Raw genomic sequence first — 48927 nt, forward strand, 5'->3', positions numbered from 1 at the left:
GATACACCAAAAAGCTTTCGACCTATGATCTGCCCATATTAATTACCCCAAAAACGGATACAGTTTGCAACTCTATTTTCATTTATGGCGATGGTCGTCAGGCCATGGGGGATTTGTATGAAATTTCGAACATAACGGAAGGATTCAATGCATGCGCCGCTCGTTTAGTATGATATTTCGTCTCACCTTTGCAGGATCAGGGCCCAAATCGTGATTTGAGTATGAAATTTCGAACATAATCGACGGACTGAACTCATGCGCCGCTCGTTTAGTATGATATTTCGGCTATATTTTGTGATCCCAATCCTGAGTCATCATCCCAACCCGGTTTAAAATTAATGCAACGCCATTGCTCCTGAACAAGCGGGATTTCGACCAAAGGCGGACTGAACGGATACCTGCGAAGAGAAGCGATCCCGCCTCGCATCCGCGCAGCTTGCCAACCTTCGTCGGAAATGAAGTTGATCTCAAGCGGCCATTTTGAGCAACCGATAAATCTATTTACATACAAACAGTATGTATGTTAACATAGGATCAACAATCGAAAAGGAGAGATTTTCTATGAGAACAAACAGCTTTTATCCGGTCATTTTGACGGAAAAGGTCGCATTGAGCGCCGCGTTTTACAAAGAACATTTCGGCTTTGAGGCGGTATACGAAGCCGATTGGTACGTAAGCATGAAATTGGCGCAAGGCGAAATTCCTTACGAATTGGCTATTTTGGACGCGACGCATCATACCGTACCGGCCGCTTACCGTCAAAAAGCGCAAGGGTTGATTCTGAATTTTGAAGTGGAGGATGTCGATGCGGAATATCGCAGACTGATCGTGGATCGGCGTTTGCCGCTGCAGCTCGATCTTCGGGATGAAGAGTTCGGCCAACGGCATTTCATCACTTCGGACCCGAACGGCGTGTTGATCGATGTGATCAAGATCATCCCTCCGTCGGAATCGGAAAGCGCGCAATATATAGAAGCTGTCTGGTCAAACGACGAGGACGGCAATCAATGAGCAACGCGACAGCTTTGAAGCATTATTTCGGGGTCGAACCGCGGACTTCTAGGAAGGCGATTCCGAAATCAATTTGTCATTGCTGGAACCGCTAGCAGATGATCCGCCCTTCTATGTCTGAAAGTTGGCGGACAATTTGGAACTGTTGAAAAAATGACAGTAGAGTGGCAAGATAATTACAGAGTATGTAGCGGGAGAAAAATCCATTTATGAGAAGAAACCAGGAAGAAACGAATGAAACGATACGTAAACTGATCGAAGTGGGGAGGACGCATTTCACGGAACGCGGTTATGCGGATACGGCTCTGGAGGATATCGTCAATGAGGCCGAAATGACGCGCGGGGCGCTTTACCACCATTTCGGAAACAAGAAGGGATTGTTCCGCGTCGTATTCGAATCCGTGCAAAAGGAAATTGCCGAGCGGATCGAAACGGAAGCGGCCGCAAGCGAGGACCTGTGGCAACAGCTGCTGCTGGGCTGCCGCGCGTTCGTCGCCGCCGCTGTCGAGCCCCGAAATAAGCGGATATTGTTACTGGACGGTCCCGCCGTATTGGGATGGGAAATGTGGCGCATGACGGACGAGCAAAATTCGATGCGGCTGTTGCATGAACAATTGCAGTTTATGCAGCGGCAAGGATGCTTTAAACCGGTAACGATTGAAGCGATGACGCATTTTATTTCCGGCGCCCTGAACGAATCGGCGCTTTGGATCGCGCATCATCCGGAGCAACGGCACGCTTTGGACGACACGATGAAAGTGATCTCTTTGTTTATGGAAGGTTTTAAACGCTAGACGAAATTTAATAAGATATTATGGACCGCAAAAAGAAAATAACAGAGGTGGACTTTAAGTGACACAGCTTGCCGACGATACGAAACCGCTCCTGCCCTATCCGGTACTAACGACAAAGCTGCATATCCCCCGGACGATCGCCGATACGCTCGCCCGACCGAGGCTCATTAGCCGTCTGCGGCAAGCGCGCAATGCAGCCCTTATTTATATTTCCGCTCCGGCCGGATTCGGCAAGTCGACCTTGCTTGCCGAATTGGCGGGCACCTTGGACGCCCGGCCGGGTTGGGTTTCGCTTGATCAAGGCGATAACGACTTGACGATGTTTTGGCTCTATATGATCGCGGCGATCGATACGATAAGCCCCGGCTTCATGGCAAGAACGAATGCCGTTCTTACCTTGCTGGAACCGTCCAAGCCGGAACCCGGCATTGCCATGCTGCTCAACGAATTGCAGCGTTTGGAAGGGCCGATTGTCCTCTTTTTGGACGACTTTCACGTCGTTACCGATTCGAATGTCGTCTTGTCGTTTTCCTATTTTATCGAGCATTTGCCCCGGCATGTCCAACTTGTGCTGGCAGGCAGAACGGAGCCTCCGTTTCCCGCAGCCAAGCTTCATAGCCGGGATATGATGGTTCGTTTGGATGCGCGCGATTTGCGTTTCACCGAGACGGAGGGAGCCGATTTCTATCGGCATTGCATGAAGCTCGAATTGTCCGCCCAAGATGCGGAGGAATTGGTTAAGCGGACGGAAGGCTGGGTTACGGCAATGAAATTGGCGGCGATGTCTGTGCGCGATTCGCATGATCCGGCAGCGTTGATTCGCAATTTTAGCGGCGATTATCATGTTTTGGAGCAATATTTGCTGGAAGAAGTATTTCATGGGATGGACGAACGGCTGCAATTTTTTATTATGGAATGTTCCGTCTTGCAACGAATGAACGCCGCCTTATGCAAGGCGGTAACCGGATGCCGGGACAGCCAGTCGATACTGGATGATTTAGAGCATATGCAGCTGTTTGTCATACCGCTTGACGAACGAAAGATTTGGTACCGCTTCCATCATTTGTTTTCCGAATTCGCATTTCGCCGCTTGCAGAGAGCGGATCCGGAACGGCTGCCGGCATTGTACGCGGCGGCGGGAGCGTGGTGCGAAGACGAAGGCTTGCACGAGGAGGCGCTGGATTATTATTTATCCGGCAAGCACTATAACCGCGCCGTTCGATTGCTCGAGGAAATGACCGCCACAATGATCCGAATGAATTGGACTTCCTTGTATATGAGACTGTCCGAAGTGCCGGAATCTTTGCTTTTGCAATCTCCGTCCCTTTATTTTTCCAAAGCGCTTACTTTGCTGTTCGGCGACCGTAAATATTCGTTGGTGGAAAGAATGCTGCTCCGGGCGGAAGAGAGGTTTGAAGCTTCCGGCGGGGAGTGGACGGAGGAGGAGAAGAACGACTTTCTGGGAAGCCTTTATTTTGTACGGGCGTTTTACGCATCGCAAGCTTTGGACGATATGAATCTTGTCATTCATAATATGAAGCAGTCCAGACTCTATAAGCCAACGGGGACGAAATTGGTATTCGCCCAGTCGGTCGTCCGCGCGAAGCATTCGATCGTCAAGGAGCATGCCAGCAGCCATGAAGGCTACCCAAGCATGGATATCGTCATTCCGTTTTTGAATCAGTTGATCGAAACGGTAGAAGATTTTGGACTGGCCGGATCGGCGCTCGTATCCGTCAGCGAGCACATGTATGAGCTTAACGAGTTGGAGGCGTCCGAATCGTATGCCCGGCGGGCGATCGAATCCACCGATTTCAACAACCCGCTCGCATCGGAAGCATTGGTTCCCGCTTGGCTTCTGTTGTCCCGGATTCGCAAAGCGCAAGGTCTGCGCAGCGAGGCGGAGGACATGCTGCGGGAGGCGAAGACGAGTGTCATTCGTTTAGGCATCCCGTCCGCCCTGATCTATTGCGACGCGGAATTGGCCCGGCTCGCTCTGGACGCCGGCGACTTGGAGCCGGCGGAAACGTGGATCGGCCTGTACCGGATTTCGGCCGCCGACAGCTTCACGGCGCAGCAATTATACGAGTATCAGTTTCTAGCGCGGATTCTGCTGGCTCAAGATCGCCTGGCGGAGGCGCGGGAACTTGCGGAACGATTGCTTGCCGTCGCGGTGCAGGCCGGACGGAACTATCATCGGGATGAAATTCACGTACTGCAATCGCTTATCTTGTCTAAGATGGGAGAGACCGAGGCGGCTTTAAACATCGTGAAACGTACGCTGCATATTACAGGGACGGATTTCGTCCGCCTATATGTCGACGAAGGACGGCCGATGGCCGAGATGCTGGCGATGCTTAACGAATCCCTCTCGCTGCCGCGCGATGCCGAATCGCCGCCGGCGACCAATATTCGCCGCTTGCTCGCATGCTTGGGGAACGCGGGGGGCAAGGAAGATTCGCCGAGCCCGTTCGCCCTGCTTCTTACCAAGAAGGAACAGGAAGTATTCCGGTTGATCGTGCAAGGATTAACGAATAAGGAGATCGCGGAAAAGCTCGGAATCGGCTACGGGACGGTCAGATCGCATATTAACCGTATTTACGGCAAGCTTCAAGTCGAAAGCCGGGACGAAGCGATACGCAAAGGTTACGGCATGGGGTTGTAAACCGTCATGATGGTTGCTTACGTTGTAAAAAATACAACATTTGAGGAGGGGCTAGGCGGTTTTGAGCCTTTATGTTGCACATTATGCAACATAATCGTAGATGAAAGGACAGAATGCGCTGTTATACCCGGAGAATGTTGTACATTGTACAACAAAGTTATCTTTGCAGACGAATAAGATAGCGAAATGTTGTATTTTTTACATCATGGATTTCAACCATAGCAACAGTAACAGGAGATCCCCTCTGTCAATGCAAAGGGGATCTTGTTGTTTGCGCTGCTGCCTCATTCCCGTCTTTTTGTAGTCACGTTAATCTGTTCGGAAATTTCCGATTCGAAATCGTTGCGAAGCGCAATGACCGTATAATCATACGGTGTATTGGGAGCAAGTTCCGGATCGGTATAGGACGTTCCTCCCACACGGAATTCCTTGTTGTCAAATCCGTTCCTGTACACGATATATTCCGTCGCTCCGTCTACGGCATCTCAAGACAGCGTCACGCTTCGATCCGAAACGCCGGTAGCTGCAAGGCCGCCCGGCCGAGGAACGATTTCCGCCGCGGCACAAAGCTTGCATATGCTGGAGCGAGCGCTGGCGTTGGCAGAGCCTGAAGGTTATATCCGGTCGTTCGTCGATGAGGGCAAGCCGCTTCGCAAATTGCTCGCCTCCTATTTGAAATCCCGCCAAAGCAATCATCGCCGCGGCAACCGCAACGTCTCGTTGAGTTATGTAAAAAGGTTGCTTCGTTCGATTTACAACAGCCGGCTGCTAACCGAACTTGCGGAAATGAAGGAACACCATTTCGATTCGCTTACCGCGCAAGAGACGAACGTGTTACAACTTATCCATGCGGGACTTACGAATCAGGAGATTGCCTCCCGGCTGCAAGTATCCTTATCAACCGTCAAGACGCATATTAACAATTTATACAGGAAACTGCATGTCGACAATCGGATCTTGGCCGTCCAGCGCGCCAAGCAGTTGGAACTGCTTTAAATTCGGATGCCGATGGCATATAATTTTGATGTAAGCCCAATCGTCGGTGAACGGAGGGAAATTCGGTTATGGAAAACTATGCGCATCTCGTCGCCAAGCAAAGGGAGTTTTTTCAAACCCATCAAACGAAAGCGTTGTCTTACCGCCTTGAAGCGTTGAAAAAACTGCAGGCGGGCGTCAACCAATACGAGAGAGAGATTATGAACGCGTTGAAATCCGATTTGAACAAATCGCCGTTCGAATCGTATTCAACGGAAATCGGCATCGTCTTGCATGAAATTCGCCATGCGATCAAACATGCCGCCTCTTGGGCGAAGCCGAAGCGGGTGAAGACGCCGCTCACGCATTTCGGCTCGACGAGCAAGATGTACCCCGAGCCGTACGGCGTCGCCCTGCTGATCTCGCCATGGAACTATCCGTTTCAATTGCTGATTGCGCCCTTAATCGCCGCGATCTCTGCAGGGAATTGCGCCGTCTTGAAGCCTTCGGAATGGTCCCCAGCCACGTCCGGCATCATCGCCGACATCGTCCGGGAGATTTATCCGCCCGAATATATAAGCGTAGTCCAAGGCGGAGTCGAGACGAGTCAGGCGCTGTTGCGGGAGAAGTTCGACTATATCTTCTTTACGGGCAGCGTGACGATCGGCCGGGCCGTCATGCAGGAAGCGGCCAAACATTTGACGCCGGTTACGTTGGAGCTTGGAGGCAAAAGCCCGTGCATCGTCCATCGGGACGCCGATTTGAAGCTGGCGGCCAAACGAATCGCATGGGGCAAGCTGATCAATGCCGGGCAAACCTGTGTAGCGCCGGATTATCTTTACGTTCATCAAGAGGCGAAGGAGCCGTTCCTTGCGCGGTTGCAAGAAGCGATCGCGGAAATGTTCGGCGCCGATCCGTTGCAAGCGGAGCATTATGTCCGCATCGTCAACGCCAAACATTTCGACAGGCTCGTTTCTTTGATCGATCCGGCCAAAGTCCGGTTCGGAGGCGGGATAGATCGGGCGAAACTGGCGATCGAACCGACATTGTTGGATAGGGTCGCTTGGGACGACCCGGTCATGCAAGACGAAATATTCGGCCCGATCTTGCCGGTGCTCGAATACGACGATTTATCCGATATCATTCCTACGATCAATGCGCGCCCAAAGCCGCTGGCTCTTTATATATTCTCCGAATCGAAGCAAGTGCAGAAACGAATCTTGCGGGAAGTGTCCTTTGGGGGCGGATGCGTCAACGACACGGTTATGCATGTCGGCTCCCCGTATTTGCCGTTCGGAGGCGTCGGGGAGAGCGGAATCGGCGCTTATCACGGCAAAGCCGGATTCAACGCGTTCACCCACTATAAAAGCATCGTTCGATATACGACGAAATTCGATGTCCCCTTTCGCTATCCTCATGTGACAAACGGGCTTAAAAAGATCAAAATGTTTCTAAAGTAACATTCCGTCGCCGAATTCGCCGCCTTCAGGAAAAATTCATAAGGGGGAAATCGAGGATATACCTAAATCAACGCACGGGAGCGATGCCGTTTGACCAAAAACATATTAATCGTCGACGATGAAGCGGAAATTCGGGATGTTGTCCATATCTATTTGCGTAACGAGGGCTACCGCGTGCTGGAAGCGGAAGACGGGATTCAAGCGCTGGAACTGCTCAGGCGGGAAAAGATCGACTTGATGATCTTGGATATTATGATGCCGCGTATGGACGGAATACAAGCTTGCCTGAAAATAAGAGAGGAATCGAACATCCCGATTATTATGCTGTCGGCCAAAGGCGAAGACTTGGATAAAATTATGGGGCTATCGACGGGGGCCGACGATTATGTCACGAAACCGTTCAACCCGCTGGAGCTGGCCGCCAGAGTGAAAGCCCAGTTTCGAAGGCAGCATTTCAACTCGGAGATGGAAAGCGACGCTTCCGTTATACGCATCGGCGACTTGACGATCGACCGAAGCCGTCATTTCGTCGCCGCGGGCGGCAAGGAAGTGTCGTTGACGCCGACCGAATTTGCCATCCTGGAGCTATTGGCGTCGCATCGGGGCCATGTTTTCAATACGGATAAAATTTATCGGAGCGTATGGAAAGACCCATCGATTTATTATTCGGAAAATACGGTCATGGCGCACATTAGAAATATCCGCGAGAAGATCGAAGCGAATCCGAAAGAACCTCAATATATTAAAACGGTGTGGGGAGTGGGATATAAAATTGAAAAATAATATATTCCATTGGATCGGCGCGAGAAGAAGCTTGCGCGGGCAAATTTTATGGTCGATTGCGTTTAGCTTTACGCTCGCTTTGCTGCTGATGGCCGTCGTCGCCAGTATCCTGAATCAAACCCCGATTGCCGCTCGGCTCTTTTTTGTGCCTCTGATCGTCTTTGTCGCTTCCTTTCTGTTCTTTTTTATGTTATTCACCCGCAAGATCGTTGCCTATACGCGGCTCTTGGCGGACGGCCTCATGCTGATCGCGGAAGGCGATCTGCGTTATCGGGTTCCTATATCGAGGCAAGACGAGCTTGGTAATATGGCGCAATGCATTAATCATATGGCGGCGCAAATCGAGCGGCATATGGAGCGGGAAAGGCAGGCGGAGCGGTCCAAGCTCGAGTTGATTACGGGATTGTCACATGACTTGCGAACGCCGCTGACGAGCGTGATCGGCTATTTGAATCTGATTCAAAACGAAACGTTTCAAAATCGAGAGGAGTACAACCGCTTCGTCGACAACGCGGTTCAGAAAACGCAGCAGTTGAAACATCTGATCGACGATTTGTTCGAATATACCCGGTTGAACAACAGGGATGTCGGGTTGTCGATGCGGGAAGTCGATTTGAAACATTTGCTGAAGCAAATGTTGTACGAATTCGAGCCGATTGCCGAGGAACAAGGGCTAACCGTCGCGACGGTTTGGGATGCCGACGACATCGCGGTAGTCATGGATCCGGAGAAGATGGCGAGGGCCGTCGATAACTTGTTGATGAATGCTTTGAAGTTCTCGACCAAACCGGGAGAGGTGAAGGTACGGCTTCGCGCCGAACGGGGACGGGCTTTGCTGGCGATCGAGAATGCCGGTGCGCCGATCGATAAGGAAGCGGAGGCCAGGCTGTTCGATCGCTTCTATAAAGGCGAACCGTCGCGGAAAGACAATCGTTCTCCTTCCGGTTCAGGGTTGGGCCTTTCGATCGCCAAACAGATTGTGGAACTGCATCACGGTCGCATCTGGCTCGAACATCGAGACGGGAGCTATACATTCTATATTGAATTGCCTTTGGCCGCCTAACGGTCGGACGTTAACGGAATCGGCCGCATTCGAGTGTTTAATAATTTTTATATTGACAAATAAAAATTTTTGCGGTATAATATAAAATTTTACCATTTACTTTCTGCGGAAACTCCAGTAGTATATTGTTCTGTAAAAAAACGATGCGACTAAGGGAGGATGATCGTATGAAAGTAGCCGATGGATTGGTTATGCTGGAAATTGCGGCGATCGTGATGGGAAAAGAAGATGTTATTCATCCTGCGTTCCTATGGGACGATCGTTCGGCCGTTCTGGTCGATACCGGTTACCCGGGTCAATGGCCGCTTATTCGCGATGCGATTCTAAAAGCGAACGTTCCGTTGGAGAAGCTCAGCCATATTATTGTGACGCATCAAGATTTGGATCATATCGGTTCGCTTCCCGTCATCCTGCAAGATGCGAAGCAACGGATCGAAGTATTGGCCTCTTCGGCGGAAAAGCCGTTCATCGAAGGCGAGCGGAAACTGCTCAAAATATCCGAGGAGGCGATCGAGAAAGCCGTCGCGGCGTTGCCGGCCTCGGTGCCGGAGCAAATGCGCAGCGCATTTCGGGCGGTGCTGACGAATCCGCCGAAAGCCGGCGTCGATCGCGCGATCGGCGACGGGGAACATTTGCCGTTTTGCGGCGGCATCGCCGTCATCGGCACGCCCGGCCATACGCCGGGGCATACGAGCCTGTATCATATGCGAAGCAAGACGTTGATCGCCGCGGACGCGTTGACCGTAGAGAACGGACAATTGCTCGGGCCCAACCCGGCTACCACGCTTGATATGGAAGAGGCGCTCGAATCGCTGCGCAGACTAGCCCGCTTCGAGATCGAGAACGTCATCTGTTATCACGGGGGGCTGTACCGGGGCGATGCCAACCGGCGCATTGCGGAGTTGGCTCTGTAATTGCGGGTTGCAATACGGAAGGAGCGGCCGATCGATTCGGCCGCTCCTTCAAGTTGATTATTGTTCTGCTATGAGTCAATTTCATCATTCGCCACCGTTGATGCAACTGGCTTTATTGCGCATATCGGAGGGGACCTCCCTATTTCGAAGGCGATCCGCGCGGACCTGCGCTTTTTGTTGGGCGCCAACGAAACGAATAATCCTTACTCGGCTCAAAATGACGACGTTCCAATCCTGACGAAAGCAGGTACCGTTATTCCTCGGGAATGGGCTGCTTTACCGCCTTTTTCCCCTCATTAACGTGTTTCAGTTTCGTTGCGCCGGCGACAAGGTGTTTTAGCAGGCATTAGCGTGTTAACGTTTCGTTAGCTCTCCCGATGGGCCGTCAGCCGCGCAGCTATTATAAAATTGACTCCTATAGTACTTTTTTCAACTTTGTAATATAATTGGCGCGGATGAACAGGAAGTAAACGACTTGAATGAGCGCGAAAGATCCGAGCACGATCGCCGATTCCAGCATCAAGTTCGCGCCGAACGTATTTTGCAGCGTGTTCAGTGCGACCGCTCCGTGGACGACGGCCACGATAATCGGCACGAAGAACAATAACCCGATTTGCGTCGATACGATCTTCGACAGCTCGGCTTCCGTCAACCCCAGCTTGCTGATGGCGCGGTACTGGATCCGGTCGCTGTCCAAATCCGCATAGAGGCGGAAGTACAAGAAGCTCCCGGCAGCGACGAAGAAAACGGCGCCGATGAATAGTCCGGCCAGGAAAATTTGTCCGAACGTTTGATTGGTATCGTTCAAATTATACGCCCGCGCGGAGAAACTGTAATGTTCGCCGCCACCCCCCAATTCTTGTTGCAGCTGCTTCGAGACAGATAGCGTTTGCCGCCATTCCCCTATATCGTAGATATATGAAGTGGAGTCTTGCTCCGAATCCGGCAATGCCCCGAATACTTCCGCAGAAACGACGGCGGTTTCCGCATAATCGATTTGCAGCAGCGACGGCGGTTTCACCTCGCGTTTGGCCACGGCGAGCGAGCGGCCTTCCTTGACCGAAATTTGTTGTACTTGCTCGGCGGCCGCATTTCCGAATCCCATATCGTCGGGATAGAACAGGAACGCTTCCCCGCTGCCCACCGAAATGTTCTCCTTCGTCAATCGCTTGTAATCGTCCGCCGATATGAAGCTGTACCGCTTCTTCGTGGCGGTATCGATGACGGCCTTTTTCTTCACAACGATCGGCTCGTATTCGAATCCGGCATCCGCAAGGGCTTGCTCGATCCGCGCGGTATGCCGTTCTTGCTGCTCGTTCCCGGCATAGGATTCGTATTTCATCGGCGCGGTCGATCCGATAATCGTTCCGGTAAACATCGACTTCATTCCGACTAGGGTGCCGATCGCGCAGAAAGCGACGGTCGAGATGATGGCGACCAGGAAGAACATGCGGGCATTGTCTTTCATCCGGTAAGCCAGATCCGACAAGGTGATCATATTCGTTTTGCTGCGGTATAACGATTGTTTCTTTTTCAGCTTATGGATCATATAGACGCTTAATTGCGTGAACAGGAGGTAGGTTCCTGCGCTGACGAGCGCGACGACGGGCAGCAGCGCCAGCAGAACGAGTATTCCTTTCACTATGAATGCGATGGCGTATCCGATCGCTATGAGCACAGCCGCCAGAATGGCAAGTCCGGTGGAAGCCTTCGGCTCAGGCTTCGGTTTCGCCGATCCTTTCAGCAGATCGATCAGCGAACTGCTGCGCAATATGATGGCCGTAAACATCGAAATGAAAATGAACAGCAGCGCAAACGCCGCGAATGTAAGCCAAGCGGCTTTGAGCGGCCAATAGAACGCCAGCGGCTCCTCCAACGACAGGATGGAAGACCCGAGCATCAGCATGCCTTTCGACAACAGCAGCCCGACGGCGATGCCCGATACGGTTGCGGCCAGCCCGATAATGACATTTTCCAGAAAGACGAGCTTCCGTAATTGATAATCGGACATCCCTTGCATGATTACAATGCCGAATTCCTTCTTGCGCGATTTCAGAAAGACGCTCATCGAATACAAAATAAAGAAAAACGTAAATACGTAAATGATATATTGCGAAGCGTCCATGCCCGCTTGTGCGCCTCTTCCGTAACTGCCCGTACCGTCGAACGAAAGATACGGATGGAACGCGAGCATCGTATAGACGAAGAAAATCATGACCGAGAAGGCGCAGCTGAAGAAATAACCGGCGTACAGCCGTTTATTGCGAAAGACGTTTCTAAATGCGAATTGACGAAAATTCATCTTCCGTGCCCCCAATCGAAGACAATACGCCCATAATTTCCTGGAAAAACATTTGACGGCTGTCCGTCCGGCGCAGCTCCCGATACAACGAGCCGTCCTTGATGAATATGACGCGGTCGCAGTAACTGGCCGCTTGGGAATCATGCGTTACCATCATCATCGTCGCGCCGTCATCCTTATTCAATTTCTCCAACGTCTCCAGCACGTCCTTCGCCGCCTTCGAATCGAGGTTCCCGGTCGGCTCGTCCGCGAGAATCAGCTTCGGATCGTGAATAATGGCTCTGGCAATCGCCGTGCGCTGGCATTGCCCTCCCGATATTTCATACGTCCGTTTGTTCAAAATATCCGCGATCCCGAGCTTGTCCGCGATCCGGTTGACCCGTTCGTCCTGTTCCCGAACGCTGACGTTCTCGAGCGTAAGCGGGAAAACGATATTCTCCTTCACCGTCAGCGTCTGCAGCAGGTTGAAATCTTGAAACACGAAACCGAGCTCCCTGCGGCGAAACAGCGCCAATTGCCGTTTGTTCAATTGGTGCGTATTCTTCCCGTCGATCATGACTTCGCCGGAGGACGGCTTGTCGATCGTGGAGACGACATGGAGCAGCGTCGTCTTTCCGCTTCCGGAAGGTCCCATGACGCCGACGAACTCTCCTTTTTGCACCGTTAAATTCAAATTCGATAGCGCTTGATAAGCTACTTTGCCTTCATATACTTTGGATACGTTTCTAACGTCCAGCATGGCGATTCGCACACTCCTTCATCATATAACTTCTATGCTATTAACTATAGTCGCTTCGATGAAAAGCAGCCATTGATCTTCCTTACGGAACCTTTCATTTTTGTCATGTTGCTGTGTGCTATAATGGATGGAAAAGGAGGAGATGAATATGATGGAAAGGCCGCTGGAAGGGGAGTACGGCGCGCATTTCGAGCCTTATGTTCGAATCGTGCCGGATGGCAACATTATCGAGTTGTTGGCCGCGCAAGCGGGGGAGACGGAAAGCTTGATCGCCTCTCTCTCGGCAACGCAAGCGGAACACCGGTATGCGCCGGGGAAATGGAGTGTGAAAGAGATGATCGGTCATATGACCGATACGGAGCGCATTATGGCCTACCGGCTGCTTCGGATTGCAAGAGGGGACCGGACGCCGCTTGCGGGTTTCGACGAGAATGAATATGTGAAGGGCGCGTCTTTCTCGTTGCGAAGTCCGGCCGAATTATCGGAAGATTATGCGGCGGTTCGCCGTTCGACGTTAACTTTGCTTCGCGGATTGACCGAGGAGGCGTGGCTGCGAACCGGAGTTGCCAACAATAGCGAGCTTACCGTCAGAGCCCTCGCTTACATTATTGCCGGGCATGAGCTTCATCATTTGAATATATTGAGAGAACGGTATTTGGCTTAGTTGGTCCAAAGCGGCGAATTGCGGAGTACATTGCGGTAGCAAATGAATAAAGTTAGGGCTGCCTGCAAGTCGTCTGATCGACTCGCGGCAGCCCTTACGAATTTAATCGGAATGCAATGTTTCCATATATTGCGTCAATTGACGCCGGACTTCCTCCGTCGTCGCCTCTTGCAGCAAACGGTCGGCCAACGCTCGGCATTCGCCGCTGTCGAGCCGCGAGAGCGTCCGCTTGATCTTGACGATCGAGCCTGCGTCCATGCTCCATTCGTCGAGTCCGAGTCCGAGCAGGAGCGGGGCGGCGAGCGGGTCGCCGGCCATGCCGCCGCACATGCCGGCCCATTTGCCTTCGCGATGGGCGGCTTCGATGACACGCCGGATCAACTGAAGAACGGCGGGGTGGAAATAATCGTATAGATACGCGACCTTCTCGTTCATCCGGTCGACCGCGAGCGTATATTGAACGAGGTCGTTCGTACCGATGCTGAAAAAGTCGACCTCTTTGGCGAACGCGTCGGCCAGAAGGGCGGCCGAAGGAATTTCAATCATGATGCCGAGCTCGACGGAGTCGGATACCGGTATATTCTCCTGCGCCAATTGCGCTCTTGCCTCGTCGTAAACGGCTTTCGCCTGCCGCCATTCCTCCAGGCTCGAAATCATCGGAAACATAATTTTGACGTTGCCGTAGCGGCTGGAGCGCAGAATGGCCCGCAGTTGGGCGAGCAGCAGCTCCCGGCGGTCGAGTCCGATTCTTATGGCGCGATAGCCGAGGAAAGGATTCGCTTCCTTCGGCAAAGCCAAGTAAGGAAGCTCTTTGTCCCCGCCGATATCGAGCGTCCGAACGACGACCGGACGGCCTTCCATACGCTCGGCGACTTCCCGGTAGGCGGCGAATTGTTCGTCTTCGTCCGGCATCCGGTTGGCGTTCATATACAGAAACTCGGTCCGGTACAATCCGACGCCGTCGGCATGATGCTCCGCCGCGGCCGCGGCTTCTTGCGGCGTGCCGATATTGGCGGCCGTCTCGATGCGGACGCCATCCTTCGTCTTGGCGGGCAACAGACGGAATTGCTCCAGCGACTTCTGTTCCTCCTGCTCGCTTTGCATGCGCCGGCGGTATTCCTCAATCGTTTCCGGTTCTGGGGCGCGAATGCAGAGGCCTTGGCTGCCGTCGACGATCAGAAGTTCGCCGCCCGCAATATCGCTCACTTCGTCTCCCGCGCCGACTACGGCTGCAATGCCGAGCGACCGGGCCAGAATGGACGTATGCGACGTCTTGCCCCCGAGGCGGGTGACGAGCGCCTGTACGTAGCGCTTGTCGAGTTGGACCGTATCGGACGGCGCCAAATCGTCGGCAATGACGATTGCTTCTTCGCGCAAATCGGCAAGGCTGATCCGTTCCCGTCCTTCAAGACGCGTAAGCAGCCTTTTGCTTACATCCCGGATGTCGGCGGCCCGTTCCCGCATATATTCGTTGTCCATCTGCTCGAACCGTTCGGCGAAATGTTCCGAGACGGTGCGAACCGCATGTTCGGCACTGAAGTTTTGTTCCCGAACCTTCTTTTCAATTTGCGGATAGAAGGCCGGGTCGGACAGCATCCGCGCTTGACCGACGAGGATGCCGGCTTGCTTCTCGCCAAGCGTTTGCTTCGCTTGCTCCGCCAGCTTGGCCAAATCCGCTTCGCTGCGTTGTTTCGCTTCGCTAAGCCGCGCAAGCTCCGCTTCCGTCTCGCCGGGTTCGACGATTTCGCGGACGGCCCGCTCCGCCGCATCGGCGAATACGAACGCTTTGGCGATACGAATGCCGTCCGATACGCCGATGCCGTGAATATGCCGTTCCGCCATTAGTCTTCACCGAACTTGCTTTCGACGAGCTGCGCCAGGCTGTCCACCGCTTCCTGCTGATCCGGGCCTTCCGCTTCGATCGTAATCGACGACCCTTTGACCAGCCCGAGCGTCATTAATTCCAGCATGCTTTTGGCGTCCGCCGCGTCTCCGTTCTCGTTTTTGACTTGAATCTTGGACGCAAATTCATTGGCTTTATCAACGAAAAGTTGCGCAGGGCGGACATGAAATCCTTGTTCGTTCTGTATCGTAAGTTGTCTAGCCGTCATGGTTTATTTCCTCCTATCGGTAACACTGTCTCTGTTTGTTTGAGTTCAAAAAGGGGGCTTTTCGAACAATCTCTATAACTTGTCAGGAAAGAAGAGGGATTCTTTCCCGGTAACGTTCGATGAGCGCGTTGTTGTGGTCGTCGGCGCCGTCGATGTTGCCGCTCAGGAAGACGGGAGGGTGAAAGTCCCGTTCGATCATGATCTCGATCGCCTGGGCCAGGATGGCGTTCAGAATCGCCGCTCCGATCACCGTCGACGTCGGCGTGAACGGAACGGGCGAACCCGGATGGGTCAGCACCGCGTCTCCCTTGACCGCGTAATTGTTAATCGCCAAGTCGACGGAATTGTACAGATGCTTGCCGCTTGCGTGGCGGGAAGGCTGGCTTTGCGAATATTCCATCGACGTAATGCCGATCGTGAATGCGCCTTTTTGTTTGGCGATGAGGGCGGCGTCGATCGGAACCGGATTCCGCCCGGAAGTGGACAGTACGAACATGACCTCTCCAGGCCGAATATCCTGGCCGTTCATGAACTCTTCGGCCAGGCCGTTCTGCCGTTCCAGTTCCGAGGACCGGACTGCGCCTTCGTGCAGCATCAATTTCTCTACGAAGATCGGATGGATCGGCACCAATCCGCCTGCCCGATAAAATACTTCTTCCGTCAAGATATGGGAATGGCCGCATCCGAACAGATGCACGACGCCGCCGTTCATAATCGCTTCGGCCGTCTTCCCGGCCGCTTGGCGAATTGCGTCGGCCTCTCTGTTCTCGACTTGGTCAAGCATTTGTCTTAGATGTTGAAAATAGGTATGAAGCATTTCTATCACAGCTCCTTGCCGGTTGTTAGCCGCTTTTTGGCTTCGTTGACGATGGCGGCCATCGTCTTTAGTGACGCTTCGACGATATGCTCGCCCTTTTCTTTCGTGGCCAGCGTCGCGTCTCCGAGCACGGCCGTGGATGTGAACTCTTCCCACGGAGTCGGGGTGCAGTCGGCCTCGATCCCGATATTCGGCGGATCGCTGATCGCTTTGGACATATCTACGTATTCTTCGGCCAAATAGAGCATGTAGGAAGTTTCAAGCTCGCATGCATGAAAGTATGAGGCGTGGGAAGAAGGCGTTTCCCTTACTTGTTCGATCGCTTGCTTCGAACCGGGATAGAAAAAATAGTATACTTTCAAATCCGGGCAATCCCGGTACAGCAAGCGGGCGGCCTCCTTAAGAGCGACCGCGTTGCCGAGATGGCCGTTCAGCATGACGAAGATGCGGAATCCTTGGCGGTCGAGGCTTTCCCCGATGTCGTACAACATTTGAATAAGCGCGTCGTTAGAGACGTTGATGCTGCCGGGGAAGTTCTGCAAGCTCCATACTTGTCCATAGGGAAGAGTAGGGAGGACGAAGCTGTCCGTCCGTTCCGCCAGCCGCCGGGCGAGCCGTTCGGCCAGAACGTTGTCCGTGCCGAGCGGGAGATGGGGGCCATGGGCCTCGACCGCCCCAATCGGCAAGATGGCGCATGCGGTCCGCTCGATTTTGCTTGCCACTTCGAAGGCGTTCTCGTCTTGATAGATCATTTGCCGCGCCTCCTTTACCGTTTAAAAGCGAAACAGTTCGCAGGATTCTTCACGAAAAATTTCTCTACAAGCTTCTGTCCGTCGAATCCCGCCCGGTTCGCCTCGTCGATAAAACGCGGAACCCATTTGGCGATAATATATTCCAATCCGAGGCCGTGTTCGTAATGCTTGTAATACGTTTTGCGAGCCGTGTCCCCGCTGATCAAGATTTGATCCTCGTATCCTTTCCGCACGAGCTCGAGAATGAGATGAATGCGTGTGCTTTCGGGAGCGTACTTGATTTTGGCGATTCCGTCGAAGGAAAGGTACGCGCCCGTCTTCGCGAGCTGTTCATGGTAATACGGATCCGGATTGCGGTCCATATGGCCGAGACTCAGGAAGCTTAAATCGATATTTTCGCTTCGCAGCAGCTCGATTTGTTCCAATGCCATCGTACCCACTTCGGTATGGGAGTGGATCGGCGCTTTCGTTTCGTGGTGAGCGCGGGCGACGGCACGCAGCGTTTTTTCCTCCAGCGGCGTAATCCGGTTGTATCCCGTGCCGAACTTGACTTGTCCCGCTTTAAACGGAGTGCCTTCCAAGCCTTCCTCGACTTCTCGGATGACGAATTCGGCAAGCTCGTTGACGCTTTTCGCCTCGATCCATTCATAATACGTTTTATAATTGCCGATCAACGGCTTGAGTTCGTCCTTCACTGCGGCGTCCCACAGAAAACTTTTGTTGAAACCGGCCGTGCCTACAATACGGACGCCGGTTTCTTTCATGATGTTATGGACCGCCGGCACATCGCGGCCGTAATCGATGGCCGTAGCGTCCACGATTGCCTGTCCGCCGTGCCGCTTGAAATCAAGCACGTCAAGTTTGGATTTCTCCGGATCGTCGAGCAGCATGTCGTCTTCGTTGCGCTCCGCCCAGTGGGCCGGCCGGCATACGATATGCTCGTGGGAATAAGTGAAACCCAACTGATCTTTCGAAATATCTGCGTCCAAAGTTCGAATAAAACTCATCCTGTTGTACCTCCAATTCGTTGATGTGAAATCATGCCGTACGATCGATTAGAACAGCAGTTGCGCCAGGAAGCGAATGATCGGTCCCAATATGAACATATCGGAGTCCGCGGCCCACATCGCCGTATCCGGCACAGTCGACGAGAGGAGGAAGCGAACCATGACGAACTGTCCCCAAGCGACGACCGTAGCCGTTATGAATCCCCCCATCAATGCGCCGCGCACCCCTCCGGTAGCGTTGCCGAATACGCCGGCGGTCGCCCCGTGGAAGAAGAGCACGATCATTGTCGGTACGAAAATGTAGGCCACCGTGTTGCCGAGTACGACGAGCCAAATCAACGCGCCGGCGAACGCTCCGATAAAGCCGAGGATGACCGCGTTCGGAGCATATGGATACGTGACGGGGGAGTCGAGAGCCGGTTTCGCGCCGGGAACGATTTTGGTCGCGATCCCGTTGAATGCCGGTACCAGTTCCCCGATGAACATCCGCACGCCCATCAGCACGATCGCGATGCCGCCGGCGAACGTCAAGGATTGAATGATGGAGTACACAATGAAGTTTTGATCTCCCGCCAGCGCGATCAATTGCTGGGCGCCGGGCGTCCCTTTCATGACGATGACGATCGAGCCCACCAGGAACAATACGCCCATGCTAAGCGCCGTAATGACGTTGGAGTCGCGGAGAAATTCAAGCCCTTTCGGCACTTTGATTTTTTCGGAATCGTTGTTTTTGTTGCCGAACCATTTGCCAAGCAACGCTGCGAGCAGTGCGACCGATGCGGAAGTATGACCGAGTGCGATATTGTCGTTCCCGGTAATTTTGCGCATAAACGGCTGCGTTAAAGCAGGCTGGAGCGTCCAGTACAATCCGAGGATGATGGCAAGGAATAGAACGAGTTTCCAAAGGGAAACGTCCCCGGCCGTATGAACGACGATTCCTGCAAAGATCGTGGCCGTCCAGAACATCATGTGGCCGGTCAAATAAATAAACTTGAATTTCGTAAAGCGGGCAAGCAGCACGTTGATGAGAAAGCCGACCAACATGGCGAGCGTAACGGCGCTGCCGAATTTGGCGTTAAACGCGTCTTGGCCGAGAAATTGCCCTAAAGACTCGGCCTCGAGCCCAAATACTTCTTTCCACATCGGTTCGAATACGTTCAGCGCATTGACGATGACGCCGGAGCCGGCCCCGATGATGAGAAATCCGATGACCGCCTTGAACGTTCCGCTAACAATCTGGCTGGTCGTCTTCTTTTGCAAAACCAATCCCGCTAAAACGATAAATCCGAGCAGGATTGCCGGCGTTCCGAAAATATTCGTGGCTATCCAAAAAATAACGTCCATTGGACACTCCTCCTACGTAGGCTTTTACAAAACTTCTTTCAATTTTTCTTTAATTTCGTTCAGGTCGAAATAATTGTTGACGATGACGATTTTGGCATCATGGCCTTGCAAGCTTTGCGCAAGCTCGCTGTTGGTTACGATATAGTCGGCCGACATGCTCGATGCGGTGGAAACGTCCGTATGCTCTACGTCTGCCTGGATTCCTTGCTCTTTTAACACGCTCTCCACATTCATTCGTAAAATGAGACTTGTACCTTGACCTAATCCGCATACGCATAAAATTTTCATATTTATTACCTCCATTTTTTGTTTGTCAGCTATTTTTCGTTATGGCAAATCGGGATGAGACGTTATTTCGCTTCCGCCTTGGCGAGCAACGCTTCGACTTCGTCGGCCGTTTGAGCTTGACGCATCGCGGTTACATTGGCCGGATCGTTCAACAATGTCGTCAATCGCCGCAACAAAGCGATATGATCCGAACTGCTCGACGAACCGAGCGCGAATACGAGCTCGACCGGATCGTTCGCAGGATGGCCGAATCGGACCGGCTGTTTGAGACGGGCGAATGAAACGGACGCTTCGCGCACTCCGTCTTCGGCCTTCGCGTGAGGCAAAGCGATATGGGGAGCGAGCACGAAATAGGGCCCTTTGTCCCGATAGGATTTCAGCATCGCTTCGATATAGCTCCGTTCGGCCGCGCCGCCGTCAACGAGAAGCTGTCCGGCCGCGCGAATGGCGTCTTCGGCGCTATTCGCCTCGATATCGAGCGCAATCAGGCTTTTTTCTAAAAAACGCATGGTAAAATCCTCCTTAGTGTGTCCTATGAAGTAGTGGAATATTGACGGATCATTCGAAAGATTTCCGACTCGTCGGCTGCATTCGCCAGTCGATCGCGGTTCTTGTCCTCCCTGAGCATGGCCGTCAATTGGGACAGCGCTTTGAGATGCGTTTCCCCGTCCGAGCTAGCCAAGACGAACAGCAGGCAAACGCGATGTTTCGGATCGCTGCCGAAAGCGACGCCCCGCCGGATGCAAAGCAGCGCCATGGAAACGCGGACGACGCCGTCCTCGGGCCTGGCATGCGCGATCGCGACGCCGGGCGCAACGACGATATAAGGGCCGCGTTCCTCGATTTTGCCGATCATGGCTTGGACATATGGGCGAATAATGCATCCCTCGTTCAGTAAAGGTTCGGCGGCGAGCCGGATTGCGGAGCGCCAATCTTCCGCTTTGTCGACCGCGGCGATCCGGGATAGGGGCAGCAAATCTTGCAACGCCGGTTTGCGGTCTTCCGGCGTTTGGGTGCGCGCTGCCGTTAAATAGCGTTGGATATCTTCGTGCAAATCGTTTTCATCGCCTATGGTCGCGTGTTTTTTGACGATGTCGACGATGGTCTGCGCCGATGGGCCGGGCATTGCGTTTCCGCCGTCCAGATAAGGATGTACTTGATTGAGCAAATGCGCTTTCTCCGTATCGCTCAAAATGGCGTTGACGATAAAGACGGGAGCGTTCGCGCCGGTTAACGGCACGGTAGAAAAAATAAAATCGACCGGTTTGTCGAACGCTTCATAGTCCCGCAAAGAAAGAATCGCTTCGATATCGACGGCAGGGAACAATTGCTCCAACTGAATTTTCAATATCCGCGAAGCGGACACGCCGTTTACGCATACGATTGCCGCCGATTTGCGCGGTGCCGGCTCGGTTTGTTCCCTGCGCAGCCAGCCGCCGAAATGCATGGACAAATAAGCGATCTCATGCTCGTCAATAGGCTTGTGGAGCAGTTCCTGGAGCGGGTGCACCGATTTTTTGGTCAATTCGAATATTTCCCGGTATTTGTCTTTCATCGTGTCCGTCAAAGGGTTTTCCTTGGCAAGGCCGTATTTGATCCGGTAATAAGCCGATTTCACATGAAGAAACAGCTGTTTCTCCAACGCTTCGCGTTGTTGGAAATAAACGCATCCGAGCCGCTCGAACGTATCGATCATTCGGCCGGTCGCCTTGCGCAGCCGCATCGTTTCGAGATCGTCCGATTCGTCTTCCATCTTATTGACTTTGGCAGCCAATAGATGAACGGTAATATAACAAGCCTCATCCTCCGGCAATTGGATCTCGAACAATTCGCCAAGCTTTTGCGAAATATCGAGCGCCGCTTTGAATTGCGGAGTCGCTTGCAAAGCTTCTCTCTCGTCCCGGTCCATCGAGACGGTTTTCCCTTGAATAATCCGGTTCGTGTAGAAAATTAACCGAACGGCCAACTCGACGATCGTCTCGTCTGTCAATTCCATGCCGATCGTTCTTTCGCCGGAAGCGATAATGTCGTAAACGGCGGACAATTGCTCTTCCCGGAAAGAGGGGATATGGGATTTATACAGATTGGCGTTGACCAACCCTTGGACTTGCGAGACGAAGTCTTTCCAACTGATATGGGACAGCAGTTCGGACAGAAAATGGGAGAGGGCCGTTCGTTGATCTTTCTCGTTTCCCTGCACCGTATATCCTTGCTTGCGCTGAAACTTGACATGCAGTCCGAATCCGGCCAACTCTTCCCGCAGCGCTTTGAGCTCGGAATGAGCGGTCCCCCGGCTGACTTGCAGCAGTTGTTCCATATCGTGGAGGAACATCGGTTTCGCCCGGCTAATAAGATGCAAGCCTAGCCAAGCTTTCCGTTCGTTGCGCGACAAGTAATAATGATTCGGCTGAATCTCTTTCGCTTTGCCGGGAAGCTGCTTGCGCGATTTTTCGGGAAGGAGAAACCCTGTCCCGCGGACGTATTCGACGGGAGGGAGACGATTGTCCCGCAGCCAGTCGTTAATTTTACTCATATCGTAATAGACGGTCCGTTTGGAAATATGAAAGGCATTCATCAATTCTTGCACCGGAACGTAATCCTCCGTCTCTTGCAACAACGCGAGCATCGAAGTGCTTCGTTCATCAAGAATATTCCTCCAACCCCTTCCAATAGGATTTACCTTTCCTGTAAGTCATTATACTTAACGGCATTTGGCTAAAGACAGTGCAATCATTGTACGTTCTAGTTTGCAAAATTATACGGTTTCGCATTCGGCGGGCGGAAACTTTTTTGGATTCGGACAAGATGCGGGAAGGAGGAGATCCGGTCGGTTCGCAGAATGTAATACTGTTCATTCTTTTTTAATGCTTGGAGGGATAGCAATTGAAGCTGGATCGGCTGTTGGCGATTACGATGGCATTGTTAAATCAGAGAAGAGTAACCGCTGCGGAACTCTCCGAGCGCTTTGAAGTATCGCTCCGAACGATATACAGGGATATGGAGGCGATCAATCAAGCGGGCATTCCCGTCGTATCGTTTCCCGGTTCGGACGGCGGTTACGAGATTATGGAGGGCTATCGGCTGGATAAACAATACTTGACGCTTGAAGATTTCGTATTCATCTGCACGGCGCTGCGGGGATTTCAATCGGCCACGGACAATCAAGACATTGCCGGCTTGCTGGAACGAATCGGATCGCTCGTCCCCGGCCGTTCCGTACAGGAGGAAAGCTCCAACCTCCATTTGAATTATGCGCCGACGCCGAACGAGAAGGAGAAGATCGGACCGCTCAACGCCGCGATTCGGGAATCGCGGCTCGCGGCATTCGAATATTGGGATGTTTACGGCTCGGAAACGAAACGAACGATCGAGCCGATGGGGCTATATTTGAAAGGTTATGCGTGGTATGTATGGGGTTATTGCCGGATCCGCTCCGATTTCCGGATATTCCGGCTGTCCCGTATCAGCCGGCTGCAAACGTTGCCGGACACGTTCGTTCGCCGCGCGATGACGTTGGAGCAATTGGAAACGAGACGGGATTCCGAGGAAAGACCCGTTCCGTTCCCGGCCGTCCTTCGTTTTCATCCGGCGGTGAAGACGAGAGTAAGGGACGAATTCGAAGCCGGACGAATCGAAGCGAAACCGGACGGCTTCATGCATGTAACGAATTCATATTATTCGAAGGGGCATGCGATTCGGCATATCCTCAGCTATAGCTCAAACGTCCAGGTGCTGTCCCCGCCGGAATTGATCGAAGAGTTGCGGCGGCATCTGGCGAAGATCGCGCAGCTCTATCCATAACAACGGCTGCGTTTTAGAAGCTTTTGAAAATATCAAAAAAGCAAATAGGCGAAGGAATGAGCTTGGTATCTCGATTTGGCCGAGGCGCGGTCTAGATACCAAGCTCAGAACGCTCGTCGATTCAGAAGCCTTGCTTGGCGGCATAATTGCCCCAATGGGGCCGTCTGCCGTCGATATCCGATATGCCGTATTCATCGGAAAGGCCCCAGCTTGTCAACACGGAGCCGGATTTCTCGAACAACCGCGAATCGGCGGCGAGGGCGGCAATGCCGCGCCCGATAAAGTACGGCGTTTCCGATTCGCTGAAATGCGGGTCTTTGGCGACGGCATCGCGCCAATTGGCCTCTGCCACGCCGAAATGGTCCAGCATCGCTTCGGAGCGGAGAAAGCCCGGCGTGACGGCCACCGCCGCAACTTGATGCGGGCGAAGCTCCGCGGCCATCGCCTCCGCGAGGTGGATCGCCGATACTTTGGCAAGGCTGTAATATAAATTGCCGCGATAACGGTAATCGGAGCCGTCCGTAATTTCAATGATGAGCCCTTCGCGCCGGGCAACCATGTACGGCGCTCCGTAATAGCTGGTAATCATGTGCGATTGGACGGCCGTTTTTTGCATGGACAATCCGCCCGCAAGCGAATGTTGCCAGAAAGGCGTATCCCATTCCGTGAGCGGATCTCCGCCCCAAATGTCGTTGACCAATATGTCAAGCCTTCCGTCTTGCTGTTCCGCAACTTGCCGGAAGAAAGCTTTCACCTCTTCTTCCGAAGTATGGTCCACCCGCATCGGTATGCCGATGCCGCCGCGCGCCGTCACCATTTCCGCCGTTTCCTCTATCGTTTCTTTGCGGCCCATGCTTGACGGATTGCCGCGCACGCTCCTTCCGGTACAGTAAACGGTGGCCCCTGCCTCGCCCAAACTAACGGCAATGCCGCGTCCGACTCCGCGTGTCGCCCCGGCTACCACCGCTATTTTTCCCTGTAACGGTTTCATCCATCGATCGCTCCTTCAACGTATGTTTTTGATTACATCTTCATTGTACCGATCATATATGACAACAATCGTCATATATGCAAACATTTCCGAACGGCCGGATTGCGGCATAGGTTCTTCATATTGGCAAGCGCCGGCTGTCGGTGGTATGATCATTTTGGATATGATGCTAAAAAGTTGAATAACAATGCACTTCATGGGGAGGAAGAAAATTGAAGAAAGCGATATTGTCTTACGCGCTCGTATTGTCGCTATGTTTTGCTTATGCGGGAACGGCTGCGGCAGAAGCGCCGGCCAAGTTCGAACCTGCCGCTTCGGCCGAAGCGGATATGCTGTATCCGATATGGAAGGACGGAAAATACGGCTTTATAAACGGGGAGGGCGAGACGATCATAGAACCGGTGTATGACGGGTACGGCCAAGAGCCGGGGAATCCTCCGTACGTCGTCGACAAGGCCGGGGGCAAACAAATCTACTATGATGCAAACGGCAGCCGCCTCTTCGATTGCCCGATCAATCGCTGCAGTTATTGGTCGGACGGCATGGTCTTATTCGGGGAGCAAATCGAGTTAGAGAACGGCAAGAATGCGGTAAGATACGGTTATTTGAACGAGAAAGGCGAACGCGTCATTCAACCGGTTTATCATGTCGCCTCGCATTTCAAGGAAGGTATGGCCCGGGTCAATATGGGCAAAGCGAGCGGCTATATCGACAAAACCGGCAAGCTCGTTATTCCATACCGATTCAGCAGCACCTCCGATTTCTCGGAAGGGTTGGCCGCCGTCAAATTGGCTGTGGACGGCTTGTACGGGTATATCGATAAGACGGGCAAGCTCGCCATTCCCGCCCGTTTCGCCGATGCGGCGCCGTTCTCCGACGGCGCGGCGCGCGTATACGTCAACGGCAAATACGGATATATCGACCGGGAAGGAAAATATATTCTCAAACCGCAATTCACTTCCGCCGGACCGTTCTCGGAAGGATTGGCCTTTGTGGAGCGGAACGGCAAATCGTTCTATATTAACAAAAAAGGCGAGAAGGTCATCGCGAGCGCGAACGTGCTTGCTGGTGGGACATTCGTCCACGGTTTAGCGCCGGCAAGCCCAGGGCAGAAATACGGATTCATCGATAAAACCGGCAAGTACGTCGTCAAGCCTTCGCTGGAATGGGCGGATTCGTTCCGCGGCAAACTGGCCAAAGTGTATGTAAGAACGAAGGAAACGAGACCAAGTTATGACGACTGGTATATCGAGGGATATATCAATACGCGCGGCAAGCTTGTATGGATGTCGGAATAGGTCTGTTGAACGAAATAGGGCGACTATTGGAATTTCCAATAGATCGCCCCTTTTTTTATTGTTGAAAACGACATTGATGTCGTTTATAATGGAATTGCGTATAAAAACGACATTAGTGTATATTTTGTAATTGTTAACGAAAGGAGTTGAGACCGGTGTCGCCGAAAGTAAGCGAAAAATATAAGCAGGAGAAGAAAACGGAATTGCTGCAAGCCGCGCTCAAAGTGTTTATCCGGAAAGGATATACGCATGCCTCGATGCAGGACATTATGGACGAAGCAGGCGTATCGCGCGGGGCGCTGTATGCCTATTTCGACAATATCGAGCATGTCTTTATGGAAGTGCTTCAATTTGAGGACCGGAGAGTGCTCCAATTTTTCGAACCGGACGAGCATTCTCCGTTATGGAATCAATTAACCGAGTGGGTAAGGAAGCAACAGCAGCTCATTGCATCGATTCATCACTCGCTTTTGCGCGCCAGGGCGGAATTTTTCCTGTCGTCGGCTTATTTGCTGAACAAGGAACATTTTCCTTATATTGCGCAGCGATATCGAAGCTTGGCGGAGGCCATCGGACGATTCGTCCGGTTGGGGGCGGAACGGGGCGAGTTTCAGCCGCGCATGCAGCCGGAATCGATCGCGCTGTATTTCATTTCTTGCATCGACGGATTAATGCTGGATACGTACCAATTAGGTCCGGAGCGCACCAAAGTAAGCGAGCAGCTCGAGGTTTTGGAGTTTTCTTTGAAGGAATTGCTGTGTCCGAACGCGGACGATAAATGATAGATAAGAAAGGGAGAGCGCAGTGTTGTTCGAAACGGATAGAATCAAGTTTAGAAAAATGACGGCGGAAGATGCGGAGCTATATCATTCTTGGAGAAACGATATGGAAGTGATGCAGACAACCAGTCCTTTGCTGGATATGCATACGCTTGAAACGACGAGAGATTTTGTCAATCATGTCATTCTCGGATCGGATTCGGCCAAAAGCTATATGATCGTGGACAAAGCGTCGGGCGCGCCGATCGGCGTGACGTCGCTCACCCATATCGATTATAAAAATCGGAATGCCGAATGCATTCTCGATATCGGAGCGAAAAGGCATTGGGGAAAAGGATACGGCACGGAGGCGCTGCGGCTGCTGCTGGACTACGCGTTTCTTGAAATGAATTTGCACCGCGTTTCCTTGTGCGTCTTTTCGTTTAATGAGAGGGCGGTCAAGTTATATGAGAAGATCGGATTCAAACAGGAAGGAATCACCAGGCAAAGCCTGTTTCGGAACGGAGGCTGGCATGATCTGATTCATATGGGCATTCTTCAGACGGAGTATGCCAGGCAATAGTGTTTGCCGAACACGGCCCCGACTATGAAACGAACGTACCTGATGGGCAGGCGCATCAGGTTTTTTTCTTTGATTGCAATATAAAAACCTGGGGGACCCAGGCTTTTCTACGAATGATTTTATTTATTTTTTCGTTTCGACGATGGGGATATCTCTTTCTTCGAAGCGTTTTTCTTCATTAAAGTTAGATCGCGTTCGATTTGTTTCTCCTTGGCGGGGGATATTTGAACGGACTTGACCCGATCCATGGCGGACAGAGCCTTCGAATCGCTAACGATAAAAATTCGCGCTTGATCGCCTGCAATTTTCCGTATTTCCCGCACGACCATATTCATGTTGCTTTCCCGAACCCCTTTTGCCCCCACAGGATGGCCGGCCCCTTTGGCGCTTAAATGACCTTTCCCCAAATTGCCTGTGTTTAAACTCCATTTTGCCTTTTGAAGCTGCTTCTTCGGATCAGCGATATAAACGTCCTTATCATGTACCAGAACTTTCACATCCGTCATACCCGCCGCATGAAACATTGCTTCTATTGTCGAGGAATGACCGCTGTCGTAAAGTCCGGAGCTTTTGATTCGGCTGTCGATCACTTGGCCGCCTTTACCGCTAGATGATTTCCCTTTCCGGTTATCGCTCGCTTTTTTCGTTGTTTGTTTCTTTTTTTGCCCGGATTTCGCTTCCACTTTTTTGGTTGATTGGGCTTTCGGCTTCTCCTGCTTTTGCGCGCATCCGCTTAGCATCGTTGCGATACAAAGGGCCGTTATCGCAATCCTCATCCAAGTTTTGGCCAATGCAAATTCCTCCTTCTGCTTCGAAGTTTGAATATTGTTATGATGATCGTCCGGCGAATGTATTATTAAGGGGAATTATTAGGGAGCAAGAAAGTTAATGGAATTTTTTCGCTAGGGTACGGTAAAACGAGCGGAAACATTATTAAGAAAGTTTAAAGCTGCATGACGGACTTAACGCCGAACGATCCCGGATCGGGAAAGGCTAGTCGAATCAACTTTATCACTTGCATCAATGTTGTAGTATGAAATTGTCAAAATGAAAATTTCAGTTTCGTCTTACAAGGAGGAATGCAAGTGCAAGGGAATATCAGGATTCAAGGCGCAAGGGAAAATAATCTGAAAAACATTTCGCTCGAAATTCCGAAGCATAAGCTCGTCGTCGTGACAGGCCCGTCCGGCTCGGGCAAATCCACTCTGGCGATGGATACGCTGCAACGAGAATGCCAGCGGCAGTATATGGAGTCCATGGGCATGATCTCCGATTCGATCAGCAAGCCGAAAGTGGATTCCATCGAAGGGCTTTCGCCGTCCATCAGCGTCGGACAGCATGTGACGAACCGCAATCCGAGATCCACGATCGGCACGGTAACGGACATCTACACGCTGCTCAGAATTATGTTTGCCAAGCTGGGCGAACGTCCCTGCCCGGCTTGCGGTACGACGGTTGCGCCTGCGATCGCTGCCGAAGCCCCGGTGCGCGGAATCGCCGATGAAGAGTACGACGCGCTTGAGAAGGTTCATTGCCCCAATTGCGGGCACACGCTGGACAAATTGACGATGTCCCATTTTTCGTTCAATAAACCGGAGGGCGCCTGCGGGAGTTGCGACGGATTGGGGCATGTCGCCTCGCTCGACATGAACGCCGTATTCGACGAAGGACGAAGCTTGCGCGGAGGCGGCGTGCTGCCTTGGTACGATTTCCTTGTTGAATACAATTTGAGCATATTGAAAGCCGCCGCCAAACATTACGGTTTTGAATTCGACGGCGATTTGCCGATCAAGGAGTATAGCGCCGTCCAACGGGATTTGCTTTTGCATGGGGTAGAGAGCGAACAATTCTCCGGCCGTTTCCCGAATATAAAGCCTCCGAAAGGGGTGAATCAAGGGAAATTCGAAGGTATCGTAACGGGCATGTGGAGAAGGTACAGAGAGAAGGGCGGAGATTCGGGCGGATCGGAGTTTTTCCGCGCACAGATTTGTCCCGACTGCGAAGGGGCGAGGCTGAGGAAAGAAAGCCGTCTCGTTTCGGTCGGCGGCGCTTCGATATCCGAAGTAACTTCCTGGCCGATCGGCGATTCGCTGGCTTGGATGAAGTCGCAGCAGCAGTCGCTTCCGGAAGAGAGCCTGCAGCTTGTCGAGCCGATTTTGCACGATATGATCGTGAGAATGAAACGCATTGCCGATGTCGGGCTAGGCTATATGTCGCTCAATCGGCAGGTGGTGTCGCTGTCCGGCGGAGAGGCGCAGCGGCTGAGGCTGGCCTCGATATTGGGTTCGGGACTGACGGGCGTGCTGTATATTTTGGACGAGCCGACGTCGGGATTGCATCCGCGCGATACGCGGGGCTTGATTCAAGTCATGAAGCAACTGCGCGATTTGGGAAATACCGTGCTTGTGATCGAGCATGACGAAGAGGTGATGCGGGCGGCGGATCATATTATCGATATGGGTCCGGGAGCCGGCAGCTTCGGAGGTTATGTCGTAGGGCAAGGGCGGTTGGAAGATTTAATGAATCAGCCCGAATCGGTTACGGGCGCTTTTTTCAAAGATGCGAATCAACACCCGGCAGAACGGAGGCGAAGGCGGGGGATGGGGAAGTCGCTGACGATTCATGACGCGCATTTGCGAAATTTGAAACATATTACCGTTTCATTCCCGCTCGGTTGTCTCGTTTCCGTTACCGGCGTTTCCGGTTCGGGCAAGTCTACGCTGCTGTTCGATCTGCTGGCCTCTTCCGATCGGGAGCGGGGAAAGCCGGATGGCTGCGGCAGCGTCACCGGATGGGAGGAGGTCGGCAAGCTGATCACCGTCAACCAGTCGCCGCTAACGCGGATGCAACGATCGAATATTGCGACATATACCGAAGTATACACGATATTGCGAAATTGGTTCGCCGGATTGCCCGAAGCGAAGCGGAGCCAATTGACTTCGAAACATTTTTCGTTTAATACGGCGGGCGGCCGTTGCGAATCATGCCAAGGGCTTGGCGTCGTGTCGGTTCATATGCATTTTCTGCCGGAGTTGGAAGTACGTTGTCCCGCTTGCCGCGGCAGACGGTTCAAGGAAGAGGTGCTGCGAGTGAAATATCAAGGCTTCAGCATTTCGGATCTTTTGGATATGACCGTGCAAGAAAGCTTGCCCATCTTGGGCGATCACCCGAAAGCGGCCAATATGACGAAGCTGCTATGCGAAGTGGGGCTCGGATATTTGAAGTGGGGTCAATCGGTCAGTACGCTATCCGGCGGGGAAGGACAACGCATCAAGCTGGCAAAAGAATTGGGCAAGCCTTCCAAGCATCATACCTTATATTTGCTGGATGAGCCTTCGACCGGCTTGCATCCGAACGATGTCAAACCATTGCTCGTTCTGTTGGACCGCTTGGTCGACGCCGGCAATACGGTTATTCTCGTAGAGCATAACATCGATCTGATTCGCAGCTCGGATTGGGTCATCGATATCGGGCCGGGCGGAGGAGACGCCGGCGGTTCGATCGTCGCCGAAGGCACGCCGGAAACGGTGGCTCGAATCGCAGCGTCGCATACCGGCCAATTCTTGAAAGAGAAGTTAGGGTAAGAGAGGGGGAGCCGTATGAATGATTCGACATGATCGATTCAATCGATTAATTTCAATACATTGCACAGGCGGTATAGATAGTGGATGCCCTTGATTTGAGCCTGATTTAAATCGTTCAAATATTTCAAAGAATCGCGGGCGATTCGCCTCGCTTGTTCGACATTATGGCCGTCCAGTTCCTCAATGACTTGCTTGATCACTTCGAGCGAATATACGGCCGCCCGCAACGTCCCTATAATGAGCACTTTGCGCACATGCGACCGGTTAAACTTTCGATAACCGTTGTCATTGTCCCGCGACACGTCGAGCAACCCCATCTTTTCCCAGTGCCGAATCGTGGTGCTGGGAATTTGCGTTTCTTTGGACACTTCCCCGATCGTCATCCATTTTCTTTTCTGTTTGGCATCCGCCTCGTCGAGCTCTATGGATCCCAAAATTTGCACCGTCTTCTCGGCAAGCAATTTTTTATGGTGCAGGCGGGCTTGCTGTTCGTTTACGAGCCAGAACGCGTCTTCCGCTTCCTTGTTTTGAATTTTCATCATCGCGTTTTTGGTCACCTGCATGCCGAAACCGGCGTTCATGGCGCGGATGCATTCGAAATAAGCAAGATGTTCTTCCGTGTACAGCCGATAACCGTTCTTGGCGCGCTCAGGGGCCGGTACGATCCCCCATTCTTCGTAATGGCGCAAGGCGCTTGTGCTGATGTTGAGTTTGCGTGCGATATCGATCGGTCTGATGCTCAAGGCACACCTCCGAGAAGTTGTTACCAAAAATGTAATCAATCTTGCCGGCTATTGTCAACCTCACGATCGGGCGCTATCGCCTTTGCAGGAAATCCAAGACAGACGAATCGAAGACGTTCAAAGAAATGGGAAAAGCGCCTATCGGCTAGGCGCTTTAGGATTTCTTGCCAGCATTCAGTTCGTTGTCGCTGTCAATTGGGGATACTGCGGTTTGATGTCAAGACTAGGCGGTGAACTTATCAGTATTTGAAGCCGCAAATGCTACAAGCTACGATAACCAGAAGGATGAATAACACCAAAATCGTACCAGTGTTCGTGAAAGCTCCTCCAACGTATCCAGACAATGCACAGCACCTCCTTGATTTGTGTACTTTATGTTATGAGTGCGATTGGCCTGTTGATTGTGTGATTGTACCTATGCGAATGAACTAATATTGCAGATCTTCTCCGGCGGCATCGGTACGGTATGTAAAAACCCCCGACGGGGGCGGCTCGTACGGTATTGCGCCATCTTCCGTACGGAGCCGCTGTCCGGCGAGGGTCTTATCCTATGTGTATTATTTCAGCAGCCATAATGCAGGGACATTCGGCGGTTCCCAGCCGGTCAGGGACGTATGGGCTTGCCGGCATTCGTACACGTTGCCTCCGTATGTTACGAGAGCGCCGACGCTATATTGAACGCCGGGAGCCCAGGCCGGAGCCTCCGAGGACGAATTGGTCGTCGCGCTGACGGCATTGCTTGCGCCCGATACGTTGCCGCCCGCATCCACCGCGCGTACCGTGAATGAATACGTCGTGCTCGAGGCAAGCCCGGCGACGGTATAGCTGAGCGACGATCCCGACACGGTGGCGACTAAGGTCGAGCCCCGGAAAACTTGATATCCCGTCACCCCGACGTTATCCGTCGAGGCATTCCAAGCGAGCGATACGCTGGAGGCCGACGTACCCGTCACACGCAAGTTTGCCGGGGCGGTTGGCGGATCCGTATCCGGCGTCGGTCCGGAAGTCGTTGCGCTGACGGAGTTGCTTGCGTTCGACACATTGCCGGCCGCATCTACGGCTCGAACCGTAAACGAATACGATGTATTCGAGGCGAGCCCGGTGACGGTATAGCTTAATGTCGAACCGGAAACGGTTGCGGCCAAGTTCGTGCCGCGGTATACCTGATATCCGGTGACTCCGACATTATCGGTCGAGGCGTTCCAAGCGAGCGAAACGCTGTTTGCAGTCACTCCCGTCGTTCTCAAATTCGTCGGCGCCGTAGGCGGTTGATTGTCGCCGGACCCGCCTCCGAAATTCGCATCGATGACATTATAGAATGCGTTGGCGGTATCGGCAATTTCCCAAACAGCCAGAATAACATGATAGCCGGAGCGGCTCGGCACGTTGCAAGAATGGGTAACGGAATTCGGCGGCCGTTGTCCGCCGTCATTGAAACTGCAGAAGGGAGTAAGATCGAATGACGCCCGTTTCAACGGTTCGTTCGGGTTCCAGTCCGGCTTCGTAATATAATACTTCCATGAAGTCGTTGCATGAGCCGCGGTCAACGTCCAATGGAACGTATTGTTGCCGCTTGACATGTTCACTTTCGTCCAGCGCGTCGCCGTTTGCTGATCCATTTCCGGAAAAAGGCCGTTAGCGCTCGCTATTTTCCCGTCGGCGGGTCCGGCTTGCGGAAATCCTTTCGGCCCTTCCAAACTGTGCGGATCGTATTGGACCGCGCCGCAATTTGTATTTTGCCCGAGCTTGCACAAATAGCCGCGGCTGGCCGGAGAATCGACATAACCGTGTGCGGAAGCGCTTTCGGCAAACGCCAGCGACAAAATCATCGTGAGCAGCATCGTACCTGCGATAATAAATACCATTTTCCATTTCGTAACGAATTCGTTCAGGGAAACTTGATGTACCATTTTATTCTCCTCCTTTTTTTTTACCTTCCAATTTTTCGAAACGGGCTTTCGAATTCATAGCAAGGAAAGCAGCTGGAATGAGAACGGATACATTACTGCGATCGCTGTCGCGTCTGTACTGCCGAAACAGTGGACGATCACCTCCTTGGCAAATCTAAAAACAAACCACCTCCTTTCATATGGGGGAACTTGGTTAAATATATCTATCAAGCAAAATGTGAAGCGCCATGATGGAATATATGAAACGGCTCGAACGATCGATAGGAGTGTTTCGTTGGTTAAAGCGTAGAACATTGTGAGGGAATCTAGATATTATGTCCTAAACTGGAAATAATTAATAATATATTATGTAAACAATTATAACGGCTTGTCCGAAAAAGTCAATAAAAAAATTGTCGATCCGTTCGGCCCCTTTGTCTTGTAAGAGGAACACGAAACCGCTGCCCTTTATATTTGTTGAATCCTATATAGAACAAATTCATAGTATAATAGAAACAAAACAAATTTGGCGTTAGGGGGAAAAAGCGGTGGCAACGATACCCAAGATTGGCGTCGATGCCGGGGGGACGCTGGTGAAGATCGCGTTTCGAAGCGAGGACTCGATTCAGTATCATAAGATTCCTTCCAGCCAATTGACACAAGCGGCATTATGGATTAACGAGCATCGTCCCGAAGCGATCGTTTGTTTGACCGGCGGCAAGAGCCGCTTGCTTGCATCGATGCTGGAACGCGACGCGCGGCATATTCCGGAATTCGCAGCCACTTGCCGGGGAATTCGGCATTTGCTTCATCAAGGCGGAATGGGAATGCCCTCTTTCCTGTTAACCAATGTTGGAACGGGGACATCGATTCACTATCTCGACGCCGATTCGCATGCGAGGGTCGGAGGTACCGGCATCGGCGGAGGCACGGTGCTTGGATTGTCCTATTTGTTGACAGGACTGCGCGATTACGAATCCATCGTAAAATTGGCAGGCGAAGGAGTCCGAAGCAGCATCGATCTTACCGTCGCTCAAATTTACGAGGGAGCGGTTCCTCCCTTGGCAGGAGATTTGACGGCAAGCAATTTCGGCAATATCGACAAGTTCGCCGGAAGTCCGCCGAAGAAAGAGGATTTGATCGCTTCGGTCATCGGATTCGTCGGCGAGACGGTGGCTACGGTAAGCGCGCATGCCGGCGGGCAGTATGGAACGGCCGACATCGTGTTTATCGGTTCTTCCTTTGCCGATAACGATCCGTTACGGAATGTCGTGGAAAAAACGGCCCTGTTCAGAGGCGCCAATCCTTATTTTGTGGAGAACGGGGAATACAGCGGTGCGCTTGGGGCGCTTATGGCGATCGGATAAATGATTATCCGAAAAATCGGACAAAGAGGGAATGGATCCTATGAAAATTTTGGAAGTAGCGATTTTGCATATAAAGCCTGGGTTGAAAAACGAGTTCGAGAGCAGCTTCCGCAAGGCGTCGCACATCATTCGCAAGATGAACGGTTACATCAGCCATGAATTGCAGAAATGCATCGAAGAAGAAAATAAATATATTTTACTCGTCAGGTGGGAATCGTTGAAGGATCATATGGTCGGGTTCAGGCAATCGCCCGAATATGAGGAGTGGAAAGCGCTGCTTCATCACTTCTACGATCCGTTTCCGGTCGTCGAGCATTTCATCGACATCAGGCTGGATTAATCGCATGCCCGGTCCGCTTCTTTAACAAAAGGCGGGCCGGGCATTTTTGTCGTGAAAGGGGCGCTTCATGTCTATTAATAGAGAACTCTCCATAAATAAAACGTCGCATATGCCTCCCAGCCGGTCCATGAGGCCGACATTTGCTTTATCTCCTCGACGGTCGGTTTGCGCTCGGTTCCGGTCAAATGTTTGATGGCGTTATGAAGGCCGACATCTTGAACGGGAAAAGCGGACGGTATTCGCAGGCATCGCATCATGACGTAATTCGCCGTCCACGGTCCGATTCCCCGTATGGCGACAAGCCGTTGCTCTGCGGAACCGCCGCCGTGTTCCTCGTTCAACAAAAGCTCTTTGCTTAACTTGCCTTCGGCTATAAGCTTTGCCGCTCCGATCAAGTATTCCGATTTTTTGGCGGTCATTTGCAAATCGATGAGATCGTCCGCGGCCAGGCCGGCAATACGCTCAGGCGTCGGAAAGAGCCAATAACTCCTTCCTTTCCATTCGGCGCACCGCCCGTAGCGTTCGACGAACCTCCTTTTCAACGTATACGCAAAGGCAAGATTGATTTGCTGTCCGATAATCGCCCAACATAGCGCCTCGAATAAATCCGGAATGCCGACGATGCGCAAGCCGCGGAAACGGTCGACCGTAGGCCGCAGCAATTCGTCGGCATGCGCCATGGCGTAAAATGGCGTCAAATCCGTATCCAAATCGAACCATTCCCTAATATATTGAACGGCCGCGGAACGCGTCGACGCGCTCGGAGGATCGGCAGTCCCTTGAAACCGGACATGAAGCGCCTCTTCGCCCCCGCCGCTGATTTTCACGATCGGATATTCCGGCCCGACAGGGATCCGTTTGTATATTGTACCATCATCAATATAGTGCATGCATTCGTTGCCGGAACGGCTCATATAGCCTACCGTTTCCGCAAAGTTGAAATCTTCCGGCACGGGCACTTGCAGCTCCGGCCCGCGATATTCCATATTGCCGTGCGGATTGCTCATTGGCGGCGTTCTCCTTCTTCATCGTCCAGATATCGAATATTGTACCATGAAACGGCCGGGTTCGAGATTCGAAATGTTGCTTTCCTATTTTTCAAGAGAGCATGCCGATGCCGCAAACTGGACCTAAGTCGGGTGCGAATTACACCGCTCGACCGGTGGAGGACGGACGCGCCGATGTTATACTGAAACTGCGATCAAGAACGGCGGTTTCGGCGAGATCGGCATGAGTTTGCGAATTGGGGAGAGACAGAGATGAGAAAATCGGTATTTTTAGGGGTCGTCCTGGTGGCGGCAGGCTTGTTTGGCTTATTGTATTCCATATTCGGTTCGGGGTATGGGTTTGCGGGAAATTTCCTATCCTTCGGCACGAAGCAGATTGATATCGAGAAAACGGTCGATGCGGATCAGTTATCCGATATTCTGGTAAAAGCGGACAGTACGAACGTGAAGGTGACGCATAGCGATTCGGACCGTATTAGCGTTCGTTTGCATGGAAGAGTAAACTCCCGCGACGCGGAGAAGACGGACATCAAAATAAACGCTCAAGGAGATTCCCTGGAGGTAGGAATGGTCAGTCCGCGCGGATTTCACATCGGATTCAATTGGAAGGAAATCGAGCTTTCGATCGGGCTGCCCGACAAACAATGGGAGACGCTACAGGTGCAAGTGGGCAGCGGCAATATCGATTTGTCCGGCGTGAACGCAGCGAACATGAACGTGAAGACCGGCAGCGGCAACATTAATGCGTCGAACATGACGGCGTCGGATTCGATCGCGCTCCATTCACGGTCGGGCAATTTGGTTGCCGAAGGATTTAAAGCGGACGCGCTCGTTTTTGATCTCGGCAGCGGGAATGCGAAATTGATGGACGGCGAAGCGAAATTGTCGGGGAAAACGAGTTCGGGCAATATTCGGGTGGAATTCGAAGAACTGATCTATGACGCCGATCTCAAGACGGGAACAGGCAACGTGGACGTTTTGCTGGCCCGGCAACCGGAATCTTTGGCGGTACAATACAAAGGAGGCTCCGGCAAAGGGACGATCCGATGGGACGGCATGAATTACGAGGAAAGCGACAAAGAAGGCCGTTCGATCAAAGGGACGTTCGGTTCGGGAGACGTTCAACTGAACGTGCGCACCGGTTCGGGGGATTTTAGGCTGGACCGGCCGTAGCGAGACGATAAGGGAGGAGCGGCGGCTCGCTCCTTTTTTTGTTTTGCAGTCGGAATTCGGCGATTCGCCGCCGAAAAACATCGGTGAGAAAGCAGGATTTTTCGAGTCGGATTGCGTATATACATATATTCCGTAAAAAAGAAGGTGGTTCAATGTTCAGCTACAGAAATGCGAAAGAGATCGATTTTACGGTCATATCGGCGTTTCCGCAAAATGCGGCGGAGCAATATTATATGTTTCCTAAAGGGAGCTATCCGCTCAAGCCGGATCAGTTGGCCGAGGCGGCCAGGAGCCGGGTGCTGCCGACGGTGATCGAGCGCGGCGGCGAGGTCGCCGGTTACGGCAATTTCTACGATGTGAAGGAACGCGATCACGCTTGGTTAGGAAATATTATCGTCAATCCGAAATGCCGGGGCAACGGGGCGGGCGCATATTTGCTGAACGTCATGAAGGAAAGGGCTAGAGAGGAATTGCATTTGCGCCAATTGCGGCTGATTTGCCATAACACGAATACGGCCGCACTTGCCCTCTACCATAAACTTGGCTTCCAACCGTTCGAAATCCGGATATCGGAAGGAAAGCGGGATATCGTCGGGATCGCGATGAGAACGGATCTTCCCTAATCGCGTGCCTGCCGATACAGAAAACTGCAAACTGGCGAAGGGGGCGGACAATATGAAAACGATCGTGCAATCCGTGATCTTTTCCCTATTGTTGATCGTTGTGTATTACGGCGTGCAGATCGGCATCGGTTACTATATGACCCTGCATTACGTGCCGGATATCGTCGACAGTTATGCGCAAGTGGGCTATTTGCAGCATCAAGTATCGTTCGGCGTCATACGAGGCAATCCCGGTCTGGAATTCGCCGCGTTATTCGTCGGCGGCTGCGCGGCGTTTATCCTGTTGAAGACGTTATGGCTTCGTACAAAGAGAAAATAACTTCAGTAACGATTTGTTTGCACCGCCGGTTATTGCCGGCGGTCTTTATACTGTTCGGGCGGTTTTGTGCAACATAACCGTCCGCCCTCGAAAATTTCCGAGAGAGAGATCAGTTTCATATGTTGCATTTACAACGATTAAATATTATAATACATTCAAAATATTTTTAATGTTAAAAAACATTGGAGGGAATAACGGTTGAAACGATTTATGATTATCGAGACGCCGGACCAACTGAAAGCGATCAGCGACCCGTTGCGGCTGGAAATATTAATTATGTTGATCAGACAGGAATACACCGGCAAACAGGTAGGCGACGTCTTGCACACATCCGCATCCAAAATTCATTATCATTTGAAAGAAATGGAGCGAAACGGATTGCTCGAAGTGACACGCACCGAAGAGAAAAACGGGATCGTCCAAAAATTTTACCGCGCCGTCGCATTCGATTTCCGCATCTCGGAAGAGTTGCTTCCGTCTTTGAAATCCGACACGACGATCATACAAGAGACGATGCTAAACAATTTGCGGTCGGCGATGTACCGCCTCCGCCATGCTCCGGAGGAATCGTTTCTCTCCTTCGCCCCGGAATCATCCAGGCCGCCGGTGCTGCACGGAAACGGGGAGTATAAGGTTCCGCTGCATGAAATTAAGGACTGGGTACGAAAATTCAAAGCGCTTGTGCAGGAATTCGAGGAATTGGAGAGCAAATATGCCGAACGCGTACAGCGCGGCAACGCGCAAGATGTTGGCGAATTGTTCTTCTTCTCGTACGTCGGATTTATGACGAACGAACAGTTGTACGTTTCGGACGAAATGTCGCTCCCGGAAGCGTACGAACCGGTGGACGATATTGTCGTCCGCAAGAAGCGGGAGGAGGACCGGACGCCATGAGGGCCGGTTTGCGCGATTTTGCCGGGCTGTCTTCATCCTATTATTGGCTATGGGTCGGCAACATTCTTTCTTCCTTCGGGGACGCGGCCGTCCTCATTATGCTATCCTGGTTTCTCGTCGATACCGTTACGATGAAAGGTGCGCTCGGCATTGCGCTCATGACGATGGGGATATGCAGAGTGGTCTTAATGCTCGTTGGCGGGATTGCATCCGACCGGTACAACCGGAGGACGATCATGTTCCTGTCTTTAATCGCCCGGGGGGCCGTGCTCTTCTTATTTTCCCTGGTCATTCTCGTCTGCGATCCTTCATGGTATCCGGCGGCCGCTTTTGTCATGGCCGGGTTGTTCGGAGCGGTGGACGCCTTCTTCTGGCCGGCGAGCGGGGCGATTGTACCTTCTTTGGTAGCCAAGGACCAGCTTGGGGCGGCGAACAGCCTGTTGTCGATTTCCCAGCAGATCAGCATCGTCGGCGGGCCGTTGATCGCTTCGGTGCTGCTCGGGCATGTTTCATTTCCGGTGATGTTTGCGGTCAACGCATCGATGTTTGCGCTAGGGTCTCTTTTTATATTCGCGATCCGGATCAAACCGGTTTCGCCCGGCCGGCGGGACGAGGCGCCGAAACCGGCCGGATTTATAAGGGAACTAATGGACGGGGCGAAATATATGATTTCGATTCGCATCCTCTTTCTCTTATCGCTCTTATCGCTGCTCATTAATTTCATGTTAAACGGCCCGCTGAATGTCGGTCTCCCCGTCCTGATTAAACAATTGAACTGGGACGGCAGCATGTTCGCCAATATGGAGGGAGTGCTCGGAGCCGGAGCCGTTGCGGGAGGCATCATCGTCGGTTTATCCAAAGGGTTTCGCGGACGCTTGCATCTGCTTGCCTGGTTCGTCGTCGTCATGGGCGGAAGCCTGACGGCTCTCGGTTTCATGCAGCAGGCCTATCACGGGTTTGTCGTGATGGCGATATTGGGCATGATGCTGACCATGATCGACGTACCTTTTAACACCTACGCGCAAACCGTTGTCGAAACGCATATGCTCGGCAGGTTTATTTCCTTAAACCGCCTCATGGGGCTTGGATTGTCGCCGCTTAGTTATTTTCTGGCTTCTTTTTTGCTCGATCATCAAATCGCAACGCCTGCAATTGTTCTAGCGATCGGAGGCGCGAGTGTCGCATTCATGGGAATCTGCCTATACTTTACCCGCGATTTCCGGCGAATCGAGCAGCATCCGGCATGGAGGCAAAAAGAAGTTTCCGTTTCATGAATAAATGTTGGCAATGCCGTGAAACCTAACCATCAAAATGACAGAAAAAGGATGGGCGGCATGTTTTCATTTCTAGCAGCGCTTTTTCGTAAACGCCCCAAACCTTCGGCCAATGAAAATCGCATGCTTCAACCGCCCGCACCCGGGCCGGAAAACGTTCATACGGAGCTCGCCAGAAACATTCAATACGTTAAGGAGCAGTTTACGCTGACTCCCGACCTGGTCGTGCGTCATATACATGGAGAGACTCCCGCAGCGCTCGTGTATTTGGACAGTTTGACCGATAAAAATTCGATAAACAACGATATCGTGCTTCCTTTGATTCGCGCGACGTCATATCCCCCCGATCAGCCTCCGGTCGCAACGGGGGATGTGCGCAAAACGTCCGATTGGTCTGCGGTCGAACATGCCGTATATCACGGGAAAAGCGTCTTGTTCGTCGAGGGAAGCGGCAGGGCTTCTATACTCGGTACGCAAGGTTGGCCGCAGCGCGCCATCGAGGATCCCCAGCTCGAAGCCTCGCTGAAGGGGGCTCATCAAGGATTCGTCGAGACGGGAAGCCAGAATATCGCTTTAATTCGCCGTTATATTCCGCACAATGAATTGAAGATCAAACAATTTGACATTAGTTCCAGAGGAAATTGCAAATTATCGGTCATGTATTTGCGGGATGTCGCAGACCCGGCCGTATTGGAAAAGCTTGAACAAAGAATAAAAGAGTTGAAGATCGACAATATCATCAATACGGGGGAATTAGCCGAATTTATCGAGGACCATGCGTTTTCTCCATTTCCTCAGTTCATATTGACGGAGCGGCCCGATACGGCCGCTTCGCATGTTATGCAGGGGAGATATGCCGTCGTCGTGGATCGTTCGCCAAGCGTATTGATCGGTCCCGTCTCTTTTATCTCCTTTTTCCAAAGCGTGGACGATTACAGCATGCGCTGGATCAGCGCTTCGTTTATTCGCTTGCTGCGTTTCTTTGCGGCGTTTGTCGCCTTGTTTCTGCCTGCGATCTATATCGCTCTTATTTCGTTCAATTATGAGGTCATCCCGATCCAATTGCTGCTATCGATCGCGGAATCGAGGGCGCGCGTGCCGTTTCACCCGTTTATGGAAGCATTCATTATGGAGATTACGTTGGAATTGATGCGCGAAGCGGGCATTCGGCTTCCCGCTCCGATCGGGCAAACGGTAGGCCTCGTCGGCGGCATCATTATCGGCCAAACGGCCGTCCAAACCGGAATCGTCAGCAACATTATGGTGATCGTCGTCGCTTCCACGGCCATCGCGTCTTTCGTCATTCCCAATCATGATATGGGAGCGGCGATTCGTTTGCTGCGGTTTCCGATGATGCTGATGGCGTTTATGTTCGGTTTGGTGGGAATCGTAATCGGAGCGATGATTATGCTTGCGCATCTGTTGTCCTTGCAATCGTTGGGTACGGCTTACGGGAGTCCGTTCGGGCCGGTGCGCTTCACAGATTGGAAGGATACGCTCCTCCGCTTTCCGCTGTGGACGATGATCAAGCGTCCGACCGGTCCCCGTCCGAAGCAGGAAAATCGGCTGGAAGAAGATCCGGCAGGGAAACGACCATGAAAAACGTCAAGATTACGTTCATGCAATATACGCTTCTCATCCACGGAGCAGCCGTCGGCATGGGGGTTTTGTCGCTCCCCCGCCTGGTGGCGGAAAAGGCCGGAACCGACGGTTGGATCAGCATTCTTTTGGCCTGGCTGGCCCACCTGTTCTTCGGCATTCTTATTGTGCTTGTCATGAGCAAATACCCGCAGGATTCGCTGCCCGAATTACTCGTTCGGCTATTCGGACGTTTTCTCGGGAAATTGCTCTTGATTCCGATTGTTGCTTATTTTGCTTTTTTTAGCTGGAGCATTCTCGTCAATTCCATTTTGTTTATAAAGTCATGGTTTTTCCCTATGACCCCCGCCGTATACATCATGATACTGTTTGCCGTTCCGACTTATATTATCGTTGCCAAAAACTTGCAAATCGTCGGAAGATACGCGGAGATCGTCTTTTATCTGACCATTTGGATGAGTTTGATTCTCCTGATTCCGTTGAGGGACGGCCAACTGATTCATTTGCTGCCTGTCTGGAAATCGGGTCTCGGTCCGATTTTGGACGGCGTGACGGTGACGACGAATTCGATTGTCGGGTACGAGATCGTTTATTTTATATATCCCTACTTGACGAAAAAGGAATGGGCCGTACGCGGCGTGGTTCTGGCGAATACGTTGACGATGTTGGTGTATTTGTTCATTACGCTCATCTGTTTCGTTTATTTCAGCCCGAACGAAATTACGGAGTACAATCAACCGGTGCTGAATTTGTTGAAAGTGATCGAATTTCGGTTTCTGGAACGGTTCGATATGATATATCTTGCTGTGTACCTGATTGTCGTATCAACTGCTTGGACCCCTTATTTATTCGGTGCGGCCTTCGGCACGGCGAGATTGTTCGGTTCCCGGAACCACGGTCCGGCCGTCGCGTTGTTTCTGATCGCGATGATTGTGATGAGTTACGTCCTGCAGCCGTCGTGGGCGGAATCGGAAAGATGGACGAGTTGGGCGGTGAAAGGGGCGTATATCGTAGTATGCGCATTGCCGGTATTCCTGTTTCTATACATAATGTTGCATCGGAAACTTGTTCGGAGCGGAGGATAAAATGACAAAAAAGCTTTTCGCCGTATTTATTACATGTTTAGCCTTACTCGCGTTAACGGGATGCAAGGACCAGAACTTGATCGAGAATTTAACGCTATCCCTGGTGATCGGCATGGATTTGAATGAGCAAAACGAGTTCGAGGTTTCCATTTCCAGTCCGGTCTTCAATAAGGAAGCGAAGGATAAGGAAGAAGAGTTTCAGGTAACATCAACGACGTTGCGCAAATCGAGGGACGAATTCGATAAGGTGGTACTTGGATCGACGGCCGGAGGCAAGGCAGAACTCATATTGGTAGGCAAAAAGCTGATGCGGCATCCCGGCTGGGCTACGATTCTCGATGCTCTATACAGGGATCCGAAAAATACGGTTACGCCCCGCCTTGTCATGGTGGATGGGCCTGTATACGATATTATCCGTTTATCGCCGAAAGACAAGCCGCGCTTGCCTTTGTATTTGATGAAAGTGATCGACATGGCCTATGTCAGGAACGTGACCGTCAGAACGACGTTGCAGCAATTTTACCGGCATCACAAGGAAAAGGGAATGACTTCGGCGATCACCGAGATCGGCCTAAAGGGAAGGGACATTCAAATTTTGGGGACGGCGCTGCTGGACGATCGGGAGAAATACAAGCTTACGATTTCCTCGACGGAAACCAAGCTGCTGAATATGATGAAACAGCCGGGAAAGGGGGCGTTCCCGTTGACGCTGCAGCTTCCGGAATTCAAAAGCTCCTTGCGCTTCCTGCCGACCAATCAGTTAAGTTTTAACACCTTTTCCGTAAAAACGCGAAAAAAAGCGAGATACGACCGCGGCAAGTTTCGGTTCGACGTCAATATCAAAATGGCCATTTTCTTAACGGAACGGTTGTTTCCGATCGATATGAGAAAGGAAACGCGTGCTCTCGAGCGTTACATCGAATCGGAGCTGGAACGCCAGTTTGCCGATTTTATTCGTAAAATACAGGCCGCGAAAATCGATCCCGTCGGATTCGGCATGTATGCGAGAGCGTATGCCTATCCCCAATGGAAAAAAGTCGAAGACGATTGGGGAGAGGAATTCGCCGATGCGGAGGTAAATGTGAAGGTTGACGTGGAGATACAGGGCATGGGCGCGATGAAATGACAAGCGGCTACAGCACTTGGGGCTAAAAGCAATGCGGAAGGAAACATGCTATACTGGCAGTATAAGGTTCAACAACGGATTGGGGAGACCAGGGTGAAACCATTTACCGCCAAAGTCATTGACATGATACAACGCATCCCGGAAGGCCGCGTCATGACGTACGGGCAAATTGCTAAGCTGGCCGGCAGTCCCAGAGGGGCGAGACAGGTGGTCAGAATATTGCATTCCTCGAGCGCGAAGCATCAATTGCCGTGGCATCGCATCGTCAATGCGAAAGGGGAGATTGCGATCAAAGACGAAGTATCGAACCAGTTGCAGAAGCTGTTCCTGCAAGGGGAAGGAGTTCGGCTGGACGAGGACGAACGCGTCAATTTGCCCGAATATCAATTTTGGCCGGAGGCACGGTAGGGTGTTGATCGATTTAAGAAAATTTCTCCTTGTCTCTCTCTATACAATTTTGTATAATTCTTTATATTGACGGCAGCATAGTAAGGAAATCATTGTCAATCTATTCAAGTTTGTATACAAATTCAGGTACTGGTGAGGGAACGAAAATTTATGTCATCCACCCGTTTGTTAATTCTTGGGCTTCTATTGAAGCACCAACCTATTCACGGATACGACGTTCGTAAGGAATTAGAGGCGTGGCGCGCCGATCAATGGGCGAATATCGCGTACGGGTCCATTTATTTCGCCCTGAATAAAATGGCTGGCGAAGGCTTGCTGCAGCCGGATGGCCACACGGGCAATTTGGAGAGTAAAAAGGGACCGTCGCGCATTCTGTATTCCGTGACCGATAAGGGGAACCTGGAATTCGAACGCTTATTGCATACTGCCTTATGGGACTATAAGCCGGGATCCGATTCGTTTCATATTGCTCTGATGTTTATGAATCGCATTCCGCAGGAACAATTGCTAGGAGCGTTAAAACATCGGATCGGTTTGGTTCAAGCCACTCTCGAAAGCATTAACAGCACAATCAAGTTCGATCTTTTTCCGCCTGGTTCGCCGCGTTTTGTCCGTGAGAACTTAACGTTAATCCGTTCTCGTATGGAAGCCGAACTGCAATGGATCGAAAGAATGATCGCGAAAATTAACGAAGGTTTGCTGCCATAGTATCCGTTTCACGGCTTTGCGGAGAAACGGATACTCCCGCTGTGTTACTATACAAACTTGTATATAAAATTGTAAAATTGGAGTGATCATATGTCTGTCTCAAAAAAATCAAACACTCGTTGGACAGTACTCGGTTTGCTTTTGGCATTATTGCTTGTTTCGTTGGATTCGACGGTGCTTGCTACCGCCGTGCCGACCATCGTCTCGAAATTGGGCGGGTTGGAGCAGATGGCATGGGTGTTCTCCGCTTATCTCATTGCCGGCGTGGCCGGGATGCCCGTGTTCGGTAAATTATCCGATATGTACGGGCGCAAACTTTTTTTTATTGCAGGGTTGGTTCTCTTTTTAATCGGATCGGCATTATGCGGAAGCTCCCAGACGATGACGCAACTGATATTGTACCGCGCGCTGCAAGGAATCGGCGGCGGAGCGTTGATGCCGGTCATCTTCACGATTCTTTACGACATGTTTCCACCGGAGAAACGCGGGCAAATGCAAGGGCTCTTCGGAGCCGTTTTCGGTATTTCCAGCGTGTTAGGACCGCTTGTTGGCGCATTTTTTACGGATGTTGTGGATTGGAGATGGATTTTCTTTATTAATTTGCCTTTCGGACTGATTGCTTTTATCCTGATCGTTTCTTGTTATCATGAATCGCTGTCATTGCGCAAGCAACAAATCGATTGGGCGGGTACGCTGACGTTAGTGGGAGCGATCCTATGCTCGATGTTCGCGTTGGAGATGGCGGGGAAGGATTATGGCTGGAACTCGCCGGCAATTATCGGTTTATTTGCGGCAGCGGCTGTGCTGCTAGCGCTTTTTATTGGGATCGAGGGAAAAGTTCGGGATCCGCTCGTTCCGCTGCCGTTGTTTCGCAACCGCTTATTTACGTCCAGCATTGCTATCGGTTTTTTTTACGGCATGATTTTGATGGCGGGGGCCTCCTATATTCCGCTCTTTATTCAGGGCGTCTTCGGGGGGACTGCTACAAACGCCGGCATGATGATCGCTCCGATGATGATCGCTTTAGTGATCAGCAGTACGCTTGGCGGAGTTCTTGTGAAACGAATGTCATACCGCAGTATTATGATTTGTTCCGTCGTTTTTCTGCTTGCTTCGATTTTTTTGTTGAGTACGGTTTCAGCCGAAACAGAGCGTTGGGTGCTGACTTGCAGCATGATCGTTATGGGCCTCGGCATTGGCGCTTCTTACCCGATCGCGTCTATGGCGGCTCAACATCATATGGAAATTGATCAACGCGGCACCGTCAACTCGCTTGTCCGATTTTTCCAATCCGTCGGCAATACGCTCGGGATTGCCTTGCTTGGCGGCATACAGGCTAACCATTTAAAACAACAATATAAGACTTTGTTGTCCGATCAGGCGCTGGCCGAGAAATTCGGCAATCCGCAGATACTATTGCAGAATAACGCCCGTGAAATGATCCCTCCCGACCTTCTGGGCAAGTTGATCGGCGTATTGGGCGATTCGATTGCAGTAATGTTTCAATGGGCGATTCCGATCGGTTTGCTTGCAGCCGTATTCGTGTTTTTGCTGGGGAACGCAAGGGTGACCGTATCAAGGCCTGCGCCAGGCGTGGAAGAAAGCGGAGAAACTCTTTAAAAGATTCAGTCTTATGTTCTGGCGTGGAAAATGAGAAATTCTCCCCTGAGAATGAGAACCTTAGCGTAAAGTATGTTATGATAACGGGGAAATCGTTTCGTTATTTCATAATGAACGGAGTGCGAATGGAAAAAGTACGAGTTAGCACGATGATGATTAATGGATGCAAAGGAATGATGGCGTTGTCCAGCGAAAGTTACGATGAGAGCAGACATAGCCGGGAAGTATACGCTTATTTCGGGCTGGCGGTCTATTATTCGCAAGTGCTTGAGCACCAGCTTTCCCATATGATCGTCCTGTTGCGGCATTCGCAAGGGACGGTACCGACAGAGCGCGATTTGGAATTGCTGTTCGAGCGGACGCGAAACAACACGCTCGGCCAATTAATATTGGAACTCAAGCATTCTTACCGGTTGAAAGACAACGATTTGCAAGAGTTGTTCGAAGTATTGCGAACAAGAAACTATATCGTGCACGATTACTTTAAAGTCCGGATTAACGATTCTTTTACGAGAGCGGGAAGGGACCGGATGATCCGGGAATTGATCGAATTCAAAAATATGGCAGCAAGCGCGAACGAAAAAATGCAGCATTACACCAAAGCGTTGTACGGCAAGTTAGGCTATGCGCAAAGTGATGTGGAAGAAGAGGTTCGTCGGCTGAGAGAATCCTTGTTATTAGAATAATTTCCATTATTTTTAAAATGAATCCTGCGGCGATACATGTTACAATTTTGTCATCAGTTGATGTCGAAAGTGACATGACAGCGAAGTTCGCTTCGCAATAATGCCAAGGAGGATGAATCAACATGAAAAAACATCTGACGAAAACTGTATTTGCTGCTACATTAGCTTTGGGACTTATTATACCTACAGCGGCATCGGCGGCGCCGGCCGGCGATTGCAGTTCCTTTTTGCAAGATATCCTTAATAAGTTGCCTCGGAACACGCAGGTTATTCAAAACCCGGACTTCGGCAAAATTGCGTGGCCTGGATTCGGCAACGAGCAAGGTAAGCAGGGCAACCAAGAACAAGGCAATAAAGATCAAGGCAAGCAAAATCAAGGAAATCAAAATCAAGGCAAGCAACAAAATAATCAAGGAAATGTGCCTGCGGATGCAGCCGCATTCGCTTCCCAAGTCGTTGACTTGGTAAACCAAGAGCGCGCCAAAGAAGGCCTGAAGCCGCTTGCGGTTGACCAACAACTCGCCAAAATGGCGATGGATAAAGCGATCGATATGAGAACGAACGGTTATTTCGACCATAACTCTCCGACTTACGGTTCTCCGTTCGATATGATGACACAATACGGTATCGATTACCGGTACGCGGGCGAGAACATCGCCAGAGGACAGCGCACGCCGCAAGAAGTGATGAACGCTTGGATGAACAGTCCGGGTCATCGTCAAAACATTATGAGCCCGAACTTCACCCTGATCGGCGTTGCATACTACCAAGGCGACTGGGTGCAAGAATTTATTAGCAAATAAGGCGGATCGCAGCCTGCAGCATCCCGTTTCACTCGTTTGAGTGGGGCGGGATGTTTTTATACGTATGGCCTCTTGTTTCCCGTTCGTCGAAATCCCCTTCGTTCAGTGAAGGCAAGTTCCTCCCCGAAACTTGTGAAAATGCAGTTTTTTTAACCGGAATCGGTCGAAAGGCAGCGTATGCCTGCAAAAATTGTTAACTTCAAAATTTCAAAATACCGCTGCGCGGCTGACGATCCGTTGAGCGGCTAAACGAAACGGAAGCAGGCTAATCGCCTGGAAATCACCTTGTTGCTCGTGTAACGAAACAGAAACACGCTAATGAGCACAAAAGGAGTCAATTTCATTACTCGCCACCGATGATGTAACTGGTTTTTTTGCGGATTTGTATGATTTTTCGTACAAAAGGCGGTCTTTTCAGGGCAATCATAGATGTTTTGTACGAAAATAAACTCTTTAACATTAAAGCGCTAAAGTCCCTTGGACCGAAAAGGTTTCCTAAGCAACATTAATATCCATAAAGTTACAGTTATGCTGGGACTATCTCACGTAGCTCTACTTC

47 protein-coding genes are annotated in these 48927 nt (G+C 51.7%); 29 read left to right on the forward strand and 18 right to left on the reverse strand.

Annotated features, from left to right (window positions below; translation table 11 throughout):
- Positions 1 to 561 precede the first annotated feature (561 nt).
- The 3 genes from LQ229_RS21095 (at position 562) to LQ229_RS27170 (ending at position 4470) form a co-directional block, all read left to right on the forward strand.
- On the forward strand, positions 562 to 1011 hold the full coding sequence (locus LQ229_RS21095) for a VOC family protein (protein WP_216541182.1): 450 nt from the start codon (positions 562 to 564) through the stop codon (positions 1009 to 1011).
- Positions 1012 to 1220: 209 nt separating this feature from the next.
- Positions 1221 to 1805, forward strand: a complete 585-nt coding sequence (locus LQ229_RS21100; protein ID WP_230192841.1) for a TetR/AcrR family transcriptional regulator — start codon at positions 1221 to 1223, stop codon at positions 1803 to 1805.
- A 58-nt stretch (positions 1806 to 1863) separates the two neighbouring features.
- Positions 1864 to 4470: a LuxR C-terminal-related transcriptional regulator gene (locus LQ229_RS27170; protein WP_290370062.1), complete on the forward strand. Its 2607-nt coding sequence runs from the start codon at positions 1864 to 1866 to the stop codon at positions 4468 to 4470.
- A 284-nt stretch (positions 4471 to 4754) separates the two neighbouring features.
- Here LQ229_RS27170 and LQ229_RS21115 read toward each other — a convergent pair whose 3' ends face one another.
- Entirely contained in the window at positions 4755 to 4889 is a 135-nt protein-coding gene (locus LQ229_RS21115) for a fibronectin type III domain-containing protein (protein ID WP_230192842.1), read from the reverse strand.
- A gap of 13 nt (positions 4890 to 4902) precedes the next feature.
- Here LQ229_RS21115 and LQ229_RS21120 point away from each other — a divergent pair, with 13 nt between their 5' ends.
- From LQ229_RS21120 to LQ229_RS21140, 5 genes are all read left to right on the forward strand, one after another.
- Positions 4903 to 5466, forward strand: a complete 564-nt coding sequence (locus LQ229_RS21120) for a LuxR C-terminal-related transcriptional regulator (protein ID WP_230192843.1) — start codon at positions 4903 to 4905, stop codon at positions 5464 to 5466.
- Between the two features lie 68 nt (positions 5467 to 5534).
- Positions 5535 to 6905 carry an aldehyde dehydrogenase gene (locus LQ229_RS21125; protein WP_230192844.1) on the forward strand — a complete coding sequence of 457 codons (1371 nt, stop codon included), beginning with the start codon at positions 5535 to 5537 and terminating at the stop codon, positions 6903 to 6905.
- A 90-nt stretch (positions 6906 to 6995) separates the two neighbouring features.
- Complete coding sequence (locus LQ229_RS21130) at positions 6996 to 7688, forward strand: response regulator transcription factor (protein ID WP_216541176.1); 693 nt, start codon at positions 6996 to 6998, stop codon at positions 7686 to 7688.
- Positions 7678 to 8751 (forward strand): HAMP domain-containing sensor histidine kinase, encoded by a 1074-nt coding sequence (locus LQ229_RS21135; protein ID WP_216541175.1) that lies wholly within the window; start codon positions 7678 to 7680, stop codon positions 8749 to 8751. The genes LQ229_RS21130 and LQ229_RS21135 overlap by 11 nt, the downstream gene beginning before the upstream one ends.
- A gap of 167 nt (positions 8752 to 8918) precedes the next feature.
- Positions 8919 to 9665 carry an MBL fold metallo-hydrolase gene (locus tag LQ229_RS21140; protein ID WP_216541174.1) on the forward strand — a complete coding sequence of 249 codons (747 nt, stop codon included), beginning with the start codon at positions 8919 to 8921 and terminating at the stop codon, positions 9663 to 9665.
- A gap of 415 nt (positions 9666 to 10080) precedes the next feature.
- Here LQ229_RS21140 and LQ229_RS21145 read toward each other — a convergent pair whose 3' ends face one another.
- Together LQ229_RS21145 and LQ229_RS21150 are read right to left on the reverse strand one after the other, a co-directional pair.
- Complete coding sequence (locus LQ229_RS21145; protein ID WP_216541173.1) at positions 10081 to 11967, reverse strand: ABC transporter permease; 1887 nt, start codon at positions 11965 to 11967, stop codon at positions 10081 to 10083.
- Positions 11942 to 12706 (reverse strand): ABC transporter ATP-binding protein, encoded by a 765-nt coding sequence (locus LQ229_RS21150; protein WP_216541172.1) that lies wholly within the window; start codon positions 12704 to 12706, stop codon positions 11942 to 11944. The genes LQ229_RS21145 and LQ229_RS21150 overlap by 26 nt, the downstream gene beginning before the upstream one ends.
- A 148-nt stretch (positions 12707 to 12854) precedes the next feature.
- Between LQ229_RS21150 and LQ229_RS21155 the strand changes: the two genes are divergently transcribed.
- The gene (locus LQ229_RS21155; RefSeq protein WP_216540668.1) at positions 12855 to 13370 is read left to right on the forward strand and encodes a DinB family protein; all 516 of its coding nucleotides are present in this window, start codon (positions 12855 to 12857) and stop codon (positions 13368 to 13370) included.
- Positions 13371 to 13472: 102 nt separating this feature from the next.
- On the opposite strand, the gene ptsP is transcribed toward LQ229_RS21155, so the two are convergent.
- The 9 genes from ptsP to LQ229_RS21200 form a co-directional block, all read right to left on the reverse strand.
- A complete protein-coding gene (gene ptsP, locus LQ229_RS21160) occupies positions 13473 to 15212 on the reverse strand; it encodes a phosphoenolpyruvate--protein phosphotransferase (protein WP_216540667.1) in 1740 nt (579 codons plus the stop codon).
- Positions 15212 to 15481: an HPr family phosphocarrier protein gene (locus LQ229_RS21165; protein ID WP_216540666.1), complete on the reverse strand. Its 270-nt coding sequence runs from the start codon at positions 15479 to 15481 to the stop codon at positions 15212 to 15214. The genes ptsP and LQ229_RS21165 overlap by 1 nt, the downstream gene beginning before the upstream one ends.
- Positions 15482 to 15563: 82 nt before the next feature.
- Positions 15564 to 16298 carry an SIS domain-containing protein gene (locus LQ229_RS21170; RefSeq protein ID WP_216540665.1) on the reverse strand — a complete coding sequence of 245 codons (735 nt, stop codon included), beginning with the start codon at positions 16296 to 16298 and terminating at the stop codon, positions 15564 to 15566.
- Positions 16299 to 16303: 5 nt separating this feature from the next.
- On the reverse strand, positions 16304 to 17050 hold the full coding sequence (locus LQ229_RS21175; protein ID WP_216540664.1) for a creatininase family protein: 747 nt from the start codon (positions 17048 to 17050) through the stop codon (positions 16304 to 16306).
- Positions 17051 to 17064: 14 nt separating this feature from the next.
- Positions 17065 to 18057: a phosphotriesterase gene (locus LQ229_RS21180; RefSeq protein ID WP_216540663.1), complete on the reverse strand. Its 993-nt coding sequence runs from the start codon at positions 18055 to 18057 to the stop codon at positions 17065 to 17067.
- A gap of 48 nt (positions 18058 to 18105) precedes the next feature.
- The gene (locus LQ229_RS21185; RefSeq protein WP_230192845.1) at positions 18106 to 19401 is read right to left on the reverse strand and encodes a PTS ascorbate transporter subunit IIC; all 1296 of its coding nucleotides are present in this window, start codon (positions 19399 to 19401) and stop codon (positions 18106 to 18108) included.
- Positions 19402 to 19425: 24 nt separating this feature from the next.
- Positions 19426 to 19689: a PTS sugar transporter subunit IIB gene (locus LQ229_RS21190; protein ID WP_216540661.1), complete on the reverse strand. Its 264-nt coding sequence runs from the start codon at positions 19687 to 19689 to the stop codon at positions 19426 to 19428.
- A gap of 62 nt (positions 19690 to 19751) precedes the next feature.
- The gene (locus tag LQ229_RS21195) at positions 19752 to 20198 is read right to left on the reverse strand and encodes a PTS sugar transporter subunit IIA (protein WP_230192846.1); all 447 of its coding nucleotides are present in this window, start codon (positions 20196 to 20198) and stop codon (positions 19752 to 19754) included.
- Between the two features lie 23 nt (positions 20199 to 20221).
- The gene (locus tag LQ229_RS21200; RefSeq protein WP_216540659.1) at positions 20222 to 22315 is read right to left on the reverse strand and encodes a BglG family transcription antiterminator; all 2094 of its coding nucleotides are present in this window, start codon (positions 22313 to 22315) and stop codon (positions 20222 to 20224) included.
- 257 nt (positions 22316 to 22572) lie between these two features.
- Here LQ229_RS21200 and LQ229_RS21205 point away from each other — a divergent pair, with 257 nt between their 5' ends.
- Positions 22573 to 23490, forward strand: a complete 918-nt coding sequence (locus LQ229_RS21205) for a YafY family protein (protein ID WP_216540658.1) — start codon at positions 22573 to 22575, stop codon at positions 23488 to 23490.
- Between the two features lie 121 nt (positions 23491 to 23611).
- Here LQ229_RS21205 and LQ229_RS21210 read toward each other — a convergent pair whose 3' ends face one another.
- Positions 23612 to 24481, reverse strand: a complete 870-nt coding sequence (locus LQ229_RS21210; RefSeq protein WP_216540657.1) for an SDR family oxidoreductase — start codon at positions 24479 to 24481, stop codon at positions 23612 to 23614.
- 212 nt (positions 24482 to 24693) lie between these two features.
- Here LQ229_RS21210 and LQ229_RS21215 point away from each other — a divergent pair, with 212 nt between their 5' ends.
- From LQ229_RS21215 to LQ229_RS21225, 3 genes are all read left to right on the forward strand, one after another.
- A complete protein-coding gene (locus LQ229_RS21215; RefSeq protein ID WP_216540656.1) occupies positions 24694 to 25779 on the forward strand; it encodes a WG repeat-containing protein in 1086 nt (361 codons plus the stop codon).
- Positions 25780 to 25934: 155 nt separating this feature from the next.
- The gene (locus tag LQ229_RS21220; protein WP_216540655.1) at positions 25935 to 26561 is read left to right on the forward strand and encodes a TetR family transcriptional regulator; all 627 of its coding nucleotides are present in this window, start codon (positions 25935 to 25937) and stop codon (positions 26559 to 26561) included.
- Positions 26562 to 26583: 22 nt separating this feature from the next.
- Complete coding sequence (locus tag LQ229_RS21225) at positions 26584 to 27120, forward strand: GNAT family protein (protein WP_216540654.1); 537 nt, start codon at positions 26584 to 26586, stop codon at positions 27118 to 27120.
- A gap of 119 nt (positions 27121 to 27239) precedes the next feature.
- Here the strand turns inward: LQ229_RS21225 and LQ229_RS21230 are convergent, their stop codons facing one another.
- Entirely contained in the window at positions 27240 to 27911 is a 672-nt protein-coding gene (locus LQ229_RS21230) for a hypothetical protein (protein WP_216540653.1), read from the reverse strand.
- A 294-nt stretch (positions 27912 to 28205) separates the two neighbouring features.
- Between LQ229_RS21230 and uvrA the strand changes: the two genes are divergently transcribed.
- Positions 28206 to 30704, forward strand: a complete 2499-nt coding sequence (gene uvrA / locus LQ229_RS21235) for an excinuclease ABC subunit UvrA (protein WP_216540652.1) — start codon at positions 28206 to 28208, stop codon at positions 30702 to 30704.
- A 38-nt stretch (positions 30705 to 30742) separates the two neighbouring features.
- Here the strand turns inward: uvrA and LQ229_RS21240 are convergent, their stop codons facing one another.
- The 3 genes from LQ229_RS21240 to LQ229_RS21250 all read right to left on the reverse strand — a co-directional run bounded on the left by LQ229_RS21240 (position 30743) and on the right by LQ229_RS21250 (position 33357).
- Complete coding sequence (locus LQ229_RS21240; protein ID WP_230192847.1) at positions 30743 to 31447, reverse strand: MerR family transcriptional regulator; 705 nt, start codon at positions 31445 to 31447, stop codon at positions 30743 to 30745.
- A gap of 239 nt (positions 31448 to 31686) precedes the next feature.
- Positions 31687 to 31791: a YjcZ family sporulation protein gene (locus LQ229_RS21245; protein ID WP_230192848.1), complete on the reverse strand. Its 105-nt coding sequence runs from the start codon at positions 31789 to 31791 to the stop codon at positions 31687 to 31689.
- Positions 31792 to 32004: 213 nt separating this feature from the next.
- Positions 32005 to 33357, reverse strand: a complete 1353-nt coding sequence (locus LQ229_RS21250) for a lytic polysaccharide monooxygenase (RefSeq protein WP_230192849.1) — start codon at positions 33355 to 33357, stop codon at positions 32005 to 32007.
- 527 nt (positions 33358 to 33884) lie between these two features.
- On the opposite strand from LQ229_RS21250, the gene coaW reads away from it, so the two are divergent.
- Positions 33885 to 34703, forward strand: coding sequence for a type II pantothenate kinase (gene coaW, locus LQ229_RS21255; RefSeq protein ID WP_216540649.1), 819 nt, complete (start codon positions 33885 to 33887; stop codon positions 34701 to 34703).
- A 40-nt stretch (positions 34704 to 34743) separates the two neighbouring features.
- Positions 34744 to 35043, forward strand: a complete 300-nt coding sequence (locus LQ229_RS21260; RefSeq protein ID WP_216540648.1) for an antibiotic biosynthesis monooxygenase — start codon at positions 34744 to 34746, stop codon at positions 35041 to 35043.
- Positions 35044 to 35117: 74 nt separating this feature from the next.
- On the opposite strand, the gene LQ229_RS21265 is transcribed toward LQ229_RS21260, so the two are convergent.
- Positions 35118 to 36050 carry a DNA-3-methyladenine glycosylase gene (locus LQ229_RS21265; RefSeq protein WP_290370063.1) on the reverse strand — a complete coding sequence of 311 codons (933 nt, stop codon included), beginning with the start codon at positions 36048 to 36050 and terminating at the stop codon, positions 35118 to 35120.
- Between the two features lie 252 nt (positions 36051 to 36302).
- Here LQ229_RS21265 and LQ229_RS21270 point away from each other — a divergent pair, with 252 nt between their 5' ends.
- From LQ229_RS21270 to LQ229_RS21330, 13 genes are all read left to right on the forward strand, one after another.
- Positions 36303 to 37223 (forward strand): DUF4097 family beta strand repeat-containing protein, encoded by a 921-nt coding sequence (locus LQ229_RS21270; protein WP_216540647.1) that lies wholly within the window; start codon positions 36303 to 36305, stop codon positions 37221 to 37223.
- A gap of 152 nt (positions 37224 to 37375) precedes the next feature.
- A complete protein-coding gene (locus tag LQ229_RS21275) occupies positions 37376 to 37846 on the forward strand; it encodes a GNAT family N-acetyltransferase (RefSeq protein ID WP_216540646.1) in 471 nt (156 codons plus the stop codon).
- Between the two features lie 52 nt (positions 37847 to 37898).
- Positions 37899 to 38165 (forward strand): hypothetical protein, encoded by a 267-nt coding sequence (locus LQ229_RS21280; protein ID WP_230192850.1) that lies wholly within the window; start codon positions 37899 to 37901, stop codon positions 38163 to 38165.
- Positions 38166 to 38363: 198 nt separating this feature from the next.
- Positions 38364 to 39059 (forward strand): transcriptional regulator, encoded by a 696-nt coding sequence (locus tag LQ229_RS21285; RefSeq protein ID WP_230192851.1) that lies wholly within the window; start codon positions 38364 to 38366, stop codon positions 39057 to 39059.
- On the forward strand, positions 39056 to 40333 hold the full coding sequence (locus LQ229_RS21290) for an MFS transporter (RefSeq protein ID WP_230192852.1): 1278 nt from the start codon (positions 39056 to 39058) through the stop codon (positions 40331 to 40333). The genes LQ229_RS21285 and LQ229_RS21290 overlap by 4 nt, the downstream gene beginning before the upstream one ends.
- 123 nt (positions 40334 to 40456) lie before the next feature.
- The gene (locus LQ229_RS21295) at positions 40457 to 41932 is read left to right on the forward strand and encodes a spore germination protein (protein ID WP_216540669.1); all 1476 of its coding nucleotides are present in this window, start codon (positions 40457 to 40459) and stop codon (positions 41930 to 41932) included.
- Positions 41929 to 43017: an endospore germination permease gene (locus tag LQ229_RS21300; RefSeq protein WP_216540642.1), complete on the forward strand. Its 1089-nt coding sequence runs from the start codon at positions 41929 to 41931 to the stop codon at positions 43015 to 43017. Before LQ229_RS21295 ends, LQ229_RS21300 begins: the two co-directional genes overlap by 4 nt.
- Position 43018: 1 nt before the next feature.
- Entirely contained in the window at positions 43019 to 44143 is a 1125-nt protein-coding gene (locus tag LQ229_RS21305; RefSeq protein ID WP_230192853.1) for a Ger(x)C family spore germination protein, read from the forward strand.
- Positions 44144 to 44236: 93 nt separating this feature from the next.
- A complete protein-coding gene (locus LQ229_RS21310) occupies positions 44237 to 44551 on the forward strand; it encodes an MGMT family protein (RefSeq protein WP_216540640.1) in 315 nt (104 codons plus the stop codon).
- Between the two features lie 165 nt (positions 44552 to 44716).
- The gene (locus LQ229_RS21315) at positions 44717 to 45259 is read left to right on the forward strand and encodes a PadR family transcriptional regulator (protein ID WP_230192854.1); all 543 of its coding nucleotides are present in this window, start codon (positions 44717 to 44719) and stop codon (positions 45257 to 45259) included.
- A 90-nt stretch (positions 45260 to 45349) separates the two neighbouring features.
- A complete protein-coding gene (locus tag LQ229_RS21320) occupies positions 45350 to 46879 on the forward strand; it encodes an MDR family MFS transporter (RefSeq protein WP_216540638.1) in 1530 nt (509 codons plus the stop codon).
- 149 nt (positions 46880 to 47028) lie between these two features.
- Positions 47029 to 47565: a hypothetical protein gene (locus LQ229_RS21325; RefSeq protein WP_230192856.1), complete on the forward strand. Its 537-nt coding sequence runs from the start codon at positions 47029 to 47031 to the stop codon at positions 47563 to 47565.
- A gap of 122 nt (positions 47566 to 47687) precedes the next feature.
- Positions 47688 to 48368 (forward strand): CAP domain-containing protein, encoded by a 681-nt coding sequence (locus LQ229_RS21330; protein WP_230192857.1) that lies wholly within the window; start codon positions 47688 to 47690, stop codon positions 48366 to 48368.
- Positions 48369 to 48927: the final 559 nt, after the last annotated feature.

The sequence above is a fragment of the Paenibacillus sp. CECT 9249 genome (assembly GCF_918697855.1).
Lineage (GTDB): Bacteria > Bacillota > Bacilli > Paenibacillales > Paenibacillaceae > MSJ-34.

What these genes read in the sequence shown, in the direction of transcription:
- LQ229_RS21320 (WP_216540638.1), top strand. Translation starts at nt 45,350, where the DNA reads ATGTCTGTCTCAAAAAAATCAAACACTCGTTGGACAGTACTCGGTTTG.
- LQ229_RS21190 (WP_216540661.1), bottom strand. Translation starts at nt 19,689, where the DNA reads ATGAAAATTTTATGCGTATGCGGATTAGGTCAAGGTACAAGTCTCATT.
- LQ229_RS21140 (WP_216541174.1), top strand. Translation starts at nt 8,919, where the DNA reads ATGAAAGTAGCCGATGGATTGGTTATGCTGGAAATTGCGGCGATCGTG.
- LQ229_RS21330 (WP_230192857.1), top strand. Translation starts at nt 47,688, where the DNA reads ATGAAAAAACATCTGACGAAAACTGTATTTGCTGCTACATTAGCTTTG.
- LQ229_RS21270 (WP_216540647.1), top strand. Translation starts at nt 36,303, where the DNA reads ATGAGAAAATCGGTATTTTTAGGGGTCGTCCTGGTGGCGGCAGGCTTG.
- LQ229_RS21200 (WP_216540659.1), bottom strand. Translation starts at nt 22,315, where the DNA reads ATGCTCGCGTTGTTGCAAGAGACGGAGGATTACGTTCCGGTGCAAGAA.
- LQ229_RS21265 (WP_290370063.1), bottom strand. Translation starts at nt 36,050, where the DNA reads ATGAGCAATCCGCACGGCAATATGGAATATCGCGGGCCGGAGCTGCAA.
- LQ229_RS21325 (WP_230192856.1), top strand. Translation starts at nt 47,029, where the DNA reads ATGATGATTAATGGATGCAAAGGAATGATGGCGTTGTCCAGCGAAAGT.
- LQ229_RS21250 (WP_230192849.1), bottom strand. Translation starts at nt 33,357, where the DNA reads ATGGTACATCAAGTTTCCCTGAACGAATTCGTTACGAAATGGAAAATG.
- LQ229_RS21150 (WP_216541172.1), bottom strand. Translation starts at nt 12,706, where the DNA reads ATGCTGGACGTTAGAAACGTATCCAAAGTATATGAAGGCAAAGTAGCT.
- LQ229_RS21170 (WP_216540665.1), bottom strand. Translation starts at nt 16,298, where the DNA reads ATGCTTCATACCTATTTTCAACATCTAAGACAAATGCTTGACCAAGTC.
- LQ229_RS21195 (WP_230192846.1), bottom strand. Translation starts at nt 20,198, where the DNA reads ATGCGTTTTTTAGAAAAAAGCCTGATTGCGCTCGATATCGAGGCGAAT.
- LQ229_RS21305 (WP_230192853.1), top strand. Translation starts at nt 43,019, where the DNA reads ATGACAAAAAAGCTTTTCGCCGTATTTATTACATGTTTAGCCTTACTC.
- LQ229_RS21180 (WP_216540663.1), bottom strand. Translation starts at nt 18,057, where the DNA reads ATGAGTTTTATTCGAACTTTGGACGCAGATATTTCGAAAGATCAGTTG.
- LQ229_RS21300 (WP_216540642.1), top strand. Translation starts at nt 41,929, where the DNA reads ATGAAAAACGTCAAGATTACGTTCATGCAATATACGCTTCTCATCCAC.
- LQ229_RS21210 (WP_216540657.1), bottom strand. Translation starts at nt 24,481, where the DNA reads ATGAAACCGTTACAGGGAAAAATAGCGGTGGTAGCCGGGGCGACACGC.
- LQ229_RS21095 (WP_216541182.1), top strand. Translation starts at nt 562, where the DNA reads ATGAGAACAAACAGCTTTTATCCGGTCATTTTGACGGAAAAGGTCGCA.
- LQ229_RS21280 (WP_230192850.1), top strand. Translation starts at nt 37,899, where the DNA reads ATGAAAACGATCGTGCAATCCGTGATCTTTTCCCTATTGTTGATCGTT.
- LQ229_RS21275 (WP_216540646.1), top strand. Translation starts at nt 37,376, where the DNA reads ATGTTCAGCTACAGAAATGCGAAAGAGATCGATTTTACGGTCATATCG.
- LQ229_RS21100 (WP_230192841.1), top strand. Translation starts at nt 1,221, where the DNA reads ATGAGAAGAAACCAGGAAGAAACGAATGAAACGATACGTAAACTGATC.
- LQ229_RS21155 (WP_216540668.1), top strand. Translation starts at nt 12,855, where the DNA reads ATGATGGAAAGGCCGCTGGAAGGGGAGTACGGCGCGCATTTCGAGCCT.
- LQ229_RS21175 (WP_216540664.1), bottom strand. Translation starts at nt 17,050, where the DNA reads ATGATCTATCAAGACGAGAACGCCTTCGAAGTGGCAAGCAAAATCGAG.
- LQ229_RS21295 (WP_216540669.1), top strand. Translation starts at nt 40,457, where the DNA reads ATGCTTCAACCGCCCGCACCCGGGCCGGAAAACGTTCATACGGAGCTC.
- LQ229_RS21125 (WP_230192844.1), top strand. Translation starts at nt 5,535, where the DNA reads ATGGAAAACTATGCGCATCTCGTCGCCAAGCAAAGGGAGTTTTTTCAA.
- LQ229_RS21290 (WP_230192852.1), top strand. Translation starts at nt 39,056, where the DNA reads ATGAGGGCCGGTTTGCGCGATTTTGCCGGGCTGTCTTCATCCTATTAT.
- LQ229_RS21185 (WP_230192845.1), bottom strand. Translation starts at nt 19,401, where the DNA reads ATGGACGTTATTTTTTGGATAGCCACGAATATTTTCGGAACGCCGGCA.
- LQ229_RS21165 (WP_216540666.1), bottom strand. Translation starts at nt 15,481, where the DNA reads ATGACGGCTAGACAACTTACGATACAGAACGAACAAGGATTTCATGTC.
- ptsP (WP_216540667.1), bottom strand. Translation starts at nt 15,212, where the DNA reads ATGGCGGAACGGCATATTCACGGCATCGGCGTATCGGACGGCATTCGT.
- LQ229_RS21145 (WP_216541173.1), bottom strand. Translation starts at nt 11,967, where the DNA reads ATGAATTTTCGTCAATTCGCATTTAGAAACGTCTTTCGCAATAAACGG.
- LQ229_RS21260 (WP_216540648.1), top strand. Translation starts at nt 34,744, where the DNA reads ATGAAAATTTTGGAAGTAGCGATTTTGCATATAAAGCCTGGGTTGAAA.